Raw genomic sequence first — 57671 nt, forward strand, 5'->3', positions numbered from 1 at the left:
TGGGGCGGGTCTTCTCCTGGCCGCTTGGGTACGTCCTGATGGCCAAGGGGAAGGGGAGGCTCTGCTTCATGACCGACGCGGGATCGGCCCTCATGCATCTCGCCTCGGTCTTCTTGCTGAGCAAGCTGATCGGCATCAACGGCGTCGGCATGGCCCTGATCGCCCAGAACGTTTTCTACACCGCGGCCATGGTGGTCATCATCAAGAAGGTGGCCGGGGTGAGCTGGTCGCGGGGAACGACCCTGCTGACGCTCTTCTCCCTGGGCCTTTTGTCGCTTCTCATGGTGAACCTCACCTATAACGACAACGTCTGGACGAGCTGGGGGATCAACATCGCACTGGTCCTTCTTTCCGTTCTCCTTTGCCTGCGGCAGCTGGTGGCCAAGAGCGAGATGAACGTGTGGGAATACGTGATGGCGAAACTGCGGCTCACCTGACGGGGGGCTTTTTGGGTGGATCGATGCCGTTATTCAGCGTGGTGATACCGCTTTACAACAAGGAGTCCAGCGTGGCCGCCACCCTGGAGAGCCTCCTTGCCCAGAGCTTCGCCGACTTCGAGGCGGTGGTGGTGGACGACGGCTCCACCGACCGCGGGCCCGAGATGGTCGAGGAGGTCGCCGACCGCCGGATCAGGCTCGTTCGCCAGGAAAACGGCGGGGTGAGTGTGGCCCGCAACCGGGGCATCGCGGAGGCGACGGGAGAGTGGGTGGTCTTTTTGGATGCCGACGACCGGTGGGACGCCGACTACCTGGAGTCGTTCCGGGACGCCATCTCCCGCTTCCCCGGCGTCGAGGCGTGCTTTTGCGCCTATCACGAGATCACCGAGGAGGCCACCCGCGTGGTGGGGCTCGCGGACGCGGGATGCGCCCCCCTGCTGGTCGAGGATTACCTCGCCTTCGAACTCTCCACCGCCGGCATGTGGACCTCGGCCACCGCGGTCAAGCGGGAGGTCTTCGGGCGGGTCGGCGGCTTCACCCCGGGAGTCAGGATGGGGGAGGACCTCGAGATGTGGATGCGGCTCGCCTTCGAGTGCCCACGGATGGTGTACCTGCCGCGTGCGCTCGCCTGGTACGACCGCCGGGGAGAGGGTGCCTGCCGCCAGGACGCCCGCCGGCTCGCCGGGCGCGGAAAGCCCCACTACCCGCGGACCTTCCTGGTCATCGAAAAGTACCTGCGGGAGGGGCGGATACCTCCCCGGCTCCGTTTCTCGACCCGGAAGTGGCTGGAGGCCAAACTCCCCCCCTTCCTGCGCGACAAGGGGTACGGCCGTGGTTTCCGCGTCGGGTTCACCATGCTCTGGAGGCACGCGTCCCCCTTCCGCGACCCGCTGCTCTGGTCCAGGGGATGCGCGAACTTTTTGCTGGGTCTGCTCCTTTCCCTGCAGGGGCTCGTGCGGCTCGCCAGGGTATTGAAGGGGGCAGGGAAGGTCGCGGTCTCCTGAGAGGAGCCCGTTGCCAATTCACCGGAGGTGCCGCAGACGATGATCATCAGACTCGTTAAGAAGCTCATCCCCGAGAGGGTGAAGAGGATCTATCACCTCAGGAAGGTGCTCGGTTCCACCTCCTCCGCCATCAGGTACAGCGCCGCCCCCGGTGGAAAGGTGGTCGACGTCACGGTCGGCGGGGAGAATCTCCGCATCCGGGCGGGGAGCTCGGATCTGGAAGTGGCCATCAGCAGCCTCCACCTCGAGGAATACGGCGACATCTCGTGGCCGCACGCCTCGGTCATCGTGGACGCCGGAGCCAACATCGGCACCTCGGCCATCTATTTCGCCAGGCGTTTCCCCGAGGCGACCGTCTACGCCATCGAACCGGAGGAGGATAACTTCCGTCTGCTAGTGGAGAATACCGCCTCCTACGGAAACATCGTCCCCATCAGGGCGGCGCTCTGGGGAACCCGCTGCAGCAGGAAGATCAAAAACCGGCAGACCGGCCCCTGGGGCTACACGGTGGCGGACACCGACGGCGCGGCCGAGGCCACCGGGCAGGAGATCGACTGTATAACCATGGCCACCCTCCTCGCCGACTTCGGGCTGGAGAGGATCGACATCCTCAAGATAGACATCGAGGGAGGGGAGAAGGAGGTCTTCGAGGCAAGCGCCTCCTGGATCGACAAGGTCGACGTGGTGGCCGCCGAACTGCACGACCGTATCACCATGGGTTGCGACCGGGCCTTCTACCTGGCCACCAAGGATTTTCTGCGCTTCGACAAGCACGGTGAGAAGGTGACCGCTTACCGGTGCTGAGGTAACCTGGACCGCGGGTGCGAGGCGCCTCGCACCGCGGAGAATTGTGGAGTAGCAAAGAGGCATGTTCCCCTACCTGTTCACCTTGGCCGTCGTCGTCTGCCTCGGGTACCTGGCCACCCGCAAGGGTGTCCTTCCCCATGAGTCCAAGGTGTACCTGTCGGTGGCCTTTGCCGCCATGGTGCTTTTGGGCGGGCTGAGGGACCAGCGGATCGGGACCGACAGTCCGCTCTACGTCCGGCTGTGGGACGTCATCCATACCATGACCGACGTGGTGAGGGTGAGCCTGGTGGGGGGGGACGAGTACGGGATCTGGGTCTTGAGCTGGCTGCTGAAAAAGTTCTCCGACCAGTACATGATCCTGTTTTTCGCGGTGGCGCTCATCGTGGTGGGATGCTACTTCAAATCGATCGTTACCCATACGACCAACCTGACCATCTCGCTTTTCATCTTCATCACCACCGGTTTCTACACCTTCTTCTTCAACGGCGAGCGCCAGGGGCTGTCGTGCGCCATCTGTTCGCTGGCGCTGAAACCGGCCATGGAGAGGAACTTCAAGAAGTACCTGGCCATAGTCTTGCTGGCCCTTTGCTTCCACAAGACCGCCATCATCATGCTCCCGGTCTACCTGGTGCTCGGCAAGACCAACACCTTAAAGACCAATCTCCTCTACCTCGCGGTCGGCGTGGTGGGGGTGGTCGGCCTCCAGAAGGCGGTAGAGCTCAGCTCCAAGGTGGACGAGCGCTACAGCGGGTACGCGGCGGGCGCCGAGGGGGCCTCGGGCGGCGGCGGGTACCTGATCAGCGCCTTCAACTGTGGCTTGACCCTGTTCTTCTTCCTGATGAAGGACCGCATCACCGTGGACCGGCGCCGCTACGAGTTCTTTCTGAACATGCTCTCCTTGGGAGCGGTCATCTCCATGGTCTCGGCGGTGACCGGCACCGATCCCTCGGGCTTGTTGCGTTTCACCCTCTACTTCAACCTCGGGGCCGTCTTCCTGTGGCCCATTCTGTACGAGAACGTCGACAGCAGCTGGTCCAAGGTGGTCGCCAGCTACCTGGTCATGGTCTGCTACATCGTCTTCTTCACCATGACCACCCAGCGGTTCAGCGACCTCGCGCCGTACCGTTTCAACCCGCTGCTGACCCTGTTTTAGCGCCTGGAGATTGCTGGATGCCCATCAGCATAGGAATACCTTTTTACAATGCCGAAGCCTTTCTTGCCGATGCCATCAGGTCGGTGTTTGCCCAGAGTTACCAGGATTGGGAGCTGATACTGGTGGATGACGGATCCACCGACGGTTCGCTGGAGATCGCCCGTTCCGTGCGGGATCCCCGCGTCCGCGTGATCTCCGACGGCACCAACAAAAGGCTCCCCTACCGGCTCAACCAGATCACCGCCGAGGCGAGGTACCCGCTGATCGGGAGGATGGACGCCGACGACCTGATCTCCCCGACCCGCTTCGAGAAGCAGGTGAGGATCCTCGATGAACATCCCGAGCTCGACCTGGTCACCACCGGGGTCTGCTCGGTGACCAACGACCGCCGTCCGGTCGGGGTGCGCTGCGGCTCCCCCGATGACGAGATCACCGGCCGGGGGCTGCTTACCTGCCGCTGCGCGGTGGTGCACGCCGCCATGCTCGGGCGCCGGGCGTGGTTCCAGCGCAACCCCTACGACCCGGCCGCCAACCGGGCCGAGGACTACGAACTCTGGCTGCGGGCGTTCTCCAAGAACGACTTCAAGCTCCATATCCTCAACGAGCCGCTCTACTACTACCGCGAGGAGGAGAACATCACCCCCAAGCGGCTGATCGCCTCCTACCGGAGCCAGCGCGGGCTCTACCGCCGCTATGCCTTCCTGGGGCTTAGCCGCGGCGAGGTCGCCGTGATGCTCCTGAAATCGCTGGGGAAATCGCTCACCATCCGCCTGCTGGCCGCCTGCGGCCGGCTCGACCTGTTGCTCGAGCGCAGGAATAGCCCCATCGAGGACGTGAACCTCGTTTCCCATTTCGACCGCGAGATCCAGCAGGTGCTGGCGACCCGGGTTCCGGGGCTCGACTGATGGAAAGGATGCCCGCAATGGCCGATCAAAAAAGGCTCCTCATTCATGTCGCCACCGTCCCGCAGTTCCTCTACTACTTCCTGGACGGGCAGGTGGGGTACATGAAGTCCCAGGGGTTCGAGGTGCACTGCGTCTCGTCGGAAGGCGATCTCCTCGACGAGCTTTCCCAGCGCGAACAGGCGCCCGTGCACCGGATCGCCCTGGCCCGGTCGATCTCGCCGGCGGCGGACCTGGCGGCACTGTATCGCCTGTACCGGCTCTTCCGCACGCTCAGGCCGCAGATCGTGCACGCGCATACGCCGAAGGGGGGATTGCTTGGGATGGCAGCCGCCCGCCTGGCCGGGGTCCCGGTCAGGATCTACCACATCCACGGTCTACCCTACATGACCGCCACCGGGCTTTCCCGGAAGCTTTTGAAGTTCACCGAGCGGGTCTCTTGCCTTTTGGCCAACCGGGTGCTCTCGGTCAGCCCTTCCATCCGGCAGGTGGTCCGCGAGGACCTGATCTGCCCCTCAGAAAAAATCGGCGTCATCGCCAACGGCAGCATCAACGGCGTCGACGCGGCCGGGACCTTCAACCCGGAGAAGGTAGACCGCGGCCAGGTCAAGCGGGAGCTGAATATCCCGGACCGGGCGCAGGTGATCGGCTTCGTGGGGAGGATCGTGCGGGACAAGGGGATCGCGGAACTGCTCCAGGCGTGGGAAAGCCTGCGTCAGACCCTCCCCGAACTCTACCTGCTGCTGGTCGGCCCGCTGGAAGACCGCGGCGAGATCGCCCGCGCGCTCAGGGACAAGCACTCCCACGACCCGCGCATCATCTGCACCGGGGAGGTCCGCTGCGCGGCACCGTACTACGCCGCCATGGACGTCCTGGTGCTCCCCTCCCACCGGGAGGGCTTCGGGCAGGTGCTGGTGGAGGCCTCCGCCATGAACCTGCCGATCGTCGCCACCAGGGTCGCCGGCTGCGTCGATGCCGTGGTGGAGGGGGAGACCGGCACCCTGGTCCCCCTCAAAGACGCCCGGGCCCTGGAAGAGGCGCTCGCCCGCTACCTGCGTGACCCCGGCCTGATGAAAATCCATGGCGACAACGGGCGGCGCCGGGTGTTGTCCCTTTTTCGTCCCCAGGACGTCTGGAAGTCCACCCTGGCCGAGTACGCCCTTCTCTGCGGTGGACCGGGAGTGCCCGGCACCCCGATAGCCTTACGCGACAGTCCACAGATCGAAAGTAGGTTCTCTATGATCAAGATCCTGTACGTCACCCGCGTCCCCATTACCGCCGTCCGTTTCATCCTCCCACTGGCCAGCAGGCTCCGCGAGCTCGGGGTTACCGTGGAGTTTGCCTTCGGGGAAGGGGAGGGGCTACCGGACATGGACGCCTCGGGATTCCGGTACCACCTGATGACCATGAACAAGCGGTCCATCTCGCTGCAAAACGCCGCCGTGGTTCGCGAGCTGGCAGGGATCATCGAAAGGGGAGGGTACGACCTCGTCCACACCTATTCGCCGGTAATCGGCATCTACGGACGGCTGGCCGCCCGGGCCGCGGGAGGAAAGCGCCCGCTGGTGGTCCACTCCGTGATCGGCTCGCTCCTCGCCGAAGGGGTCCCCCTTTCCCACCGCATCATGTACATCGCCTCGGAGCTCTTCACCTCCTCCCTGGTCGATCTCTTCATCACCCTCAACGACGGCGATGCCGACGCCATGGTCCGCCACCGGCTGGCCGGCCAGGAGAAGGTCGTTTCGCTTAAGTACGAGTACGGGGTCGATCTCCAGGCCTTCGATCCCGCCGGAGTGGACCGGGGGAAGCTCAAAGAGGTGCGCTCCAGCCACGGGCTCGACAGCGGCGAGCCGGTGATCGGTTTCGTCGGGCGGATGATCGGCGCCAAGGGGATCCTCGATCTCTTCAACGCCTACCGGATGGTGCGCGAGCGGGGAATCCGGGCCAAGCTCGTCTACCTGGGGGATGTCCTCTCCACCGACGGCGACCAGCAATCCTTCCGGACGCTGAGGCGCATGGTGGCCGAGGCCGGGCTCGAGAAGGACGTCCTCTTCCTTGGCTTTCAGAAGGAAGTCCCCTTCTACCTGAGCCTCATGGACGTGGTCATTCTCCCCTCCCACCACGAGGGGTTCCCGCGCATCCCGGTGGAGGCGGGCGCCCTGGGGAAACCTTCCATCACGAGCGCCACCTCCGGGGCCGACGTCGCGGTGGAGGACGGGGTGACCGGGTACATCGTCCCCATCAAGGACCCGAAGAGCCTCGCCGAGGCCATCGAGAAGGTGGTCGGCCATCCTGAACGCGCCCGGGAGATGGGGGGGCGCGCCCGGCAGCGGGTGGTGGATCTCTTCGACCAGGTCAAGATCGTCGAGCAGCAGGTGGACATCTACCGCACCTTCCTCAAAGGGAAGGGGATCTCCTCGTTTCCGGGGAACCTGGCGGCGGGGGGGTAGAAGGAGCGATGAAGCGTCTGTTCGATCTCCTGGTGAGCGGCCTCCTTTTGCTCACCCTCTCCCCGTTTCTTCTGGCCCTCGCCCTCCTGGTGCGGCTGAAGTTGGGGAGCCCGGTGCTCTTTCGCCAGCAGCGTCCGGGGCTTAACTGCCGGCCGTTCATGATGTACAAGTTCCGGACCATGACCGACGCCCGCGACGGCCAGGGCGAGCTCCTTCCGGACCAGGTGCGGCTCACCCCTTTCGGGAGGTTTCTCCGCAGCACCAGCATGGACGAGCTCCCCGAGCTTTTGAACGTGGTCAAGGGAGAGATGAGCCTGGTGGGACCGCGTCCGTTATTGATGGAGTACCTCCCGCTCTACTCGGCCGAGCAGTTGCGCCGGCACGAGGCGCGCCCCGGCATCACCGGCTGGGCCCAGGTGAACGGCCGCAACGCGCTGAGCTGGGAAGACAAGTTCCGGCTGGACCTCTGGTACGTGGAGAACGGCTCCTTCCTGGTGGATCTGAAGATACTCTGGCTCACCGTGGCCAAGGTCTTCGCCCGGGAAGGGATCAGCCAGGAGGGGCAGGCCACCATGGAAAAATTCAGAGGCAACCAGTAACCATGGAGTACACATGACCGAATCAGCTAAACAGGGTATTTTCGTTTTCGGAGCGAGCGGCCACGCCAAGGTGGTCATCGACATCATTGAAAAAGAGGGGCGCTACCGCATCGCCTTCCTGGTCGACGACGACCCCGCCCTGAAGGGGCGCGAGATCTACGGCTACCCGGTAGTCGGGGGAAGGGACGCCTTGCGCGAGCGCTGGCTGAGGCAGGGAGTGATCGCGATCGGGGACAACGAATCGCGGCGCTCGGTGGCCGGCTGGCTGGCGGAAAACGGCTTCCGGCTGGTCACCGCGGTTCATCCGGCCGCCACCCTTGGCCGCGGCGTCAAGGTCGGGGACGGGACGGTCATCATGGCGGGCGCGGTGATCAATTCCGACGCGGTGATCGGCGAGAACGTCATCGTCAACACCCGGGCCTCCATCGACCACGACTGCGAGGTCGGGGCCTTTTCCCACATCGCACCGGGAGCCGTCCTCTGCGGAGAGGTCCGGGTCGGGGAGGAAAGCTTCGTCTGCGCAGGGGCCACCATCATCCCCAACACAACCGTCGGCTCGCAGGCGCTGGTAGGCGCCGGCGCCACCGTGATCGGCGACGTAGCCGACGGAGTCCGGGTGGTCGGGAACCCGGCCCGGGTGATCGGCGGTCCCAAGTAGCGTAACTCCTGGCAGCAGCAGGGCTCCCATGAAAAGGAGCTGGTCCCTGCTGAACGAGTGTGAGAGCCGATTTCCGGCCGGCGGGCCTCGAAGAGGAGGTCCGCCGGCCTAGCTACTATTTCTGCTGTCCCGGGCCACCGGGACGGGTAAGGAGTCACCATGAGCGCACCTCAACTGGCGGTCGAAGGCGGAGCACCGGTCCGCACCACCCCCTTCGCCCCCTGGCCCTACTTCACCCCCGAGGAGATCGCCGCCGCCACCTTGCCGCTGGCAAGCGGCAAGGTCAACTACTGGACCGGCACCGAGGGTCGCGAATTCGAGAAGGAATTCGCCAAGGCGGCCGGATGCAGCCACGCCATCGCCCTGGCCAACGGCACCCTCGCCCTGGAGCTCGCCCTCTACGGGCTCGGGATCGGGCCGGGGGACGAGGTGATCACCACGAGCCGCACCTTCATCGCCTCGGCGAGCTGCATCGTCATGCGGGGTGCCACCCCCGTGGTGGCCGACGTGGACCCGGTGAGCCAGAACGTCACCGCCGACACCATCCGCCCCCTGATCAACGCCAGGACCAAGGCGATCATCGCCGTCCACCTGGCCGGCTGGCCCTGCGACATGGAGCCGATCCGGGACCTCGCCGCCGAGCACGGTCTCAAGGTGGTGGAGGACTGCGCGCAGTGCCATGGCGCCACCTACAAGGGGAGGCCGGTCGGCTCGCTGGGTGACGTGGCCGCCTTTTCCTTCTGCCAGGACAAGATCATGACCACCGGAGGGGAGGGGGGGATCCTCACCACCAACGACCCCGCCCTCTGGGAGAAGTGCTGGGCCTACAAGGACCACGGCAAGAGCTTCCAGGCCGTCTACCACCGCGAGCACCCGCCCGGGTTCCGCTGGCTCCACGAGTCGTTCGGTACCAACTGGCGGATGACCGAGATGCAGTCGGCCATCGGCCGCGTGCAGTTGCGTCTGCTCCCGGAGTGGACCCGGACCCGCCGCGAGCACTCCGCCCTCCTCACCGCCTGCTTCGAGCGCCTCCCCGCCCTGCGGGTCACCGTCCCGGGGGAGGGGATCGGCCACGCCTACTACAAGTACTACGTCTTCGTGCGTCCCGACCTGCTCAAGGAGGGGTGGGACCGCGACCGCATCATGAACGCGGTGACCGCCGAGGGGATTCCCTGTTTCAGCGGCAGCTGCAGCGAGATCTACCTCGAGAAGGCCTTCGATCAGCAGGGGCGTCCGGCGAAGCGCCATCCGGTCGCCAAGGAACTGGGGGAGACGAGCCTCATGTTCCTCGTACACCCGACCCTTGGCCGCCAGGAGATCCTCGACACCTGCGCAGCGGTGGAGAAGGTGATGGCCGCCGCAGCCGCCGCCGGCCGAACGGCTGACCCGGCGACGGCCTACGGAGTCCCGGCCCCTGTTTAGCGCGTTTCGACCTTAACCCCTACAGATCGAGTCGAGCTATGGACGTTTCCGGTGTAAAAGAGGAAGTGGCCGCCGGCGGTTCCCCCTCCGGTGTCAGCGTGGTGATCCCCTGCCGCAATGTCGGGGACGCGCTCCCGCGCCTTCTGGACGCGGTCGCCCTCCAGAGCTTGCCGCCGGACGAGGTCGTGGTCGTCGACTCGAGCAGCGGCGAAGAGAGCGCCCGGGCCGTCGCGTCGTGGCACGGCCCCTTTCCGGTCCGCTACCGCCGGGTGGAGTTCGCCTTTCCCGGCCACGCGAGGAACCTGGGCGCCGAAATGGCCGCCGGCGAGTGTCTCGCCTTTCTCGACTGCCGCACCATCCCGGAACCGTACTGGCTTAAGGAATCTCTTTCCCTCGCCAGGTCCGGGAAGGACGTCGTGGTGGCCGGGCTTTTCACCGGGGCACCCATCACCCCCTTCCAGAAGATCGTGCACGCCGCAAGCTACGGCAACGGGGCGATCAGGTCGCTCCCCGGCACCATCGTTCCTCGCAAACTCTTCCTGGAAAGCGGAGGCTTCGTCCCCGGTGTCCGGGCCGGCGAGGACCTCGAGTGGTTCGCCCGGCTCAAGGAGCGGGGGGTGGACTGTTCCCTGCCCAAGCGGCCGGTGCTGCGATACGAGGGGTATCCCCTCGACCTGGGGAGCGCGGTCAGGAAATGGTATGTCTATTCCATCTCGACCGCCTCGCTGGAGATCATCAACGACCAGAAGCTGACCTACTGCCTCATCCTCGTGGTCGGGCTGCTATTGTTCGCCCACAGGTGGAACGCGCTCTTGGCCCATTGGAACGAGCAGAGCCTCTGGTACATTCCCCATGTCACCAAGATATTCCTCGGGATGGTGCTCGTCGGATACGCGCTTTTGCGGGGGATCATCAGGCCTCGCCAGAGGAAAGTGGATAACTCCTTCCTCTTTCCCTGGAGGTGGGTGGCCATCTTCGCCGTGGGGCTCACGCTCGACCTCGCCAAGGCTCCCGGCAGGATCTACGGGGCCATCCTCATGCTGAAAAGGCGGTTCAGAACCGGTGACCGTCCGGCGGTGAACTCATGAGCAGCCGGCCGGTCACCAGGGCGGGGGTGCCCCTTTGAAGGCGGTCTTTACCGGGTACTACGGGTTCGACAACTTCGGGGACGACCTCTTCACCCTGGCCTGCGCTCTCGGCGCCCGGCGTTTCTGGCCGGAGGTGGACTGCTCGATCGCCGCTCCGCCGACCGCCGACCTGGCGGCCACCGGGGTGAAGCTCTCCCCGCTCGTGTCGGCGAACGGAGACTACGGCCAGGGAGGGTGGCTGGGCTTTGCCTGCCGCCTCGGAACCCTGGTCCGCGCCCTCTCCGCCAACGACCTGGTGGTCCTCGGCGGGGGATCGGTCTTCACCAGCGGAAGCCTGACCGCCTTGCGCAGGGTCCAGGAGGCGGCCTGCGCCCTCAGGCTCGCCCGCTTCGCCGCGTTGGGGATCTCCTTCGGCCCCTTCGAGAACACCGGGCACGAGAGGCGCTGCGTCGAATTCCTGAAACGCTTCGAGTACATCGCCACCCGCGACATGGCGAGTCACCGGGCTCTCGAGTCCTACCGGCTCCCCGCCAAACTGGCAGCGGGGCGCGATCTCGCCGGCCTCATCCCGCTGCTGCACGAGCCTGCCCCGGCGCCTTCCTCGCGGCCGGTGCTGGGGGTCGCGCCCTGCAACTTTCTCAAACCGGGCGTCGGCGAACTGCACGATGAGCTGTTCGCGGCGGTTGAGACCTTCGCCGCCGGCCGCGATCTCCTGGTCCGCTGTTTCGTGCTGAACTCCCATCCCCGTTTCGGGGACGACGAGCTCGCCGATCGCCTCATAGGCAGGCTTTCCGCCCGCGGGGTCGAGGTGGAGGGGGCCTCGCTCAGCGAGGGGACTCTCCACGTCTGGGACCGAATAGCATCCTGCCATCTCATGGCCAGCGTCCGCCTGCACGGGGCGGTGGCCGCCTACCTGGCGGGGGTGCCGTTTTTGATGGTCGAGTATCACGACAAGTGCGGCGAGTTCGTGGCCGATGTCGGCCAGCCGGAGGTGCTCCGGGTGGGAAGGGGAGACGCCACCCGGGAGCGGATACTGCGGGCTCTCGAGGAGGGGTTGGCGGCACCACCTCCCTCTCTGTCGCCGCAGGAGTACGCCCGGCAGGCCGCCGTCAATTTCACCGCCGCCCCCTGGTGCGGTGACCGCGGGGGAGGGTGGGGCAGGAGTGGTGATGCTGCGTAGACTGGCCATCAAGATGACCCGGGGATGGTCCATCGAGGGGAGCCTGTGGGGGATACTCCTCGATCTCCGGAGCCTCCTCAGGAACCTCCGCGGCTCGCTTTTGCACCTCTGGACCTACCACTTCCGGCGGGCGATCCGGGAGGCCCGCAAGGTCCATTTCGGCTGCGGCCGCGACCTTCTGGACGGCTTTTGCAACGTCGACCTCTACGCCCGCTCGGCGGTCCGGCTCGATGCCCGCAACCGGACCCCGTTCAGGGACGGTTCGATCTCCTTCGTCTACAGCTCGCACCTGGTCGAGCACCTGGAGCCCCGCGATCTCCTGTTCCACCTGGCCGAGTGCCGGCGGATCCTGGAGCCGGGGGGGCTCCTGCGGCTGGCGGTCCCCGATTTCGCCGCCGTCTTCCGGGCTTACCTCGATCGCGATGCCCGGTGGCTGGAGTCGGTAAAAAAACTGCGTCCCCTCACCGTGGAGGTGACCGGCATCCCCGAAGAGCTCGTCTGTTACGCCGATTACCTCGATGCGGCGGTCCACGAGTTCGGCGAGCACCGGGTCTGCCTCGACTTCGAGCGGCTGCGCAACCTCTGCGTGCTGGCCGGTTTCGATCCCGCCGGCATCGGTGAAGGCACCTTCGATCCCTCGGTCGATTCCGAGCTGAGAAGGCCCTATTCGTTCTACCTGCTCGCCCGCCGGTGACCGCCCCCACGGGCGTGGCACCCAAACGAGAGCATCACGAGCCCCCTTGGCCAATGGCAGGGGGGCGGGAGTGGCCATGACCTCTACCAACAAGCCGCTGTTCGTCACCCAGCCGTTCATGCCCCCCCTGGAGGAGTTTCTTCCTTACCTGGAGCGGATCTGGGAGAACAAGATGCTGACCAATAACGGTCCCATCCACCAGGAGCTCGAGCAGGCCCTGTGCGACCACCTCGGGGTCCCGCACCTCTCCCTCTTCGCCAACGGCACCCTGGCCCTGATGGTGGCCCTCCAGGCCCTGCGGATCACCGGCGAGGTCATCACCACCCCCTACAGCTTCGTGGCGACCACCCACGCACTGCACTGGAACGGCATCCAGCCGGTCTTCGCCGACATCGACGAGGGAAGCTTCAACCTGGACCCGGCCAGGATCGAGGCGGCCATCACCCCGAGGACCACCGCCATCGTCCCGGTCCATGTCTACGGCAATCCCTGTGACGTGGAGGGGATCCAGCAGGTGGCCGACACCTTCGGCCTCAAGGTCATCTACGACGCCGCCCCCGCCTTCGGGGTCCGGGTCAACGGCCGCTCGGTCCTCAACTACGGCGACCTCTCGGTGCTGAGCTTCCACGCCACCAAGATCTTCAACACCTTCGAGGGGGGCGCCATCGTCTGCCAGGACGAGAAGATGAAGCGGAGGATCGACTTCCTCAAGAACTTCGGCTTCGCCGACGAGGTGACCGTGGTCGCCCCCGGGATCAACGCCAAGATGAACGAGATGCAGTCGGCCTTCGGCCTGCTCCAGCTCAAGTACCTGGACCAGATGATAGAGCGCCGGGCCGAGATCGACGCCGTCTACCGGGAGGGGCTGAAGGAGATCCCGGGGCTTAAGCTCTTCGCCCCTTCGCCGGAGGTGAGCTGGAATCACTCATCCTTCCCGGTGCTGGTCGAGCACGCCTTTCCCCTGAAACGGGACGAAATGTACCAGCGCCTGCGGGCCGAGGGTATCCACGTCAGGCGCTACTTCTACCCATTGATCAGCGAGTTCCCCGCCTACCGCGGCCTCCCGTCGGCCCGCCGCGACAACCTCCCGGTGGCGAGCCGGATTTCCAGCCAGGTACTCTGCCTCCCCATCTACCCGGCGCTCACCGCGGATGACCTGCAGCGGGTCCTCCGCCTGGTTCGCGAACTGGCCCGGGGGAACTAGGGACGGATGAGGATGCCACCATGAAGCAGCGAAACGTCCTGGTGTTTCCCGCCGGCTCCGAGATCGGCCTCGAGATCGGCCAGGCCCTCAGGTACTGCAAGGAGGTGCGGCTCTTCGGCGCCGGCATGGACATCTCCAACCACGCCCGCTTCACCTACGCCGAGTACCACGTCCTCCCCAGCATCCACGCCCCGGGGTGGGTGGATGCCCTGGCCTCTCTCTGCGCGCGGCTGGAAATCGACTACATCTACCCGGCCTACGACGACGTCATCGTGGCGCTCGCCGACCACGCCGGTGAGATCCCGGCCACCGTCATCGCCCCCGAACCCTGGAGCTGCCGGGTCACCCGCTCCAAACTGCTGACCTACCTGGCCCTCTCCGGGAAGGTGAGGGTCCCCGAGCTCTTCCCCTCACCGGAGGCGGTGGAGAGCTTCCCGGTGGTGGTGAAGCCCGAGCGCGGGCAGGGTTCGCAAGGGGTGCAGGTCGTGCGTACCGCCGGGCAGCTCGCCTCGGCGCTCGCCGCGGTCGAGGACCCGCTCATCTGCGAGTACCTGGCCGGGGAGGAATTCACTGTCGACTGCTTCTCCGACCGCGACCGGGGGCTCCTCTTCGCCGGTGCCAGGCTGCGCGGCCGGACGAGAAACGGCATCTCGGTCAACACCACCCTGGCCGAGCTCCCCGAGGTCCGCCCCCTGGCCGAGATCATCGGTCGCGAGCTGCGGATGCGCGGGGCCTGGTTCTTCCAGATCAAGAGGAGCGCCGGCGGCGAGCTGGCCCTGCTCGAAGTCGCCCCCCGGATCGCCGGCTCCATGGCCGCCCACCGGGTCACCGGGGTGAATTTCCCCCTCTTGAGCATCTTCGAGGCGGAAAGGCTCCCCATCACGGTCGCCCCCATCCCGGTGCCGCTGGAGCTCGACCGCGCCCTGGGAAACCGCTACCGGCACCAGATCAGCTTCTCCGCCCTCTACCTCGACCTCGATGACACCCTCATCTGCCGAAACGAGGTCAACCCGCGGGTGATGACCCTGATCTTCCAGTGCATCAACCGGAAAAAGCCGGTCTACCTGGTGACCCGCCACCGGGAGGATCTCTCCGCCACCCTGGCCCGCCACCGGCTCTCGGGGATCTTCGACGAGGTGATCCATCTCAGGGAGGGGGAGCCCAAGTCCGCCTGCATCAGGGAGGACGACGCCATCTTCGTGGACGACAGCTTCGCGGAGCGCCGCGAGGTGGCGCAGGCACGCGGCATCCTGACCTTCGACTGCAGCATGATCGAGATCCTGACCGACCAGGCCGAGGATATCCCGTAATAACCGAACAAAAGGCGGTGAACCATGGTGGATGCCAGCGGGGAGATGACCCTCCTCGACAACCTTACCCAGACCTACGTGACCAGCGAGAGCCCGCAGGACCGGGCGATCAAGAGCCAGGCGGTGCGGACCTTCGCCCCGTTCATGGCCCCCGGCCGCCACGGGCTCGAGTTCGGCTGCTGCGACGGCTTCATGACCGCCCTTTTGGCCGAGAAGCTCTCCACCCTGACCGTGGTGGACGGCTCCCGAATCTTCATCGACACCGCCCAAAAGAGGGTGCCGGGGAACGTCACCTTCGTCCACGCCCTCTTCGAGGAGTATGCCCCGGGCCGCAAATTCGACTACATCTTCGCCACCTACGTCCTCGAGCACGTCGCCGACCCGGTCGCCTTTCTGAGGAAGGCGGGGAGCCTTCTCAGCGCGGAGGGGCTTCTCTTCGTCGTGGTCCCCAACGCCCGCGCGCTCTCCCGCCAGCTCGCCCGCCACATGGGGCTCCTCGACTCTCTCTACCAGCTCACCCCCAACGACATGAACCACGGCCACCGGCGGGTCTACGACCGGGTTTCCCTCGACCACGAGATCGAGGAGGCCGGGCTTTTTCAGCTCTCCCGCGGAGGGCTCATGCTGAAGCTTCTCGCCGATTTCCAGATGGACCGCATGATCGAGGCCGGCATCCTCGGCGAGAGCCAGCTCGACGGCCTCTACAGGATGGGGCTCGAGTACCCCGAGCTGGCCGGCTCCCTCTTCTCCGTCTGCAAAGCCGCTCCATGAGCCTCAAGGGGAACGTCCTCGCCAATTACCTGGGGCAGGGGTACGTGGCGGTGGTGGGGGTGGTCACCCTCCCGCTCTACCTCCGGTTCCTGGGGGCCGAGGCCTACGGCCTGGTCGGCTTTTTCGCCACCCTGCAGGCCTGGCTCCTCCTAATGGACCTGGGGATGTCGCCGACCCTCTCCCGCGAGGTGGTCCGCTTCCGGGCCGGGGCGGCGGGGGCCGGTGAGCTTCTCGCCCTGGTGCGCCGTTTCGAATGGCTGTTCCTTGGCCTCGGGGTGCTCCTGTTCGCCCTCGTGGGCTTCGGCAGCGACGCCATCGCCCACCGCTGGCTCAGGCTCGAAAGGCTCGACCCGGGAGAGGTCTCCCGCTGCGTCGTCCTGATGGGGGGGATGGTTTCCCTTCGGTGGCTCGCCGGTCTCTACCGGGGAGGGCTCCTCGGGATGGAGCGCCAGGTCTGGGTAAACGGCGCCGCGGTGACCGTCGCCTCGCTTCGCTACCTGGGGGCGCTGGTATTGCTCGCCTGGGTCAGCACCGCACCCGCCGTCTTCTTCGAGTACCAGATGGTGGTTGCGGTGATCGAGGCGGGGATCTTCGGCTGGAGGTTCCGCAGCCTCCTCCCCGCGGGGCGGCCCGGCGTCGCCGGCGTGGAGTGGCCCCGCATCCTCGGCTTCGCGGGCTACAGCGCCTACCTTTCCGCCATCTGGGTGCTCCTCACCCAGGTGGACAAGCTGATCCTCTCCCGGCTGCTGCCGCTGGGAGAGTACGGCTATTACGCGACCGCGGTGGTGGCGGCCAGCGCCATCCAGGCCCTTTCCGGGCCGATCTCCACCGCATTTTTGCCCAGGATCACCTACCTCCACTCGCAGGGCAACGACGAGGAGCTCCGCTCCCTCTACAGCACCTCCACCCAGGTGACGGTGGCCATCACCGCCGCCTTCTCCGGGGTCCTGGCCTTCTTCGCCCACCCGGTCCTCATGGCCTGGATCAACGTACCGGCCACCGCCGGCTCGGTCTCCCGCGTCCTCGTCTGGTACGCCCTCGGTAACGGCATCCTCTCGGTGGCGGCCTTCCAGTACTACCTCCAGTACGCCTTCGGCCAGCTGCGCCCCCACGTGATCTTCAACACCGTGCTGGTCCTCCTCTCGGTCCCCGCCATCTCGCTCGCCTCGGTACGCTACGGGGCCGTCGGGGCCGGGGGGGCATGGTTCGGCCTGACCTTCCTCTCCTTCCTCATCTGGCCACCGATGGTCCACCGCCGTCTTCTCCCCGGCTTTCACCCGGGGTGGATGACCCGCGACATCCTCCCCGTCGTCGCCGCCACCACCCTGTTCCTGGGCGGCGTGAGGCTTTTGGGGATACCGTTCGAGGAACTCGGCCGGGCCGGAAACGTGCTGGCGCTCGCCGGTATCACCGCCGCTGCCCTGACCGTCAACGTGCTCTGCTCCCCGGCCTGCCGCGGCATCATCCGCAACGGGGTGGCCGGCTACCTCAAGGCGAGGAGCGCCTCGTGAACCCGAACGAGGAACAGATCCGCCGGAAGTGGCGAGGCGACAGTCCGGTGGTGAGCGTGGTCTGCATCGCCTACAACCACGAGGAGTATCTCCGGGACGCCATGCAGGGGTTCCTGATGCAGGAGACCGATTTCCCGTTCGAGATCATCGTCCACGACGACTGCTCGACGGACGGCACCGCCGGGATCATCCGTGAGTACCTGAAGGCGTACCCCGGGGTGGTCCGTGCCGTCTTCCAGCCGGTCAACCAGTATTCCCGGGGAGGTAAATGCTTTCTGCTGGCGGCCGCCCACGCGGTGGGGGAATACGTCGCCGTCTGCGAGGGGGACGACTACTGGACCGATCCCGAAAAGCTCCAGCGCCAGGTCGAGCAGATGCGCCGCCACCCGCAGTGCCAGCTGAGTTTCCATCCCGCCTGGAAGGAGGATCTCGGCAGGGGAGGGGAGAGGACCCTGTTCTGCCGGCGGGGCGAGGGGGACCGGATCTTCATCCCGCCGGCCATCATCGCCGAGGGGGGCTCCTTCATGCCGACCGCCTCGCTCATGCTGACCCGCCGGTTCATGGACCAGCTCCTCGACCCGGCCGCCGACTTTCACCGCAGCTACCTGACCGGGTTCTTCATCCAGTTCTTCGGTGCCCTCGAAGGTGGTGCTCTCTACCTCGACCGGACCATGTCGGTGTACCGCCACATGAGCAAGGGGTCCTGGAGCGAAACCACCGCGGGGAGCGCCCGGCACTTCCTCGCCTGGGGAGATACCCATCTTGCCGCCATCGCCGAGGCCGACCGCCTGACCGGCGGGAGGTACCGCCGCGAGTTCGACGCGCTCGGTAAACGGTGCCTCCACGCGGTGCTCCGCAACTGCTCGGTCCCGGCGGCCGAGCGCGGGGCGTTCGGAAAACGGCATGGCTGGAGCTGGCGGGATCGCTTGGCCTGGATCCTCGTTTACCGCAACGACCGCCTCACCGGTTTCCTTCGCCGCCTGGCACGGGCCGGACGTCCCCACCGGGGCTAAATCGTAGAATAGTGCCCGGGCCTTGACCGCAGAGTCTGGGCCACCCGGGGGTAAGCCGCCGGCATCCACTCTCAGCCTCTATCCCGTTCTCTTTTAGCCTCGTCCTTTCCACTCTCAACGCCCCTTTACCCGGCCGCCCATCGACTCATTTCGCCCCGTTATCCTCATTGCGGTCCCCTCCCATTCTTTGTGAGCGCCCTCGTGCCGTGATCGATACCCCACCGCGGCCGCCTCAACCATTAAAAACTTGCAATTGACGGAATTTGATCTATCTAATATACATTGCATTCCGGAAGGAGCGCTCCCTTCCGCCGGATGTCCATCCTTCTTAGTCCGGGGGTGCGTGATGAACGGTTCCCGTTGCGATCTTTATCCCCGAGCCCGGGCGGTCACCAAGGAAGACCATCGCCTGCGCAATGGTCACAGCCCCGCCCTTCTCTGGTTCACCGGGCTCTCCGGATCGGGAAAATCGACCCTCGCCGAGGCGGTCGAGGCCGAGCTCCACCGGAAGGGGTGGCATACCTACCACCTGGACGGCGACCACTTAAGAAGCGGCCTGAACGCCGACCTCGGTTTCAGCGACCAGGACCGCCGCGAGAACATCCGCCGGGTGGGGGAGGTGGCCAGGCTCTTCACCGAGGCCGGCATGGTGGTGCTCGCCTCCTTCATCTCCCCCTTCCGCGAGGACCGGGAGCGGGTGCGCCGCCTGTTTCCCGGCGGCGAGTTCATCGAGATCTACCTCAAGTGCCCGCTTTCCGTCTGCGAGGCGCGCGACCCCAAAGGGCTCTACCGAAAGGCCCGCCAGGGTGCTCTCCCCAACTTCACCGGCCTCGACAGCCCCTACGAAGAGCCCCAGCACCCCGAGATCGTCATCGATACCGCCCTGACCGGCATCGATCTCTCCGTGCGGGCCATCCTCTCACACCTCGGAGTCGTCTGAATGATCCCCGCCAATTCCCCTCTCTCCCCGGCCCTGGAGGAGCGCATCCGGCTGGTACTCGCCGGTCACGTCGACCACGGCAAGTCCACCCTGTTAGGCAGGCTCTACGCGGACACCGACTCCCTTCCCGAGGGGCACCTGGAGAAGGTCCGCAACATCTGCCTTCGCCAGGGAAAGCAGCTCGAGTACGCCTTCCTGTTCGACGCCTTCCTCGAGGAACAAGAGCAGGGTATCACCATCGACACCGCCCGGACCTTCTTCACCTGGCGGGGACGCCACTACCTCATCCTGGACGCCCCCGGTCACAAGGAATTCCTCAAGAACATGGTGACCGGTGCCGCCGGCGCCGAGGCCGCCGTCCTCATCATCGACGCCGAGCAGGGCGAGCAGGAGCAGACCTGCCGTCACGCCTATCTGCTGGGGCTCCTCGGGGTCCGGCAGCTCCTCGTGGTGGTGAACAAGATGGATCTCGTATCCTTCGGCGAGGAGCGTTTTCGCCGGGTGGAGGAGCGTTTCAGGAGATTCCTCTCTCCGCTGGGGCTAGCACCCCGCGCCTTTCTGCCGGTGAGCGCCCGCGAGGGTGACAACGTGGTGCAGGCGAGCAGCCGGATGCCCTGGTATGACGGTCCCACCCTGCTGGAGAGCCTCGAGCGGCTGGAGAGGGTCCCGGCCCGCGACGACCTCCCCCTCCGCTTCCCGGTCCAAGACGTGTACAAGTTCGATGCCCGGCGGATCCTGGCCGGCCGGGTGGAGACCGGGCAACTGACGGTGGGAGACCAGCTCCTCTTCTCGCCGTCGGGAAAGAGCGCCCGGGTCAGGAGCATCGAGGCCTTCAACGCGGTGCCTCCGGCCGAGGTGGGGGCGGGGAGGTCCACCGGCTTCACCCTCAGCGAAGAGCTTTTCATCGAGCGCGGGGAGATCGCCTCCCTAATTGAGACCCCGCCGCTGGTATCCTCAATTTTTCGCGCTACAATCTTTTGGTTTGGCTGCGAACCCCTCACCAAAACCAGGCGCTACCGCATCCGGATAACCACCTGCGAGGTGGAGGCGGAGATCGTCTCCGTCCGGACGGTGATCGACGCCTCGACCCAGGCGGTGATTCCCGGCCGTGAGCAGGTCGGCCGCAACGAGGTGGCCGACGTGGTCATCAGGACCCGGCGGGCGGTCGCCCTGGACCGCTTCTCCTCCATCGAGGTCACCGGCCGCTTCGTCATCGTGGACCGGCTCGACATCGTGGGGGGAGGCCTCGTGGTCGAGCCCCTTGGCGATGGTGCCGTCGAGGTTACGGAAGGGGAGGGGAGGGAGCCGGCCGCAGCCGGCGGCGTCACCGCCGACGAGAGGGCGCTGCGAAACGGCCACCGCCCCGTTCTGGTGCTACTGCAGGGGAGGGAGATGGGCGGGTCCGGAGAGCTGGCCGCCAGGGTCGAGCGCGACCTTTTCGAAGCGGGGCGCCACGCGATCCTGCTGGACCGGGCCTATCGCGAGGCGAAAGGAGCGCCGCCACCGTCGGGGGCCACCGCCGAAGGGGAGGGGTTGGGCTACATCGGGACCGCCCGGGTGCTGCTCACCGCCGGCCACATCGTCATCGCCGAAGAGGCGCTGGTGCCGCCGGGGATGGCGGAGGCGGTGCTTCCATTTGAGACGGTGAGGGTGCCACCTGAGCATGGGCAACGGGAGGAGTTCGGTTCCGACGAAGTAGCGAGGCTGGTGCTGACCCTTTTGCAGGGATAATCATCATGGCGATTTTAGTCTGTTTCAGGGTACCGGTTTAATAAAGTCAGTATCAGTTTCATTACCTCAAAGATTGATAGTTTCATTCAGCTCTTTGCATGCCGAGTCATCCCGCCGTGTATGAAGCGGGTTGGCAGACCTCTCGATCTAATCAAGTTCGTTACTGGAACAGCGAAGAGCAATAATACTGTTCCCGGTCTAGTTAAACTTTTTACATATTGCTTGTTGCTTTTTAAAAAATCCCTGCTATAGTTTCACCCTTATCACCGGGCCGGTCCCGGTGTAGCTGTGTGATTCAATGGCGGTGTGAGTCTGGGGGCGAAATGTTCCGAACCAAGAGGTTGCTGGTTTTCTGTCTAGATTTCATCCTGATTGCTGCCTCGCTCGTTGTTTCTTTTCTCCTTCGTTTCGATTTTCAGATCCCGTCCGATCAGTGGGAGTCGCTCTACCGTGGCATAACGGTCGCCCTGATCGCCAAGCCGATCCTCTTCGCTGCATCCGGCATGTACCGCAGCATCTGGCGGTACGCCTCCATCCAGGACGCCTACCAGATCTTCAAAGTGGTCACCTTCTCGGCCATGGTCACCGCCTTCATCCTGATCTCCCTCCAGGGGCCGTTTGCCATGCCCCGCTCCATCTACTTCCTCGACTGGTTCGTGCTGTTCGGCATGGTGGCCGCCAGCAGGCTCGTCTGGAGGATCTATCGCGAGACCCGGGTGGTCCCTTCCGTCCGCAAGGGGAAGAGGACGCTGATCATCGGCGCGGGCGACGCCGGCAACCTCCTGCTCAAGGAGATCAGGAAGCAGTCCAACTCCCCCTACAACGTGGTCGGGTTCGTGGACGACGACAAGGACAAGCGCGGCCTGCGCCTTTCCGGGGTGCGGGTGCTCGGCGGTACCCACCGGCTGCGGGCCCTGATCCGGACCCACAACATCGAGGAAGTGATCTTCGCCATCCCTTCCGGCGACGGCGCCCTTATGCGCCGGGTCATCACCAATTGCGAGCGGGCCAAGGCCCGCTTCAAGACGCTCCCCGGGATCACCGCCATCATCGACGGCAAGGTTTCCGTCTCCCAGATCAAGTCGGTGGAGATCGAGGATCTCCTCGGGCGTGAGCCGGTGGTGCTGGACCAGACCGCAATCCGCAATTACCTCACCGACAAGAGGGTGCTGGTGACCGGCGCCGCCGGGAGCATCGGCAGCGAAATCTGCCGCCAGGTGGCCCGCTTCAATCCCGCCAAACTGGTCCTCTTCGACAATGCCGAGACTCCCCTTTTCTACGTGGAGAAGGAGCTCACCGCTGCCAACCCGGACCTGCGCATCATCCCCATCGTGGGGGACGTGAAGTGCCAGGACCGGGTGGAGGCCATCTTCGACGAGTTCGGCCCCGACGTCGTCTTCCACGCGGCCGCCTACAAGCACGTGGCCATGATGGAGTACAACCCGACCGAGGCGATCCTCAACAACGTGATGGGCTCCCGGATCGTCGCCGACGCCGCCCACAAGTTCAAGGTCCATAACTTCGTCATGGTCTCCACCGACAAGGCGGTCAACCCGACCAACATCATGGGGGCTACCAAGCGGAGTGCCGAGGTTTACGTCCAGGCACTCGCCCGCTCCAGCCGCACCAAGTTCACCACCGTCCGCTTCGGCAACGTCCTCGGCAGTAACGGCAGCGTCATCCCCCTCTTCAAGGAGCAGATCCGCAAGGGGGGGCCGGTCACCGTCACCGACAAGGACGTCGTCCGCTACTTCATGACCATCCCCGAGGCCTCCCAGCTCGTGCTGCAGGCCGGCTGCATCGGGAAGGGGGGGGAGATCTTCGTCCTCGACATGGGCGAACCGGTCCGCATCCTGTCGCTCGCTGAGGAGCTCATCAGGCTCTCCGGTCTGGTTCCCTACCGGGACATCGATATCGTCTTCACCGGCCTCAAACCGGGCGAGAAACTCTTCGAGGAACTCCTCATCGACGGCGAGGGGATCAAGCCGACCACCCACAGCAAGATCCGCGTCATGGCCCCGGTCGACACCGACCTCAGAAAGACCACCGAGGCACTCGAGGATCTCTTCAGCCTGGCCCGCGGCGCCGACATCTCCGGCGTCATGAAGGTCCTCAAGGAAGTGGTGCCGGAGTTCCACCCACGCTACAATTTCCAGGATTCGGCGCCTCCCCCGGCCTTCCAGAGTCTCCGCCCCGACCTCTTTCCGCAGCGCCCGAACGTGGTGAGGAACCTCAGGGTGGCGAGCCCCAACGAGGGGTCGGCTGCCTGAACCCGGATCCGTACTGCGTTTCCGCCCGGATCGCTCCCTTAAAAACTCCGTCTGTTGTCTGCGTCGGCTCATCCCGTTCCCCGGAACGGGACCCTGTTATGGTGTCACTTTAGATGAAGCTATACAAGTCGCTACTTTTATTGGCAATCTTTCTCTGCGTTCTTCCCCGTTCTTCCTGGGCCCTTTCTTCGGCCAACATCCCGCTCGACAGTCCGATCTATCTCTACCTGGAGAAGCTGGCCGGTTATGGGCTGGTGACCAGCGACATCAAAGGGATCCGCCCCTATTCGAAGAGCGAGGCCGCCCGGCTCCTTCTGGAGGCCGAGGGACGCCTGGAAGCCGGGGAGTATCCCCCCCTGGCCCGGGAGATCTGCAGCCGCCTCAGAACGCTCATCCCCCGCGAGGCCTTTCTCCACGACCGCCCCGACCCGGCGCCGTTATTCGACTTCAACCCGGTTTCCAACGCCCGCCTTCGCTACGTCCACCTGGACGGGGTTCCCCGCGACTACTTCCGTACCTTCAACGATCCCGGCAACGACGGTGTCTTCGGCATCGGCAGCGGCCTTCGCCCCCCCAATCCCTATCCATCCCCGTCCCAGCAGCGTGGCAGCGAAGGGACCCCGCTCATGGAAAACAACGAGGGGGTGATCTACCGAGAGGGGCATAACTTCGATATCCGCTTCGACACCGAGGGATACTTCGGCAGGATCGCCTCCTTCCTGGTCGAGCCGATGTACCTCTGGTCGGAGGCGGACCGCAAATCCACTCTCCGCCTCGACAAGGGATACCTGAAGATCGGGGGAGGGGGGATCGAGCTCGAGGCGGGGCGGGACGAAAACTGGCTGGGGCTCGGCTACCGGGGAGCGATCACCCTGACGGACAATCCGAAGAACTTCGACTTCGTCAAGCTCTCCAGCCCGGAGCCGGTGGTGAGCCGCTACCTGTGGGACCTCAAGTACACCCTGCTGGTGGCCCAGTCGGAACGCACGGTAACCGACGGGCAGGAGCGGCAGCCGATGTTTATGGCCGCCAAGGTTTCCTTCAAGCCGCTCGAGCAGCTCGAGTTCGGGATCAACCTCGGCCGGCAGGTCGGCGGGCCGGGAATCGACAACAGCACCCTGGAGACCCTGCGCGGCTTGATCGGCGGGTTCAACAACGACAACTCCAACTCGCTGGCGGGGATCGAACTCCGCTGGCGGATCCCTTCCCTGCGCAATACCGAGATCTTTGCCGAGTACTCCGGAGAGGATGCCGCCGCCTTCTGGCCCATCGTGGAGAGCTACGTGGCCGGGTTCTACATCCCGCGGCTGACCGCCGACGGGGCCGACGATCTCCGTTTCGAGTACTTCCTGGGGAACAACATCCTCTACGCCAACGGCACCTTCCCCGAGGGGTACCTCCGTTACGACCTCCCTATCGGCCACTCCCAGGGGGGCGCCAGCCAGGATTTCTTCCTGCGCTACAGCCACTGGTTCTCCCCGCGCAACAACCTGGCCATCGAGGGGATCCGGACCACCCGAGGCGACATGGGGCGTCTTCCCATCGACGCCACCGGCCGGTACGACGCGGCCGGGACCATGGAGGCCCTGGAGAAGAAGTATGCGGTCCGGGTCTTCTGGATGGTGCCGGTGAAAGGGGAGTGGAACGCGCTCCTGTCCTGGGGGCACGAACGGGTGGAAAACTTCAACCTGCAGCCGGGGGTGAACCGTACCAACGAACTGCTGCGGGCCGAACTCTCCTACCGATATTAGCCTCGCTTGCCTGCTAACTCTTTATTTCCTCCTCGATTCGCGCTATATTTCCTGATCACGTTTTCCGGCCCCCAAATCAGCGAAGGTATCCGCTATGTACTGTGAGTTTTTCGGCTTCCGGGAAAGTCCGTTCACCATCACCCCGAACCCCCGTTTTCTCTTCATGAGCGAGCGGCACCGGGAGGCGTTTGCCCACCTCCTCTACGCCATCGAAAGCCGGGCCGGGTTCGTGGAGCTTACCGGTGAGGTCGGGACCGGGAAGACCACCCTTTTGCGGACCTTCCTCAACCGGCTGGATTCCAAGGGGCACCGCACCGCGCTGATCTTCAACCCCTGCCTGTCGTCCTTGGAGCTTCTCCGGAGCATCAACCGGGAGTTCGGCATCCCCTGGGAGATGGAGAGCAGGATCGACCTCCTGCAGCAGCTCAACACCTTCCTCCTCGAGCAGAAAGAGGCCGGGCGGGCGGTGGTGCTGGTCATGGACGAGGCGCAGAACCTCTCGGCCGAGGTGCTGGAGCAGATACGCCTGATCTCCAACCTGGAGACCGAGACCGACAAGCTTATCCAGATCGTCCTCTCCGGGCAGCCCGAGCTTTTGGCCCTGCTGGCCAAGGACGAGCTGCGGCAGCTCAACCAGAGGATCACGGTCCGCTACCACTTGCTGCCGATGGACTTCGACTGCGTCGGCCGCTACATCGACCACCGGATGGAACTCGCCGGCCGGTTCCGTGCCGCCCAGTTCACCCCGGGCGCCCTCAAGAAGATCTACCGCTTCTCCGGGGGCGTCCCGCGGCTGGTGAACATCGTATGCGACCGCGCGCTCCTGATCGGCTATACCGACGAGACGCGGGTCATCACCGGACGGATCGCCTCCCAGGCGATTTCCGAGGTGACGGGACGAAGCCCCTACGCCAGGGGGGTGGCCTTCTTCAGCCGCCTGCTGCGGTTTCTGCCCCGCTGATATCTGACAGGACCGAGGAGAATACCCGATGAGTTCGATACTTAAGGCCCTTGAAAAGGCCGAACAGTCCACCTCCACCCGGCGAGGCGGTCCGGAGCGGATCGTCGCACCCCGCCAGCAGCGCCCCTCCTGGGTGCTCCCGGTCGGCGTCATCGGCGGGGCCGCGGTGGCGGCGTTTCTCACCTATGCCGCCATGGGCGGATTCAGCAAGCATAACGAGAAGGTCGCCGCTCCTGCTGCCACTTCTCCGGTTCAGGCCGTGAGGGCCGAACCGGCGCCGGCTGCGGTGGCAACGAAAGCAACCCCGGCTGTTGCACCGGCCGCTCCTGCGGCGGCACCCGCCCCCGTACCTGCTGCCGTCGCCCCGGCAACCGCAGTAGCCCCGGTAGCCGCCAAGCGAGCTCCGGCGCCTTCCGCCAAAAGCGCAGGCCCCGTCAAAGTCGCGGCCAAGCAGCCGGTGGCCAAGGTGGCGACAGCCGCTCAACCGGCGCCCCGTACGGCCGCGGCCACCAAGGCGGTGCGCCCCGGCACTTCCCGTTCCACGGCTGCCGTTCAACCGGCCGCGGTTCCTCTCCAGTTGGCGCCCGTAGCTCCGGTCCCGGCAGCCGCCGAGCCTCCCCGTCCCGAGTTGAGGGTGACCGGCATCGCCTGGCAAAACAACAGCGAATCGAGCGCTGCCATCGTCAACGGACGGATGCTGCAGCAGGGTGGAAGCGTCGACGGCTACCGGATCGAGAAGATCTTCGAGGACAAAGTCCGTTTGAGCGGAAAGGGCGGGACCGTCGAGGTACCGCTCACCGGGGGCGAATAGGAGAGACAGTGGCACCACGAGACAAATCGACGGAAAACTGGGAGGCCCTCTGTAATCAGTGTGGCCTCTGCTGTTTTGAAAAGCTGGAAGACGAGGACGGCAGGATCCTCTACACCTCGACACCGTGCCGGTATCTCGACATCTCGACCCGGCGGTGCAAGGTGTACAACAAGCGCTTCAAGGTGAACCCCGAGTGTGTCCAGCTCACCCCCGAGTTGGTCAAGGAGCTCAAGTGGCTTCACCGCACCTGCGGCTACAAGGTCGCGCTCAAAAAAGAGAGCGAGTAAAGATCCCCTCGCCCCTTCAGGCGAGAGGGTGGCCGAAGGCCGGGTGAGGGCAGGTTTGTAGGGTGGGCAGCCCCTGCCCACCATTACCATAAAGATACGCGTGGGCACCGAGTGCCCGCCTACAACAGGAGACAGCGAATTGGCAAAAGTGATTAAATTCGAAGCGAATGGCAGGCTTTCCGGCAAGGCTTTCCACGCATTGGATCTGGAGGAGAAGCGGAGGTACCTGGCAACGAGGGGCGCCAAGGAAAAGATGGAGCTGATCGTCTCCGACCCGGATGCCAAAAGGCTCGCCGCCTCCTTCGAGCCGCAGGAATTCTACTGGCTGGTGAAGGAGATCGGGGAGAGCGACGCGGTGGAGCTCCTGGAGCTTGCCTCGCCCGAGCAGTCGGTCTTTTTCTTCGACCTCGAGACCTGGGATGGCTACGATTTCTCCGAGGACAAGGCGTGCGAATGGCTGGCCCATTTCCTGGAAGGGGGCGAGGCGCGGGTCCACCAGCTGCTGAATCGGCTCGACTTCGAATTCCTGCAGCTCTTTTTGTCCCGCGAGCTGATCGTCGGGGGAGGGATCGGCGACCAGAGCAACGACGAGGAGCGTCTGGCGGAATATGACCACACCTTCGACGGCGTTTTCATGCTGACCTTCAAAAACCCCGAGCACAGCCAGCTGATCGGGGCCTTCGTCTCCATGCTCATCAAGCTGGACAACCCGCTCTACACCGCCCTCATGGAGGGGATCAAGGGGGATGTCGATCTCGAGCTCGAGGAGAGCTGCCTCCGCTTCAGGACCGGCCGCCTGGAAGATCTCGGCTTTCCTCCCTTCGAGGAAGCGATCTCCATCTACGCCCGTGTCAATCCGGCAAACTTCCAGCTCGAGGGGGACAAGGATCTCTCCCTGAGCGCCGAAGAGGGCGCCGTCATACCGCTTCCGCCGCAGGACGAAACCCTTTTCTTCCGTGCCTTGGGGATTGCCGAGCGTCCGGCCCTCGTGCAGGAGCTGAACTACCTGGTGAATAGCGCCCTGGTGGCCGAAGGGGAGGCGATGAGGGATCCCGAAGCGATGGGCGACATCGCCCGGCGCACCTGCGGCTATCTCAATATCGCGCTGGAAAGCCTCTGCGGCACCGATGAAACGAAAGCGGCCGGGATCCTCCGGAACGAGCACCTCAAGCACCTTTTTCAGCTGGGCTTCAGCATCGTGTACCAGCTGCACTTCGAGGCGGAGAAGATCAAGGCGACCGATCCCGCGACGGAAAAGCTCCTGGAAGGCATTTTGGCCAGGCGTCCCCGCTACTACCGCGCCCTCGACCCCGATGCCGTCGACGCCTACCGCGAGTTCCGCGACCTGGGCGACGTCAAGCGGGCCGCCGACCTCCTGGCCGAACTGGCCGGCTGACCGACAAGGGAATTTGGGCACGGCTGGAGAGTCGGGCCCAAATTCCCCCCTTTCAAAATCACCTCACGCCGCGACTTCTCACCCGGATTATTGATTAGCCCGTCTTTACTTTCCCCTACCTAATGATATAGGTGTCTCGGTTGTTCTCATCCTTGCGACGGGAGACCGGACATGATGCCTGCCAACGAACGCGTCATCATCGAGCTGGGTGGACTCCTCAACAAACCCACCGACCTCTGCATACTGCCCCGCTCGGCCCAGGGTACCATCAGCCCCGCCATCATAGAGCTTGCCAAGGGGTTTGATATTCCCCTGCGCCAGGATGCGTCGCCCTTAGGGGACCTCATCGTGGAGCCGGTCGTCTCGCCAAAGGCAATGTGCCGGAAGGTCGGCTGGGCCACCTCGGTCAGCCGGAACCTTTCCCACATCGAGGCGATACGCAGCATCTTCGCCTCGCTGGCGGTCTACCTCGACAAGGACGAGGAGGTAGGCGACGTCCAGACCCCGCTGCTGGGGACCGGTGCCGGAGGGCTGAAGGATTTCGACGTCTACCGTGCGGTCGTCGAGGAGATGAATAGCTCGAACTCGGCTGCCCGCATCAGGATCATGGTCAATGAGGAGTCCCGCTACGAGGATCTCATCAACACGATAAGCAGCAGCCAGGAGGGTGGCGCCCCGGCTCGGGAGGCGAGGGATACCTATCTCCTGGCGCTCCCGTCGTCGACGATTTCAGCCTCTGAAGAGTACTTCAGGACCTTCTTCGATCACTTCAGGGAGGGCGGGTACATCACGGCCAACTGGGACGTGGGAAGAGAGTTGAAGAAGGATGACCGTGTCTTTCTCATGCGTCGGGGTGACCTGGCCGGGCTCGTCGGGTCCGGTACCGTCGTCTCCACCGAGGCCGCCTCCCGCAAAAAAGGAGAGGCACGGACCCATGCCGACATCGACTGGGATTACCTGGCCCCCACGCCCCTCATCGACGTGCAGACCCTGGAGAAGCAGATCGACCCGAGGATAGCATGGCAAGAGGCCGAAAACGGTGAGGAACTTCCTGCCGAGACCGCACTGAGGCTGGAAAAGATGTGGGGAGAGTTACGCGAGGCCCCACAGTCAATGCCGCCCCTCCTTCCGCCCCATGCCTGGGTCGAGACCGATTCGATTTCCACGGAGGCTGCCAATTTCCTCGACCGGGACCGGCTCGACCTCAAGGATCAGGCGGGGATCTTCGCTGCCCTCCTGGTGGCACAGAGCATCCACCCCCCCTTGGCGCTCTGCCTGCTGGGAGATTGGGGCGTCGGGAAAACCTTCTTCATGCGGCTCATGCAGGAAAACATCCAGCTTATGACGGGGAAGGGGGGGGCATCCACCGCCGGCGAGGGGGCCGTGACCCGTGCGGTCCAGATCGAGTTCAACGCCTGGCACTACGTCGACTCCGATCTTTGGGCGAGCCTTGCCTCCCATATATTCAACGGCCTCACCGACAACCTGGCCGGGAAGGCCGAGAAGCCCGCCCAGGCGAGGCAGCAGCTCAGGAGCAAGATATCCTCGAGCGCCCTGGAAAAGGAGCAGGCGGAAGGGGCGATCGAGGTCGCCAAGGCAAAGCGGCAGGAGGCGGTGGCCGAGCTCCAGAAACATGAAAGAGACCGGGCAAAGGCGAAGGCTGATTACGAGGCGGATCGCCTGCAGAGGGTATGGGAGGCGGTGATGACGGTGAACGCCTCCGGGAAGGATGACAAGACTTTCCAATCCTTGAAGCAGGACGCGGAACGGACCGCCAAGGAGTTGGGGATCACCGACGTCATCGACAGCGCCACCGAAGCGAGAAGGGTTTACCTGCAACTGCGGCAGATTTACTCGAAGAGATCGGGGGTAAACTCCCTTCTGGCTACCCTTTTCTCCGGGAAGCAACTCTGGATGTCGCTTGGCGTCCTGGCGGCCTGTACGGGCTTGGCCGTTGCCATCCCCCTACTGCTTAGGCGATTCGCCGGTGACCAGGAGACGGTCAGGGCCTTCGTCGCACCGGTTCTCCAGCTCACCACCGTCCTGGGCGGAATCTCGGCGTGGGTGGGTAAGAAGCTATCCTCGGTTTCCGCAGCCATCACCTACCTCGACAAGGTCCAGACGGAAATGCATAACCGATCCCTGATAATGGACACGGTCAGCCGCGCCGAGACCCAAGCATCTAAGAATCTCAAGAAAGCCGATGCGGAAATTGCGACGCAGCAGAGGAAAATCGAGGAGGCGGACCGCCAGATCTCGGCGGCCCAGGCCGAGATCCAGCGCATCGACTCGGGCGGGCTGGTCTATGATTTTCTCCAGGGTAAGGCGGCCGACTCGCGCTATCTGGACCGCCTGGGCCTCATCTCGGTAATCAGGCAGGACTTCGAGAAGCTCAAGAAAACCCTGGTCGACTGGCAGGAAAACTACGCGCGGACGGCTACCAAGCGCAGCGACACCGACACCCGACCCGTGGAACGGATCATCCTCTATATCGACGACCTGGACCGCTGCCCCCCCAAGCGGGTCGTGGAGGTTCTGCAGGCGGTACACCTGCTCCTGGCCTTCGACCTTTTCGTGGTGGTGGTTGCGGTCGATTCACGCTGGCTCGAGCGCTCCCTCAACGAGGAATACAACCCCGACGGAGCGAAGGAGCGCCCAAACGAGCCGGTCCACCGGTTCAGCGCGCACAACTACCTCGAAAAGATCTTCCAGATCCCCTTCACCCTTCCTGCCATGACTGCCGAAACTTACGGGGCTCTGGTGCTAAGGATGATCAACGAGCCGCGGGAAGCCGCCTTGAAGCGGTCGGCCGAAGCATCCGGCGAAACAAAGCCTTTTCCTCCTCAGGATGCGGGAACCGGCGTTGAGAAGAAAACGGCCGCAAGTCAGGCTCAGAATACCTCGGGTGAGACGCCGGATGGCAAAGGGGAGGGGGGGCAACAGCCGCCACCGAAGGAGGTGACGAAGGCGGATGGCGTTGAGAAGGACGACGAGCTCGAGAAAAAGGCCCGTTTTGTGGCGGAACAACGGATCAAGGCGATGATCCTGCACGAGTACGAGCAGCAGTTCATCACCGGCCTTTTTCCCTTCATCGGGACTCCCCGCAAGACCAAGGCCTTTATCAACATCTACCGGCTGATCAGGGTGAACGCCTTCTCGATGAAGGAGCACCCGTCCTATCTCGACAAGGAGAACGGGCAGTACCGGATCGTGCTCACCCTGTTGGCCATCAGCCTGGGGGTCCCGGTGGCACCGCGGCTGCTGCCGGTTTTTCGAGTGGGATTGGAGATGGAGGCAGGCGGTGGAACTTTCACGGAAATCCTGAAAAACTGGTGCGACGCACTCGCGATTCCAGTCACCGATACCAACGACCTCCTTGAGAAAGTGGATCAAACAATATTCCTGCTGAAAGAAAAAAACGCGGGATCCATTGAGAACGACATGACCAGGTACAGAGATTTCGTCGACATCGTCTCAAGGTACACCTTCTACTGTGGGGAAGCCTCGTCGAGCAGGTAGACACCATTGTCCGCCAAAGGCACCGGTAGCTTTGCATCGCAAAATAGTTTAGACTCTCCCGGCTCACCCAGAGCAGCATCCCTTTTTCGTTTTCCGTGACACTCCGGGGTTTTTAAATCCGGGAAAGCCGGTAAACTTGAGAGGATCATTTAAGCTCCGGACTTCACAGGCCGGTAAAAAGGAGCGAACAGATGCCGGGTCACCGCCTAAAAACAATCAGGACTCCAGGACTTGAGGATCTTCCGCCGCTGCCGATGGACGCGGCGAGCCTGGTCAGGAACTTCGAACACCACTACGCACACCACCTGGGACGCGACAAGTACTGCCGCTCCCTTCGCTATCACTACCAGGCCCTCGCCTTCACCATCCGCGAGCGACTCCTGGAACGCTGGAACAAGACCCGCTACGCCTACATCGCCGCCAGTACCAAGAGCTGCTACTACCTCTCCCTGGAATTTCTCATGGGAAGGGCGCTGGGGAACTCCATGCTGAATCTCGGCATCACCGACGAGGTAGCCGCCGCCGTGCACCAGATCGGCGTCACCATGGAGGAGATCACCGACGAGGAGATCGACGCGGGGCTTGGCAACGGCGGCCTTGGGCGCCTCGCCGCCTGCTTCCTCGACAGTTGCGCGACCCTGCAGCTTCCGGTGATGGGATACGGCATCCGGTACGAGTACGGCATGTTCCGGCAGCGGATCGAGGACGGCCGCCAGGTGGAGGAACCGGACCACTGGCTGCGGGACGGCCACCCCTGGGAGCTCGAGCGTCAGGAGTACACCCAGATAGTCCGTTTCGGCGGGCGCAGCGAATTCATGCGCGACTACCAGGGGCGCGGTCACTTCCGCTGGGTCGACACCCACGACGTGCTGGCGGTCCCCTACGACATCCCGATCCCCGGGTACCGCAACGGGACGGTCAACACCCTGAGGCTTTGGAAGGCTGCGGCCACCGACGAGTTCGACCTCGACGAGTTCAACGCCGGCAGTTACACGGAATCGGTGGCCATGAAGAACGCCGCCGAGAACATCACCATGGTTCTCTACCCCAACGACGCCAGCGAGAGCGGCAAGGCGCTGAGGCTTCGTCAGCAGTACTTCCTCGCCTCGGCGAGCCTCCAGGACGTCATCGCCCGCTGGATATCCCGTAACGGCAGGGATTTCACCGAGTTCGGCGACAAGAACTGCTTCCAGTTGAACGATACCCACCCAAGCTGTGCGGTTCCCGAGCTGATGCGGCTTTTGATGGACGAGCAGGGGATGGGATGGGAAGAGGCGTGGAACATCACCAGCAGGTGCATGGCCTACACCAACCACACCCTGCTCCCCGAAGCGCTCGAGAAGTGGTCGCTGGACCTCTTCCGGCAGCTGCTCCCCCGCGTGCTGGAGATCATCTTCGAGATCAACGCCCGCTTCCTCTCGGAAGTCTCCAGCCGCTGGCCGGGCGACAACGACCGGCTGAGGAGGATGTCCATCATCGAGGAGGGGGCCGATCCGCAGGTCAGGATGGCCTACCTCGCCATCGTGGGGAGCTTCTCGGTGAACGGCGTCGCCGCCCTCCACTCGCAACTGCTGGTGGAGGGGCTTTTCCGCGACTTCTACGAGCTTTGGCCGGAAAAGTTCAACAACAAGACCAACGGGGTGACCCCGCGCCGCTGGCTCGCCTGGTGCAACCCGGGGGTGAGCAGGCTGATCGCCGACCGCATCGGGGAGGGGTTCGTGGCCGACCTCGCGCACATCCGGGAGATCGCCCCCCTGGCCGACGACCCCGAATTCCGGGAGCGCTGGTACCAGGTGAAGCAGATCAACAAGCAACGGCTGGCAGCCCTGGTCAAAGAGCAGTGCGGCGTCGAGTTCGACGCGCATGGGCTTTTCGACGTCCAGGTAAAAAGGATCCACGAGTACAAGCGGCAACTCCTCAACATCCTCCACGTCATCCACCTCTACGACCGGATCAAGCGCGGCGACACCGAAAACTGGACGGACCGCTGCGTGCTGATCGGCGGCAAGGCGGCTCCGGGCTACTACATGGCCAAGCTGATCATCAAGCTGATCTGCAACGTGGCCAAGGTCATCAACGACGACGCGGTGGTCAACGGCAGGCTGAAGGTCGCTTTCCTCCCCAACTACCGCGTCACCGCCATGGAGATCATCTGCCCGGGAACCGATCTCTCGGAGCAGATATCGACCGCCGGCAAGGAGGCCTCGGGGACCGGCAACATGAAGTTCATGATGAACGGCGCGGTCACCATCGGCACCCTGGACGGGGCCAACATCGAGATCCGCGAGGAGGTGGGAGACGACAACTTCTTCGTCTTCGGGCTGACCGCCTCCGAGGTTGAGGAAATGCGGCACAACTACCATCCCGCCTCGATCGTCGCCAACGATCCCGACCTGAGCCGGGTGATGCAGCTTTTGACCAGCGGGCATTTCAACATGTTCGAGACCGGCATCTTCGAACCCATCATCGCCTCGATCATGAACCCGCGCGACCTCTGGATGGTCGCCGCCGATTTCCGCAGCTTCGTCAACGCGCAGCAGCGCGTGTCGGAAGCCTACCGGGACAGGGAGCGCTGGACCAGGATGAGCATCATCAATACGGCTCACAGCGGCAAGTTCTCCACCGACAGGACGATCGGCGAGTACAACCGGGACATCTGGCATTTGAAACCGGTTCCGGCCGAGTAGCTATTGGATCTGGTTAACGCTCTTTTTCTCAAGGTTACTGGCGTCTTGCCGATAACTGATCCATGACGACACGCCTGCCCTTGAATCCCCGGGCCAGGTTCAGTGTCAAGACAGTTACCGTACCGTGAGTGCAGGCAACCAGGAGGAACAATGTCAGCCCAGAACCTACCCGTAAAGAAAAGTGAGACACAGCACGAGCTGATCCAGCTGGTCAGCTTCAACCTGGGTGCCGAGGAGTATGCGGTGGAGGTCCTGAAGGTCAGGGAAATCATCCGCATGACCGGCATTACCCATATACCGAACACCCCGCACTACATCGAGGGGATCATCAACCTGCGCGGCCAGGTGATACCGATCGTTTCCCTGAGGAAACGCTTCAGCATGGAGTTCAACGAGGTCGACCACCACACGAGGATCATGGTGATGGACATCGGCGGCAAGTTGATGGGATTCATCGTGGACGGCGTTTCCGAGGTGATCAGGATCTCCAGCGGCGAGATCCAGCCTCCTCCCGCCATGGTGGCCGGCGGGGTCGACCAGGACTTCATCTGCGGGGTGATCCAGCACTCCGACCACCTGCTGCTTATGCTGCAGTTGGACCGGATGTTCAGCTCCGAGGAGCAGGAAAGCCTGATGCTGATGAACGGCTAGGGAGCGGGAAGTCAGGATGGATCCAGCGGGGACCGGCGCAAGCGTCGGTCCCTTTTTTATTGGTAGCGTACGTGGGAAACTCACGGGCAAGCTAACCCAAAGGCATACGGCGCTCGACGAAAGCTATCCGTCCCCCCGTGAAATGCATTCTCTACGGAAGGAATGGCATTTCCCGCTCGGCGGATACCATACGGCACTCGACGAATGCTATCCGTCCCCCGCGAAATGGATTCCCTGAGGAAGGAATGGCATTTCCCGCTCGGCGGATACCATACGGCGCTCGACGAATGCTATCCGTCCCCCGTGAAATGGAGTCCCTGAGGAAGGAATGGCATTTCCCGCTCGGCGGATACCATACGGCGCTCGACGAATGCTATCCGTCCCCCGTGAAATGGATTCTCTACGGAAGGAATAGCATTTCCCGCTCGGCGGATACTACCTGGGGTTCGTCGATAGTCATCCTTTGCTCGCGGAATGCATTCTCTGCGGCAGCGAACGGGTCGTTGGGTCGGCAGATCTTATTCGAGAATTTAAAGTGAATGGGACCCCCCTTATTGAAAAGGGGGGCAGTGGGGATTTGCCTGGAAGGAGTTAAGAGCCCCGGTTGCCATCTGCCTCAACGGCCAGCTTCAGCCCGAAAGCCGCTTCGAAGAGATCCGCTTTCGCCATAGCGCCGTGCACCTCGACGGAGAGGTCACCCTGCCCGACCAGCTTGATCTTCAGGGATTTACCGTTGAGTGCGAACTCCAATCCTTCGACGACCGAATTGCGTCGCCTGTCGAGGCCGTCGCACAGGCGGAGGATGCCGCCGAGGCGGGAGACGAGGGTGCGGTCGCCGGGGGCGAGCCGGGTGTACTCGTCGTGCTTCTTCTTCGGGAGTGCCTTGCGGTGATAGCGGGCGATGTTGGCGATCAGTTCCCGCTCCCGCGGCGTGAAGCCGAAGACGTCGGCATGCCGGATCAGGTGGTAGGAGTGCTTGTGATGGCTTGAATAGCTGATGAAATAGCCGACGTCGTGGAGGAGGGCGGCCGCCTCCAGCAGCCGGGCGTTCTTCTCGGAGAGTTCGAACCGCTTGTTCAAGGCGTGGAAGATTTCCAGCGCGAGTTTTCCCACCTGCCGTGAGTGCTCAGGCTCGAAATGGCAGGCATTGGCGAACTCGAGGACCGAGTCCCGCCAGCTGCGGGGCCGCTTCCCGACGAAGAGCCCCTCCTTACGCAAGGTCTGCAGGATGAGCCCCTCCCGGATGCCGCGCTCATTGACCTTCAGGACGTTGACCTTGAAGAAGTCCATCAGCTCGTCGACCACCGCCACCCCGGCCACGATGATGTCGGAGCGGTCCGGGTTCAGCCCCGGCACGGCCCGGCGTTCGCGGTCGCTCTTGCGGGTGAGCATGGCCAAAAGGTGCACCACCTCGGAGCGAAGGAGCTCGTGGCCGTGCAGCGAGTCGTAGCGCTCCTTCTTGGCGGCGGTGATCATCGCCGCGATATTGGTAATGGCCCCGCCGGAGCCGATCAGGCACTGCATCCCCAACCGGTCCCCCGTATACTGGACCTTCAGCGTCTTCCTGACGTGCTTCCTCAGCCTCTGGAGTTCCTCCGGGTTGACCGGATCCTGCTTCAGGAAGGTTTCGGTCAAAAATACCGCCCCCAGTTCGAGCGAGATCAGTTTTTCCGTGTGGGTCCCTACCGCCGTGATCACCTCGAGACTGCCGCCGCCGATGTCGAAGATGAGGTAGCGAATCCCTTCGAGGTCGAAGTTGTGGAAGGCGCTCAAGGCCGCCAACTCCGCTTCGTCCTTGCCGCTGATGACGTTCACCTGGACCCCGACCTGCTCCTCGATCGCCCTCACCAGTTCGGCGCCGTTGGCGGCTTTGCGGACCGCGCTGGTGGCCACCGCCTGGATCGATCCCACGTGGTAGCCGTCGATGATCTTCTTCTGCCTGGTCAGCGCCTCGATGGCCCGGTCCCAGGCAGCCTCGGAGATCTTGCCGGACTGGTTCAACCCCTCGCCCAGACGGACAAGCACCCGCTCGTCGTCCAGGATACGGTATTTGCCGTTGGGGAGCGATTCGATGACGATGCTGCGAATGGAGTTGGTCCCGATGTCGATGGCGGCCAGCCGCGGCAATTGGACCGCTTTGGCCTCGGTGGCGGGTCGTTGTAGTTTATGCACCGGCGCTTTGGTCATCATGTTCCTCTGCGGTCAGATCGCCTTGTCGAGCGCTTTCCGGGCGCGCCTGATCCCTTTGCGTATCCTATCGAGGCCGCTCCCTTCCAGGCCGGTCAGCCGCTTCTCCGCTTTTTTCATGGCCTTTCCGGCTCTGTGCGAGCGGCGGCGCCCGTCGGGGAGAGCCCTCAACGCTTCCTCGATGCGAACGAGGTCGGCGGAGAGCTTCTTCCCGGCCTTGCCGCCGAGCTTGGCGGCGAAGCGGTCCTGGGCCTCCCGGGCCAGGTTGCGGGCGTGGTCCCTCACTCCGGCCGCCTGCTGCTCCAAGTCGACGTTGCGCTCCTCACCGTGATCGGGCGAGGCGGCTGAGTCGCCGGCAGGTTTCTTATTCGCCTTGGGTTCGTTTTGGACTCCCTCTCGGGACGCCTCTCCCGCTTGGGAGGAGGCGACGGGCCCACCGGCCGGCTTTTTCTTCACCTTGGGCTCGTACCTGACTCCCTCCCGGGACAGTTCCCCCGCCTGGGCCAGGATGATCCCGACCTTGCGGGCGCCCACGCCGGGAATGGCCTGCAGGCCTCCTTCGCCGGCCCTGACGATCTTGTCGATGCTGTCCAGGCCGCCATCACTCAACCGCTGGGCGAGTACCGTGCCCACGCCCTTCAGTTGCCGTAGTTCCGTTCGGGTCGTCTTCCTCATCCTCATGATCCCATCCCCCTTTCCGAAAAATCGCAAAGAACGTTATTCCTGCAAGCGGGCCAGCACGTCGTCACGCGAGTCGATGGTCTTTCCCCCTCCCGATATCATCTGCAGCAGCGTGGCCTCTCCCGGCCTGAAACCATCGACCTCGAGAGAAACAATGGCTCCCTTTTTCAATGAGCAAGGTCCGTGAACCTCGAGTAGATCATGAACGAGCATCCCCACGTCCGGTTCGTGCCCAACCAGGACCACCTCCTTGGCTTCGCGATGAGCGGCGAGGCATTTCTCAAGGAGAGAAAGTCGAAAGCCCGGGGCGAGCAGAGAGGCGATCTCACAGTCACCGGCAAAGTGCAGCGCCTCGGCGAGAATGTCCGCGGTCTGCACCGCCCGAACCAGCGGACTGGTAAGGATGACATCCGGCTGGAATCCACTCTTTTTGAAGGTCTTGGCGGCATCCCGAAAGCGCTCCCGGCCGCGCGTCGTCAGGTACCGGTGCTCTTCGCAAACTTGAGGGGAGCGTTCCACGGCTTCGGCGTGGCGTACGACGTGAATGATCATGGCGGGCCTTTCTTTCAGTAACCTGATTAGTCGCCAACTTCCGCTGCAGAGGACTTCCCCCGCTCTTCGAGGAGAGGGTCGGGGTGAGAATGGGGTAAAGTTGTCCTTCGCCTTGAAAGGGAAGGGACGTAGCGGAAAGATTCTCGTTAATCAGGTTCGGCAATGTCTCAACTTTAACGAAAGGGGATCGAAATGCAACTCATGGGAAAGGGGTGTTCATTAGAAACGCCGGTGTCGCCTGAGGAGGTAGGGGACGGGGGAGGGGGATGAAGGGATCGGAACCGACAGGACAAGCCGGTAAGAAGGTAAGGAGGTATGTCGACAACCGGCGAGCATGAACGCTGGCGGATTGGGTAGATACAGAGGTCCGGTAAAAGTGCTTGAGTAGCGTGTCGGGACGCGAAGGCCGGAGGGCTCCCCCCCTCACCGGAGGGGAGGAGAACCTGGGGAACCTGCTGACGGAAAGAGCCTAGGCGGTGGCGACGAGAAGCTTTTCGAGGTTTTCGCGGATGGCATCGGCGATGGCGTCGGAGGGGCGGGAGCCGCCGACGCCGCGCAGCCAGAAGCGGTCCACGGCGGTATTCCCGACGGTCTCGATGGTCATCTTCACCGGGAACAGGCAGCGCATGCTGAAGTAGTCGAGGAGGTCGCCCAGAAAGCCCAGCCTGTCGACCCCTTTGATCTCCATGAAGAGGCTGTCCTCTTCCCGGTAGCTCGAGAACTTCAGCAGCGAGATGCTGGCCACCGCACGGTCCGATGGGAGCTCTCTCGCTGCCAGTGCGGCGTAGTCCAGGCTCAAGGGATCGCTGGCAAACGGCGAGGCCTTGAGCTCGAAGCTGGAGTACCAGGCGCTCTGGCTGACCTTGGCGGCCTCGCCACGCTCGATGCTGATCCGGTGCTGGGCCAGTGCGGCAGTGAGCCTGCCGGTCCATCCCGGGGAGAGGAACCCCTTGATGACCAGGGTGTAGCAGTTCGGCTTTCCTGCGATGGGATCTATGGTGTATCCGATGGTGCTGGGTGAGTAAGCGGAGCTCTCGCTGGGGGCTCTGGTCTGGAAGGCTAATCTGTTCATGGCTCTCTCCTTTGAGTATATATTCACGTCACATCGTGATTGCTGGCCGTCGTCGGCGGTGGTTACCTGCCCCCGTCCTCGTCTACCGGGGTTCGATCCGGTGGTCCTCGATGAATTCTCGCGTGCTTCCGGCCAGGAAGCGGAACACTTCGCCGCGGCTTTTGACGAACCGCGGGAGATCTTCGTTGAGGATATCCTCGACCAGGTGGAGGGTCCGGCCGTCGTCGCGGCCCAGCTCGTCCATGACCGCCTCGAGCATCGGGATGATGTCGAAGAGGTCGTCCCGGTTAAAGGGCGCCGGGTCGTTCGGGCCGGTTAGCTTCGGCTCGTCCCGGGTCTCGAAAACCTTCGGGTACTTGTACTTGAGATCAGACGGCTTGATCATGAGCCCCATGGAGCACCTCCTCGCACCGTTCAGTGGGCGCCACACCCGCGGCAGCCCCCTCCACAACCGGTGGCCGGGTGCTCGGCCGGTGCCGATGGTTGGTAGGTGGCGAGCGAGTCGGAAGTCACGAACCAGCCCCCCTCGACCTGGGTCCCGCAGAGAGCGTTCTGCCTCACAAGCATCAGGACCTTCAGCTCGGTGGTCGCCAGCTGCACGGCGGCGTCCGCCACCGGCACATATTCGATTCCGTCCACCATCAGCGTCATGAGCCACCTCCTTGTCGGATGCCGGCACTTCTTCACGGACCATGCCAGCGCAAGTGAACCGGCTAAAAGCGCGGATTTTCAGGCAGTGGAGGCGCTGGCCGATCGTCTGCTGCGGTGATTTTGCTCATTTAATAGCCAACGCTGCCTTCAGCGTGGCAAAGAGCGCCATCCTCACCCCAACCTTCCCCTCGAAGGGGAGGGGGGCGTATGATCTCGATCACCCCTGTGATTCCGCCTGGTTCCAAGTGGAAGGCCTCGGTATGTGGTACAATACCTTCTCGGTTAATGGGAACGGCACTAGGGCGGCAATCATGGAGGGGGCTTGAAAGCGGAATTGGACGGCGCGATGAACGACAGCAGGGGGGCGCGATGAGCGACGGCACGCTATCCGGGCGGATGTCGGCCTCCGACGCGAAGACGGTGGAGAACGCGCTGAACGTCCTGGGGAGCCAGAAAAAGCGCAATATCTTCGCGCGCTTTCTCCCGTTCATGGGGCCGGCCTTCATCGCCTCGGTCGCCTACGTAGACCCCGGCAACTTTGCCACCAACATCCAGGGGGGCGCCCAGTTCGGCTACCTCCTCATCTGGGTCATCGTGGCGAGCAACCTGATGGCGATGCTGATCCAGGCGCTTTCCGCCAAGCTCGGGCTGGTCACCGGACGCAACCTCGCCGAGCACTGCCGCGACCGCTTCCCAAAACCGGTGGTCTGGGGGATGTGGGCCCTGATGGAGGTCGTCGCCATGTCGACCGACCTGGCGGAGTTCCTCGGGGCCGCCCTCGGTTTCCAGCTCCTGCTGGGGGTTCCCCTGCTGCTCGGGGCTGGCTTGACCGCCCTCGCCACCATGCTCATCCTCGGCATGGAGCGCTTCGGCTTCCGGCCGCTGGAGGCGCTGATCTCCTCCATGGTGGCCCTCATCGCGCTTTGCTACGTGGCCGAGACCGTCATCGTCCTCCCCGAGTGGGGCAAGGTCATCCACAGCACCTTCGTCCCCCGTTTCGCCGGGGCCGAAAGCGTCTTTCTCGCCTGCGGGATCCTCGGCGCCACCGTCATGCCCCATGCGATCTTCCTCCATTCGGCCCTCATGCAGGGGCGGATCGTGGTGCGGGACCGGGCCCGGCTCAAGAGCCTCTACCGGTTCGAGCTCGCCGACGTGGTGGTCGCCATGGGGGTGGCGAGCTCGGTCAACGCCGCCATGCTGATCATGGCCGCCGCCACCTTCCACCGCACCGGCCACACGTCCATCGCCTCCATCGAGGAAGCCTACCGGACCCTGGAGCCGCTCCTCGGGTCGGCGGCCAAGTGGATCTTCGGCCTGTCGCTGCTGGTCTCGGGGCTCTCCTCCTCCACGGTCGGGACCGGCGCCGGCCAGGTCATCATGCAGGGCTTCCTCGAGCGCCACATACCGGTCTGGCTCAGAAGGATCATCACCATGGCGCCCTCGGTGGCGGTGATCGGCGCCGGCTTCGATCCCACCAGGACGCTGGTGGTGAGCCAGGTGGTGTTGAGCTTCGGGCTCCCTTTCGCGGTCATTCCCCTGGTCCTCTTCACCAGCCGCAAGGATATAATGGGGGATCTCGTCAACCGGCCGTTGACGACGGCGATGGCGGTGTTGATCGCAGCCATCATCGTCCTTTTGAACTGCTACCTCATCTACAAGACCATAAGCGGGTGATGTCATGCTGAAGCACATTCTGGTACCGATAGATGGATCAATGATGGCCGAGGCGGCCCTGCCGGCCGCCTCGCTGCTGGCGGTGCGGTTGAAGGCCCGGGTTACCCTCATGCACGTGGTGGAGAAGGACGCTCCCGAAGAGGTCCACGGCCAGCCCCATCTCCAGCACCCCGCCGACGCGGAAAGCTACCTCCACGAAGCCGCCGAACGCTACTTCCCCGACTCCGTACCGGTCGAGTGCCACGTGCACACGAGCGAGGTGGTCGACGTGGCGGGGAGCATCGTCGCCCACGCCGAAGAGCTCGAACACGACCTGGTGATCATGTGTTCCCACGGCCGGGGAGCCGCCCGCCACCTCTTTCTCGGAAGCATCGCCCAGAGCGTGATCTCCCGCGGCTCGCTACCGGTGCTGATCACCCATCCCGACGCCGAAGGGCGCCCTCCCGCCTTCGCCTGCCGCCACATCCTGGTGCCCTTGGACGACGACCCGGAACATGCCGAGTCGCTCCCGGTATCCAAGAAGCTCGCCAAGGCCTGCGGAGCGACCCTCCATCTCGCCTATGTCATCCCGGACCTGGCGACCATTTCCGGGGAGACCGCGCTGGCCAGCCGGATGCTTCCGGGGACGACCCGGCGGGCGCTCGATCTCACCACCCAGGACGCGGAGAGGTACTTTGCGCAGCTGGAGGCCGCCTTGCGGAAGGAAGGATTTCAGGCGAGCGCGCACGTCATGCGCGGGGACCCGGCAAGCGTGATCCTGGATGCGGCCCAGCTTCCCGAGATCGACCTGGTGGTGCTGGGGACGCACGGCAAGACCGGCATGGAGGCGTTCTGGTCGGGGAGCGTGGCGCATCGGATCTGCAGCCAGTCGAAGGTCCCCCTCCTCCTCGTCCCGGTGGGGAAGGGGGGTGCGGGGGAGGAGGAGCCCTCCCCTTGAAGGGGAGGGAGAGCTTTTAAAAGGAGGGAAGGGTCGAAAGGGGAGCCGAGATAGTCACGGGGCGACCAGCTTCCAGCTCGGGTCGGGGTTGTAGGCGGTCATCTTCCGCGCTATTTCGGCGGTCTTCGCACCCAGGTTCTTCTGGTAGACCCGGCCGCTCTGGCTCACGATGAAGGTCATCACCCCCGAGACGCCCCAACGGCTCGGGTAGGCCACCAGTGCGTGGCCGGCCACCATGTTGCCGTTGATGACGTAGCTGAATTTCCCGCCCGGGGCGCTCTTCTCCTGCTTTTTAAGAATCCTGAAGTAATAGCCGTGGAAGGGGCGACGGCCGTGTTCGCCCGGCTTGCGCGGGGCCATATACCCTTCCTCCTTGGCCTTGGCCACCAGCGGCCCCAGCGGGCTCTGCTTCATCCCGGGGGCGGTCGGCCAATAGAGGCCGTCCCTGGTGCCGGGCCGGCTGATCAGATGCTGGGCGTATTTCGGGATCGGGGCGCCGTCCTGGTCCGGCATGTTGTAGTACTCCTTCTGGGCATCGACGTAGGAACGGCAGACGTTGATGGCCAAGAGCTCGTTGTGCCCGATCCGGCGGTTCAGGATCTCCTCCCGCCCCGCGGTGGTGTCGAAGACCCAGACGTCGTTCTTCTTGACGATAGGTATCGGGAAAGGCCACTTCTTGCTCCCTATCCGAAGGGTCGCCTTGGCATCCCCCTCCCTCACCAGTTGCGCCCCTTCCGCCACGTGGCCGGCGAAATGGTCGAACTCCGCGGCCTCCTCCACCGGGTCTCCCGGTTCAAGATCCTTGAAGGCGGGTCCGAAGATGCGGGACAGCCGCTGCCGGTCCTTCTCCTTGACCGCGTCCACCATGGCCTGGCCGGCGGCTTCCGGCGTGGGGAAGGTCAGTTGGGCGGTCTCGGTAGCGGCGGCTATCGGCTCCCCCTTGAGGGAGGGGACGACGGTCACCAGGGCAACGGCCACCAGCAATCCAAGGCATACCTTCACGATAAAGTCGGTCGTTCTCATATCTCGCGGTTCCTTTTTACTATCCGGATAAAAATTCGTGGTCATTCCGAAAGCTCCCTCCAAGGGGATTTCCGCATTCACCTAGCGCCGGTCGCGTCCTCCGGCGGCCGGCGGGGACTGCCGCGGCGCGCTCGTAGCCGGGCGCTGCACCGCGGGGGCCGAGCGTTGTACCGCAGGGGCGGAATGCTGCACGGGAGCGGAACGCTGGATGGCCGGAGCGGCCGGAGCCGGATGCGACTGCGGAGCGACCGGCCTGGGAACCACGGCCCGCGGCTGCACTGCCGGCGTCAGCCCGCGGCTTGCCTGCCCGCGCTGGCGGTAGACGTTGGCGTCCTGGCTGGTACCGTACCCGCCGTAGCCCGACTGGGAGGCGGGGAGCCGCTGCTGGACATCCCGGCCACGGTAGAGATCCCTCATTCCCGACTTGGTGGTCGACGGAGTGCCGGGGGCCTGCGGTTTCGGCGACGGCTGAACCGCGGGGGCGGGAGAGGGGGTACCCGGCTGTCTATGCTGGGGTTCCTGGCGCTGGCGCTCCGGCCGCTCTCCGGCAGGAGGACGCTCGCCCCCCCGAACCGGGGCCGGCGCAGGTGCCGACGGTGCCGCCGCACCCGGGCGTTCCCTGCGCGGTCTCTCGGCGTTGGGTCTTTGGCGGGGGTTGGCCACCACCGGCCTCCCTTCCCGGCGACGCGCGCTCTCCGTCCTCAGTTCCTGGCGGAAACGGGTGTCATGATGCTCGAGAACGCGGCGATTGACACGCACCTCGGAGTAGCGGGGATTGACGTAGATCCCCCGGCGGTCCCTGATGTGGGGCCTGACCCTCCCGACCCATCCGCCTCCCCGCCAGCCGTGGTAGTAGATCCGGTGGCTGTGCCAGTCGCAGTCGCGGCTGAGCCACGCCCCGATGAGCAAGCCGGCGCTGAAGGTGATGAAGGGATAGGCGGGGCTGTAGCTCTCGTAGTAGACGACGTTGGGATCGTAGACCGGGACGTAGATGTACTCGGGGGAGGCGGGGACGATGCTGATCGCCTCCGGTTCCACCACCACCTGCTGCTGCGGGGTCGAGTAGAGGTTCCCTGCCGCCTCCGCCTCCTGGCGCAGCCACTGAATGGCGTCCATCACGTCCTGGGGCTGCTCGATGTACGCCTGCCCGAGGGCGACGGTCCAGTCGTACTTCTGGTCCATCATGAAAAGCACATCCGGATAGTGGGCGATCGCCTTCACGCTCACGTCCCAGGGCTGATCGTCGATGCGGGCCGCCCGGCCGTACTCCCTGACGTAGCGTGCCGCCTCGTCCACCTGGTCCACGAAGGTCGCGGCCGGGAGTATCTGGGCGATGAGCGGGTCCGGGTAGAGGGCGATGGGGGCCAGGAGATCGTCGAGCTCATCCTGGCTCAAGAGGGGGGCGTCGGAGAGCGCGGAGTTGTCGTAGTACTCGACCTCGTCCATCGGGCCACTGTCCTGCGCCATGGCCGGCGAGCACATCCCGCAGGAGATGAAGAGCAGAAGCGCCGGCAAGGCAAAGAGTAATTTTTTCATGGGTGTCTCCATCTTGAGCTTTTCATCTTTCCAGTGTACCAGATGCCCGTGCCGAGGCAAAGAAAGCCGGCGTAGCTAACCCTCCGGAACCTCCGGGATCCCGGCCCTGCCCGCCGCACTTCCTTTACCCTTCGCTTCAGCATCTTGACGCCATATCGGCTCATGATATCGTTTTTCCTGTTTATTAATTCAGGCTAACGCGATCGCGAGGCGGGGATGAAGGCAGGGATGATTTTCGCACTGGTGGCCGTTCTCTTCGTTTGGCCGCCGGCCCGGGTAATGGCTACCCCCTCCAAGATAATCTGGATTCCGTCCGTGGACGTGCAACCGCTGCTGGTCGGCCACCTGGACGCCGACACCTATTTCCGCCGCGATTCGGCCTCGGCAGGGGGGAGGGAAGCGAACACCATCGACGTCGGTTTCACCATCGGCGTACTCCCCTATGACAAGGTCCGGCTCGAGGTCGGCTTCGACTACCTGACCAGGGCCCAGGACCCCAACGACCAGCATCCGTGGAGCGGCAACATCAAGCTCGGGACCCCGGAAGATTCGATGTTCACCTACTCCCCGGCCATCGCGGCCGGTCTCTACAACGCCCGCCCGGTCAAGGACGTGGAGGCGGGGGACGCCCCTCGCGTGGTTTCCGGGCAGAACATCGTGTACGGAGTGGTGGGGAAAACGGTCCCGGAGATCGGGAGCGTGCCGTCGCTTGGAAGGTTCGCGCTCGGCTACTACCGCGGGTCGAGGAGGGCGCTGGTGGATGTCACCGACGACGGTTCCAGCCGTTACGCCAATTCCGGGCTTCTCTTCTCGTGGGATCGGACCATGAAGGAACTGTCTGACCAACTCTGGCTGGGAGTCGACTACCAGGGGGGAGACAACGTCGATTCCAGTTGGAACGTGGCGTTCGCCTGGAAATTCTGCACGAACGTGTCCGTGCTCTTCGGCTTCGACATCTACACCAAGCGATCGCTCGCGGGACAAAACACCTTCACCATCCAGCTCGACCTCGATTTTCCGAGGTGAGGAAGCGGCTGGGGTAATCCGGTAAAGCGCCAATCACCTACTTACCCGCCAGCGCTAACTCTCGCGCACCTCGACGATTTTCGTGTGGAGCCCTTCCATGTTGAAAGGCTTTTGTATGTAGAACATCCCTTCCTCCAGCACCCCTTCCTTGGCGACCAGTTCCGTAGAGTAACCGGACATGAAGAGCACCTTGGTTTCCGGCCGCTGGTCGACCATCCGCCGCGCCATTTCCCGCCCGTTCATCCCCGGCATGACCACATCGGAGAGTACCAGGTCGATCCCGTCAGCGAGGGAGCCGAAGAGCTCCAGCGCCCCCTCCGGCGTTTCCGCCTGCAAAACCGCATACCCCATCTTCTTGAGCATGGCGGTGGTCATGGACCGGACGTCGGCATCGTCCTCGACCACCAGCACCCGGCCGGACCCGACCGGGATCCGTGACGTTTCCGCCGTCTCCGGGTGGTTTTTCTCCACCCAGCGCGGCAGATAGATCCTGAAGGTGGTGCCGGTTCCCGGCTCGCTCTCCACGTCGATGAACCCATGGTTCTGGGTGACGATACCGTAGACGGTGGCCAGGCCGAGGCCGGTCCCCTTGCCGACCTCCTTGGTGGTGAAGAAGGGCTCGAAGATCCGCTTGACGAGCTCCTGGTCCATCCCGACCCCGGTATCGGTCACCGTAAGGCAGACGAAGTCGCCGGGGCTCGCGTCCAGCCGGTACTCGCAGAACTCCCGGTCCACCGTCATGTTCTCGGTCCGGATGATGAGGGAGCCTCCCTGCGGCATGGCGTCGCGGGCGTTGACGGCCAGGTTGATGAGGATCTGGTCGGCCTGGCAGGGATCGATACGCACCGGCCAAAGCCCTTGGGAGGGACGGAAGCTCAGGATGACCTGCTCTCCGAGCAGGCGGCTCAGCGTCTTTTCCGTCTCCAGGTAGTGGGTGTTGAGGTTCACCTCCCTGGGGGAGACGATCTCCTTGCGGGAGAAGGCCAGCAACTGGCGGACGATCTCCTTGGAGCGCTCTCCGGCCCGGGTGATCTCCTGGATGTACGGGGAGAGGGGGCTGTCGGGGGGGACCTCCACCTGGCAGATCTGCGCGTACCCCAGGATGACACTCAGCATGTTGTTGAAGTCGTGGGCCACGCCACCCGCCAATTGCCCCACCGATTCCATCTTTTGGGACTGGGCCAGCAACCCCTCGGTCCTGCGGTGCTCGGTGACGTCGATCCCGAAGCAGAGGGTCCCCACCACGGCGTCCTCCTCGAGGATGGAGGAGTTGCGCCAGGAGATGGTGCGCAAGGCGCCGCTTCTGGTGACGATCTGGTTCTCGCAGGTACTCCTCATCTCGAGGCTTTCGCCGGGAACGATGCACATCTCTTCGAAGGCATCGCCGGTCATGACCACGTCGAACCAGCTTCTCCCGGTCAACTCCTCCGCCAGGTAGCCGAGCGCCTCCTCGGCCGTGCGGTTCATCAGGGTTACCACCCCCTCGGTGTCGAGTCCCACGATGATGACGTTGGCGGACTGGATCAGCTTCTCGGTATACCTCTTGGCATGGCGAAGCTGCTCGACGGCCGTGGTGCGTTCGGCGATATCCTCGATGCAGAGCACGGTGCCGGCGATCATGCTGTTTTGGAGGATGGGGGCGGCTCCGCAAGCGATGGGGAGGGTGGAGGCGTCTTTTTTGAGGAGCAGCGTCTCGAACTTGGCCATCTGAGTCTGGTCGCCGGTCAACCGGTCAAGCTCACCCTGCACCTCACGCGCAACATCCACGGGGAAGAGCGAGTCGAGGCGGGCTCCGCAGAGTTCGTCGCAGGTGTAGCCGCTCATTTCGTAGCAGCGGCCGTTCACCATCCGGATCACCCCGCCCAGGTCCACCGCCACGATGGCATTGGTGCTGCTCTCCATCACGCGGGCCAGGAAATCGTGGGAGTCCCGCAGTTTCACGTTGGCCAGGGCGATGGCGCGGAAGGGAAACAGGACGAAGGCCAGCAGGCTGAAGAGGAGCCCGACCAGCCCGGTAATCACCGTCCGCTTGAGGATGGGGCGCATGGAGCGGGTGATCTCGATGTAGGCGACCTTGCGGCCGGAGTCCCAAAGGGGCTGGGCGCGCCGCATGATCGGCCCTTCGGGCACCACGTTGTTGGAGGCGACTTCGCTCCCGTCGAGATCCAGGATGTGTCTTCCTACCGCTTCGTCGGAGGTGCTCTGCCGCCGCTCGAGAAGGGCTTCCAGGCGGTCATGCTCGAACTTCCAGAAGACCGGATTGGTCTGGACGATCCCGGAGATGATGGGAGCGGTGAGCTCGGCCTCGGCATCGAGTGTGCCGAGCGTGTACTGGTAACAGATGGCGAAGTAGCCGCAGGAAAAAGCCAGGGCGACCAGGAAGGCCACCAGCACGGTCAGCTCGGAACTCAGCCGCAGGTTACGGGTTATAGTAGTCATGCCTACCGCTCCTTCTGCCAAACCGGGAGGTTCCCGGACGAGCGAAGGATGCTTCGCCCCTTGGCGGAGGTGACGAATCGGGCGAACATCCTGGCGGGTGGGGAGGCCTTATCCGGGACGACGAGGTAGAAGCGTTTTTCCAGCGGGTAGGACCCTTCGGCGAGGTGGCGCAGGGTCGGCTTGATGCCTCCGAAGGAGAGTACCTTGAGGGGATACTTGAGGGACACCAGTTCCGTCAGGGTGCTGATGCCCAGGGCGCCGGGGGTCGCCGCCAGCGTGGACACCGTCTCCTCGTTGGTGGCGGTGATGGTCATCCCCGGTCGTGAGTAGGCCTTCTCCACGGACTGGGCCAATCCGCGGGAGATCGCCATGACGATGCCGGTGTCGACGTCGTTCAGGGGGCGGAGGACCAGGCGGAGAGGGGAGTTGTCCGACCATTGGCTCCTTTTCCCGCTGTAGATGAGCTCCAGGTCCGGAATCGTGAGGTCGGCCTCGTTGACCGAGGGATGGGCGACAAACAGGAAGGGAGATCGTGCGTACTCGATGGCGGTGACGCCCCGCGCCTCGCATTTCTTGAGCGGCCGGCCGGTTACCGCCAGGTCGATGGCTCCTTTTTGAACGGCGGCAAGCCCTCCGCCGCTCCCAAGACTGGGGAGTACCTGCACGGATATATCCGGATGAGCGGCGGAAAAGGCCTCGCCCAAGAGGCGCAGGGAGGGAAGGGCGGAGCCGGTACCGCCGATACGGACCACGGTGACGGCGTTCGCGGAGGAGAAGAGGGGGAGGACGACCAGCGACAGCAGCAAGTAGAGGGCTACCAGCAGTGGGATACGTGGCCTCGTCAGCAGCATTACCTACTCCCGATACTTGATAACAATATGCACATACCCTCCGGAGCCAGGGCAGAGGACCGGCAGGGGCACTCATTCAATGGAAATCACATTAAATAGCGGAAGCCGAAAAGCTGTGACGGACAGGATAGCGCATGCTGTCAACTCTTGGCGGCTGAAGTTAACACATTTTAAAATAAAAGAAAAGAGTGTTTTAACCTGGCGAGAGCCGGTCAGAAAGGACTCCCGGGGCACCACGGATTCATAACCGCACCGCCCTTGAGAGTGCGGAAGCCAACGTATACGCTATCGGGAGCCTTTCACCCAGGCAGCAAAATCACGGATTGCACCGCTTTTGACTAGGTTTTACCGGCCGTTACGCCTGCTATAGCAAGCATTACTTCAATAAAGCAGGCCCCGCAAAAAGATTTGACACCGCCAGCATCCCTCTTGTATATGTATCGCACCGTGTCACAATTATCACATTCGTGCTACCGCCCACCGATCGAGAGGAGATACCAACATGCACATGGCAGATGCTCTGCTCTCCCCGACAGTGGGCGCCACCATGTGGGGTGTCTCCGGCGTATCGGTCGCCTGGTGTGCCTCCCGGCTGGGTAGGGACCCGGATGACCGGAGCGTTCCGCTGATGGGGGTGCTGGGGGCCTTTCTGTTCGCCGCCCAGATGATCAACTTCTCGATCCCCGGCACCGGGTCGAGCGGGCACCTCGGTGGAGGGCTTCTGCTGGCGATTCTGCTGGGGCCTCAGGCGGCCTTTTTCACCATCGCCTCGGTTCTGGTGGTACAGGCGCTTTTCTTCGCCGACGGCGGCCTGTTGGCCCTCGGCTGCAACATCTTCAACATGGGCTTCATCCCCGCTTTTCTGGTCTACCCCTTCTGCTACCGGCGCCTCGCCGGGGAGGGGGGGGGCCGTCGACGTTCGGCGGCGATCATGATCTCTGCCGTGGTCGCCCTGCTGCTCGGGGCGCTGGCCGTGGTCATGGAAACCTCCTTTTCGGGGATCTCGGAGCTCCCGGCGGGAACCTTCGCCACCCTCATGGTTCCCATTCACCTCGCCATCGGCCTGGTGGAAGGGGTAGCCACCGTCGCTATCGTCTCTTTCCTCTCCAAGGCCCGCCCCGCGCTGGTTGACAGCCAGGCATCGGCCGCCACCCGCCCCTGGTATCGCACCGGCCCCGCCGTCATCCTCTTCTGCGCACTGGTGACCGCAGGGATACTCTCCTCCTTCGCATCCAAGGACCCGGACGGCCTGGAGTGGTCGGTTGCACGGGCCACCGGCAAGGGTGATCTGCAATCCGCCGCCCCCCTTCACCGCACCCTGGCCCGGATCCAGGCCAAGACCTCGTGGTTTCCCGAGTACCGCTTCCCCGCCGACCGGCAGGACCGGCCCGCCGCCCCTTCCGCCGCCGCGCATTCCACGACCCCCATCGGCGGCACCGGTGCCGCCGGCCTGGTCGGCACCGTCGTCACCCTTTCGCTGGTGCTTCTCACCGTTTTCGTTCTGAAAAGGCGAAAACAGGGGCATCTGTAGGCGCCGGGAATGGCATCACTCGACGGCGCACTCCTCGACCTCAAGAGGCTCGACCGCCTCGCCGCCGGCTCCACCACCCTTCACCGGCTCGATCCCCGGGTAAAGCTCCTCGCCACCGTCGTCTTCCTGGTCTGCGTGGTATCCTTCGGACGCTACGAACTCTCCGCGCTGGTACCGTTCCTCGTCTATCCCCTCCTGTTGGCGGCGCTGGGTGATCTCCCCATCGGCTACCTCGCCCACAAGGTCCTCCTCATGTGCCCCCTGGCGCTCTTCATCGGGATCGCCAATCCCTTTCTGGATCACCGGGTCATCCTGGAACTGGGGGGCGTCGGCGTCACCGGCGGGGTCATCTCCTGGCTTTCCATCGTGCTTCGCGCCGTATTGACCGTCAGTGCCGCCCTGGTCCTCGTGGCCCTGACCGGCTTCCCCGACCTCTGCCGGGCCATGGAGCGGCTCGGGATGCCCAGGGCCTTCGCCATGCAGCTCCTTTTCCTGTACCGCTACCTGTTCGTGCTGGTGGAAGAGGGGGAGAAGGCCTCCCGCAGCCGGGAACTGCGCTGCGTCGGCAACCGCGGCAGGGGGATCTCGAGCTACGCCTCGCTGGTCGGGCACCTCCTGATGCGGACCTGGCAGAAGGCGGAGAGGATTCACATGGCCATGCTGGCCCGCGGCTTTACGGGGTCGTTCCCGCGGCCGGAGGAATCGTCCCTCAAGGCGGTCGATCTCCTCTTCCTGGCCGGCTGCACCGTCGCCTTCATCACCTTCAGAACAACCAACCCGACGCGGGCCATCGGCTCGCTGGTCACCGGAATCCTGCCATGAGCCACCATATCGTCGAAGTCAAAAAGCTCCGCCACGTCTATCCCGACGGAACCCAGGCGCTCAGGGAGGTCTCCTTCAGGATCACCCACGGCGAATCGGTCGCCCTGATCGGCGCCAACGGGGCGGGGAAATCGACCCTCATCCAGCACCTGAACGGGTACCTGGCCCCGACCGCCGGCGAGATCAGGATCGGCGACTTCCCGCTCTCCAAGGGGACGCTTCCCGAGATCAGGCGGACGGTGGGGATGGTCTTCCAGGACCCCGACGACCAGCTCTTCATGCCGACCGTCTACGAGGACGTGGCGTTTGGCCCGCTCAACCTGGGGCTCGCCGGGGCGGAGCTGGAGTCCTGCGTCCAGGGAACGCTGGAAAGGGTAGGGGGGGCGCACCTGGCCCGCAAGGCGCCGTACCACCTTTCGGGGGGAGAGAAGAAGCGGGTGGCCATCGCCGCCGTCCTTTCCATGTCTCCCGACATCCTGGTCATGGACGAGCCCACGAGCGGTCTGGACCCGTACGCGCGGCGCCAATTGATCTCCCTACTGCGGGAGTTTCACCACACGAAGATATTCACCAGCCATGACCTCGACATGGTCCTCGAACTGTGTGAACGGGTGATCGTACTGAAGGATGGAGAGGTGAGGGCGGACGGTCCCGCACTGGAGATCTTCAGGGACGAACAACTGCTGGCCGAGTGCAGGCTTGAGCCGCCCTTTTCCATGCAGGGGTGCCCGGTTTGTGGTAGTGTTGGACGGGACAAGCGGTAGGAGAGCTCAAGCCTTGAGAGCAGCATAGCTCTCCAGATACTTGAGCTATGCCTTGGTATGCCGTGCAATAGCGTCACTATCTATTGAATAAACAGGTAAATACCTACGTCGGTAAGGAGCGTCGTCATGCTGATTGACAGGGCCGAAATTCTCATCGTCGGGGCCGGCATCATCGGCCTGACCATCGCCCGCGAGCTCGTCAAGCATGGTCACGGCGACATCGTGATCATCGAGAAGGAGACCGATCTCGGCCGCCACGCCTCCGGCCGTAACAGCGGCGTTCTCCATGCCGGGATCTATTACTCGCCCGACAGCCTCAAGGCCAAGTCCTGCCTGAACGGCAACTTCCAGATGCGGGCGTACTGCAAGGAGAAGGGGCTTCCCCTTCTGGAGAACGGGAAGGTGATCGTGACGAGGACCGCCGAGGAGTTGCCGGTCCTCGACGAGCTCTTCACCCGGGCGACCGCCAACGGCGCCAAGGTGGAGATGATCGACGAAAAGCAGCTTGCCGAACTGGAGCCCAACGCCCGGACGGTGGAGCGGGCGCTCTACTCGCACTATACGGCGGTGGTCGATCCGAAGGCGGTCCTGAAAAGCTTAAAGCATGACCTGGAAGCGAGCGGCAAGGTGAAGATCATCCTGGACTGCCGGCTCACCGGCATCAAGGGGAGCGGGACCGCGCAGACGAGCAAGGGGGAGATCGGATTCAACCGCTTCGTCAACGCGGCCGGTGCCCACTGCGACAAGGTGGCGGGGCATTTCGGCGTCGCCACCAACTACCGGCTGATCCCGTTCAAGGGGGTCTACCGGCTCTTGAGCAAGAGCGCCCCCTTCACGGTCAACTCCAGCATCTATCCGGTACCGGACATCAGAAACCCGTTCCTGGGCGTGCACTTCACCCGCAGCGTCCACGGGGACGTCTACGTGGGCCCGACGGCCATTCCCGCCTTCGGCCGGGAGAATTACGGGATCCTGGCGGGAATCGATGCGGAAGGGTTCGCCATCGCCTTCGAGGACCTCGTTCTCTTCATGGCCAACGCGAAGTTCAGGAGCGTGGCGCTCTCGGAGCCGGTAAAGTACCTCCCGTCCTGCTTCTTCAAGGATGCCGCCCGTCTGGTCAAGGAGATCGCCCCGGGCGACCTGGTGGCGGCCACCAAGGTCGGCATCCGCCCCCAGCTGGTCGACTGGAACACGAAGGAGATGGTGATGGACTTCATGGTCTTGGCCGACGGGCCGGCCCTCCACGTCCTCAACCCCATCTCCCCGGCCTTCACCTCCTCCATGGATCTCGCCCAGGGGATGGTCGCCAAATACTTCTGACGGTCTGCGTGCCGTGATTTCTAAGAGATGGCGCGCTAACACACTAACCAGCAGGGGCGGCACTGCCAGTGACAGAAGCGTGATCATCTCAACAGTTACTGCCTTGCCGCCGTCTCAACTGCTGCCATTCCTCCCTTCACCCCCCCCTTTGACAAGCTGCCACAAATTTTCTCTCTCACCGGTTGCAAATCCAGACGATCCCCTTAATATTAATCTTTATCAATTCCATTGGTTAATCTGTTTTAATTCGTTACTCTCCGGAAAGGTGGTGCCACTGACATGACCCAACTCGACGAGCTAGAGGCCCGCTCCATCTACATACTGAGGGAAGCCTACAAGAACTTCGGCAACCTCTGCATGCTCTGGTCGATGGGTAAAGACTCCACCGTCCTCCTTTGGCTGGTACGCAAGGCCTTCTTCGGGCACTGCCCGGTCCCCCTGGTCCACATCGACACCTCCTACAAGATCCCGGAGATGATCACCTACCGCGACGAGACCGTGAAAGAGTGGGGTCTCAACCTGGTGGTCGGCCAGAACCGCAGGGCGCTCGCCGAGGGGATGCACCCCTCCAACGGGACCCTCCAGTGCTGCAGCGCGCTCAAGACCGAGGCGCTTCGCGCGCTTTTGGAGGAAAAGGGGTACACCGGGGTGATCGTCGGGGTCCGTTCCGACGAGGAGGGGACCCGGGCCAAGGAGCGCTACTTCTCGCCGCGGGACCGGAACAACGACTGGGCCTTCCGTGAGCAGCCTCCCGAACTCTGGGACCACTTCAAGATCACCTTCCAACCGGGAACCCATCTCCGGATCCACCCCCTGCTGGACTGGTGCGAGATCAACATCTGGGAGTACATCGAAAGGGAGCGCATCCCGATCATTCCCCTCTACTTCGACCGCGGCGACGGGATGCGCTACCGCAGTCTCGGCTGCGCCCCCTGCACCTCGCCGATCGCCTCCCAGGCCAAGGACGTGGCCAGCATCGTCGAGGAGCTCCGCGGCACCCGGGTGGCGGAGCGCAGCGGCCGGGCCCAGGACGGCAACCGCGGCATGGAGAAGCTCCGCAAGGACGGCTACATGTGATGTCTCAATGAAACGTGAGGAAGGAGAGGACCGTGGAACAACTTGCCAGGGTGACGAGCGGCACGGGGGAGGGGAACTCCGGCACGAGGAAGGTGCTGACCGCGCTGGGGACCAACATGATCAAGGGGATGAACGGGTTCGGCAGGGTGGCGCTCAAGGACGGCCGTGCCTTCCTCAAGCTGGACCGCGAGTATCTCCTGGAGAAGAGCAGGCGCCTCACCGGCCTCGACGATTTCGGGGAGAGCGACTTCCTGGAACCGCTCGAGATCCTGCTGGAATCCTTCGAGCGCGACGCCAAACTCAACCTGATCGGCCGCATCACCGTCCACGCCGAGATGCTCCGCATGCTCTGCAACAAGCTCACCATGCACCACGACCGGAAGATGAATTCCGGCATCGCCGAGGAGCAGGTGGTGAAGCCGATCTTCATCACCGGCCTTCCCAGGAGCGGCACGACCTTTCTCCATGCGCTCCTCTCCTGCGATCCGGCCGCCCGCGCCCCCCAGGTCTGGGAGGTCATGCACCCGTCGCCCCCGCCGGAAAGCGCAAGCTACCTCTGCGACCCGCGCATCGCCAAGACCCGTCGTGAGCTGGCCTGGATCGACGTGCTGATGCCGGGTTTCGACAAGTGCCACACCATCGATGCCACGCTCCCCCAGGAATGCATCGCCATGACCGACCATTCCTTCCTGAGCTACGTCTTCGAATCGATGTACTACGTGACCGGCTACCGCGCCTGGCACGACAGCCAGGACAAGCTTCCGGCCTACCGCTGTCACCGGGGATTCCTGCAGCACCTGCAGTGGCGCTGCCCCGGCGGCCACTGGGTATTGAAGGCGCCCAGCCACCTCATGGCGCTCGATTCCCTCTTCAAGGTCTATCCCGACGCCCAGGTGGTGCTCACCCACCGCGATCCCCTGAAGATCCTCCCGTCCTGCGCGAGCTTCGCCCACGTGCTGCGCTCCCCCTTCACCGGCCCCATCGACCTCAAGGTGCTCGGGGCCGAGGTCAGCAAGCGGTGGGCCGACAGTGCCCGCCTGGTCACCCGGCTGCGCCGGGAAAGACCCGAGCTGGAGAACCGGTTCTGCGACGTGAGCTACCAGGACCTGATCCGCTACCCGATGGCCGTGGTCAGGAGGATCTACCGCCACTTCGGCCGGGAGCTCACCAGCCAGGCCCAGCGTGCCATGGAGCATTTCATCCGGGAGAATCCCAAGGACAAAAACGGTGTCCACCACTACTCGCTGGAACAGTTCGGGCTCGACCCCGACACCGAGAGCAGGGCGTTTGCCGAGTACGTAGACTACTTCAAGGTCGTCCCGGAGGGGCACCATTCCCGGTCAAGACACCCAAACCACCACCGGTGATCCGAGCCGCGTGACCATGCGCCGCCTCAACCTGGCGCTTTTGGTGATCGCCGCCGTCGCCCTGGCCGTGCTGTTACGGGGCCTCGACTGGCCCGCGCTCGCGGAAACCCTGGGGATGGCCCGGCACCACTGGCCGCTCCTGCTGATCCCCTACGCCCTGACCACCTTCCTGTGGACCCTTTCCTGGCGCCTGCTCCTGCCGGGAGCGCCGGGCACCCTCTCGCTGTGGCGGCTATACCTCCTCAGGCTGGCCGGGGAGTCGCTCAACCAGCTCACCCCCACGGCCTCGCTCGGTGGTGAGCCGTTCAAGACCGTGCGGCTCCAGGCGGCGGGGGTCCCCTGGCAGCAGGCGGCCACCTCGGTCATCATCCACAAGGCCGCCATGGTGCTCAGCCTGGTCCTCTACCTCCTGATCGGCCTGGCACTTCTCCCGGCGGTGCTCCCCGAGGTCCCCTCCCGGCTCGCCTGGTCCGGCTGGCTCGGGACCGGCGCACTCGCCCTGGCGGGAGGATGCTTCCTGGTCGTCCAGCGGGCGAGCCCCTGCACGTCGCTGCTCGGGACACTCAAACGGATCGGCATCTGTCCGGCCTTCCTCATATGCCGCGCGGAGGCGCTCGCCTCGCTGGATGCCACCCTGGCCGGCTTTTATCGCCGGCATCCGTGGCTCGCCCTCGGTTCCCTGCTGTTGTTCCTGCTAGGCTGGGCCGCCCACGCGGCGGAGGTCTACCTGATCTTCGCCTCCCTCGGCCACGGGATAGGCCCGGGCACCGCTCTTTGCCTGGACGCCCTTTCCCAGATGGTGGCGGCCCTCGGCTTCATGATACCCGCCTCCCTCGGGGTGCAGGACGGAGGAAACCTGCTGCTGGCCCTGGGCTTCAGGCTGGGTGCCACCCTGGGAGCCGGGTTCGGGCTCCTGAGGCGGTTCCGGGAGGCCTGCTGGCTGCTGCTCGGCCT

The 57671-nt window shown here is 64.1% G+C and carries 48 protein-coding genes (2 of these 48 running past the window's edge); 38 read left to right on the top strand and 10 right to left on the bottom strand.

All coding sequences use genetic code 11. The features are described 5' to 3' along the window. The 28 genes from ACYVL5_RS10370 to ACYVL5_RS10505 form a co-directional block, all read left to right on the top strand. Window positions 1–437 carry the 3' end of an O-antigen translocase gene (locus ACYVL5_RS10370; RefSeq protein ID WP_460595494.1) on the top strand. Its footprint begins 1051 nt before the window's first position, so the window shows 437 of its 1488 coding nt (coding positions 1052–1488); its start codon lies off the left edge, out of view; its stop codon occupies window positions 435–437. Between the two features lie 23 nt (window positions 438–460). After that, complete coding sequence (locus ACYVL5_RS10375; protein WP_460595495.1) at window positions 461–1441, top strand: glycosyltransferase family 2 protein; 981 nt, start codon at window positions 461–463, stop codon at window positions 1439–1441. A gap of 39 nt (window positions 1442–1480) precedes the next feature. Next, entirely contained in the window at window positions 1481–2245 is a 765-nt protein-coding gene (locus ACYVL5_RS10380) for a class I SAM-dependent methyltransferase (protein WP_460595496.1), read from the top strand. A 64-nt stretch (window positions 2246–2309) separates the two neighbouring features. Next, complete coding sequence (locus ACYVL5_RS10385) at window positions 2310–3401, top strand: EpsG family protein (RefSeq protein WP_460595497.1); 1092 nt, start codon at window positions 2310–2312, stop codon at window positions 3399–3401. A gap of 17 nt (window positions 3402–3418) precedes the next feature. Continuing rightward, window positions 3419–4306, top strand: coding sequence for a glycosyltransferase family 2 protein (locus ACYVL5_RS10390; RefSeq protein ID WP_460595498.1), 888 nt, complete (start codon window positions 3419–3421; stop codon window positions 4304–4306). 17 nt (window positions 4307–4323) lie between these two features. Continuing rightward, complete coding sequence (locus ACYVL5_RS10395) at window positions 4324–6753, top strand: glycosyltransferase family 4 protein (RefSeq protein ID WP_460595499.1); 2430 nt, start codon at window positions 4324–4326, stop codon at window positions 6751–6753. A gap of 8 nt (window positions 6754–6761) precedes the next feature. Beyond that, the gene (locus ACYVL5_RS10400; RefSeq protein ID WP_460595500.1) at window positions 6762–7352 is read left to right on the top strand and encodes a sugar transferase; all 591 of its coding nucleotides are present in this window, start codon (window positions 6762–6764) and stop codon (window positions 7350–7352) included. Between the two features lie 13 nt (window positions 7353–7365). Continuing rightward, entirely contained in the window at window positions 7366–8010 is a 645-nt protein-coding gene (locus ACYVL5_RS10405; RefSeq protein ID WP_460595501.1) for an acetyltransferase, read from the top strand. Between the two features lie 159 nt (window positions 8011–8169). Further along, window positions 8170–9432, top strand: coding sequence for a DegT/DnrJ/EryC1/StrS family aminotransferase (locus tag ACYVL5_RS10410; RefSeq protein WP_460595502.1), 1263 nt, complete (start codon window positions 8170–8172; stop codon window positions 9430–9432). Between the two features lie 38 nt (window positions 9433–9470). Continuing rightward, window positions 9471–10520: a glycosyltransferase family 2 protein gene (locus tag ACYVL5_RS10415; protein WP_460595503.1), complete on the top strand. Its 1050-nt coding sequence runs from the start codon at window positions 9471–9473 to the stop codon at window positions 10518–10520. A gap of 34 nt (window positions 10521–10554) precedes the next feature. Next, the gene (locus tag ACYVL5_RS10420; RefSeq protein ID WP_460595504.1) at window positions 10555–11700 is read left to right on the top strand and encodes a polysaccharide pyruvyl transferase family protein; all 1146 of its coding nucleotides are present in this window, start codon (window positions 10555–10557) and stop codon (window positions 11698–11700) included. After that, window positions 11690–12394 carry a class I SAM-dependent methyltransferase gene (locus tag ACYVL5_RS10425; protein WP_460595505.1) on the top strand — a complete coding sequence of 235 codons (705 nt, stop codon included), beginning with the start codon at window positions 11690–11692 and terminating at the stop codon, window positions 12392–12394. The genes ACYVL5_RS10420 and ACYVL5_RS10425 overlap by 11 nt, the downstream gene beginning before the upstream one ends. A 76-nt stretch (window positions 12395–12470) precedes the next feature. Next, window positions 12471–13598, top strand: a complete 1128-nt coding sequence (locus ACYVL5_RS10430) for a DegT/DnrJ/EryC1/StrS family aminotransferase (RefSeq protein ID WP_460595506.1) — start codon at window positions 12471–12473, stop codon at window positions 13596–13598. Between the two features lie 20 nt (window positions 13599–13618). Next, window positions 13619–14908 carry an ATP-grasp domain-containing protein gene (locus ACYVL5_RS10435; RefSeq protein WP_460595507.1) on the top strand — a complete coding sequence of 430 codons (1290 nt, stop codon included), beginning with the start codon at window positions 13619–13621 and terminating at the stop codon, window positions 14906–14908. Window positions 14909–14932: 24 nt separating this feature from the next. Next, window positions 14933–15679 carry a class I SAM-dependent methyltransferase gene (locus ACYVL5_RS10440; RefSeq protein WP_460595508.1) on the top strand — a complete coding sequence of 249 codons (747 nt, stop codon included), beginning with the start codon at window positions 14933–14935 and terminating at the stop codon, window positions 15677–15679. Continuing rightward, window positions 15676–17190 carry a lipopolysaccharide biosynthesis protein gene (locus ACYVL5_RS10445; protein ID WP_460595509.1) on the top strand — a complete coding sequence of 505 codons (1515 nt, stop codon included), beginning with the start codon at window positions 15676–15678 and terminating at the stop codon, window positions 17188–17190. Before ACYVL5_RS10440 ends, ACYVL5_RS10445 begins: the two co-directional genes overlap by 4 nt. Next, window positions 17187–18203, top strand: coding sequence for a glycosyltransferase (locus ACYVL5_RS10450; RefSeq protein WP_460595510.1), 1017 nt, complete (start codon window positions 17187–17189; stop codon window positions 18201–18203). The genes ACYVL5_RS10445 and ACYVL5_RS10450 overlap by 4 nt, the downstream gene beginning before the upstream one ends. 346 nt (window positions 18204–18549) lie before the next feature. Next, window positions 18550–19143: an adenylyl-sulfate kinase gene (gene cysC / locus ACYVL5_RS10455; RefSeq protein ID WP_460595511.1), complete on the top strand. Its 594-nt coding sequence runs from the start codon at window positions 18550–18552 to the stop codon at window positions 19141–19143. Continuing rightward, window positions 19144–20874 (top strand): sulfate adenylyltransferase subunit 1, encoded by a 1731-nt coding sequence (locus tag ACYVL5_RS10460; RefSeq protein ID WP_460595512.1) that lies wholly within the window; start codon window positions 19144–19146, stop codon window positions 20872–20874. Between the two features lie 323 nt (window positions 20875–21197). After that, window positions 21198–23144: a polysaccharide biosynthesis protein gene (locus ACYVL5_RS10465; protein ID WP_460595513.1), complete on the top strand. Its 1947-nt coding sequence runs from the start codon at window positions 21198–21200 to the stop codon at window positions 23142–23144. A 113-nt stretch (window positions 23145–23257) separates the two neighbouring features. Then, entirely contained in the window at window positions 23258–24895 is a 1638-nt protein-coding gene (locus ACYVL5_RS10470; RefSeq protein WP_460595514.1) for a capsule assembly Wzi family protein, read from the top strand. Window positions 24896–24989: 94 nt separating this feature from the next. Then, complete coding sequence (locus ACYVL5_RS10475; protein WP_460595515.1) at window positions 24990–25856, top strand: ExeA family protein; 867 nt, start codon at window positions 24990–24992, stop codon at window positions 25854–25856. Between the two features lie 28 nt (window positions 25857–25884). Next, a complete protein-coding gene (locus tag ACYVL5_RS10480) occupies window positions 25885–26667 on the top strand; it encodes a hypothetical protein (protein ID WP_460595516.1) in 783 nt (260 codons plus the stop codon). A gap of 8 nt (window positions 26668–26675) precedes the next feature. Continuing rightward, window positions 26676–26954: a YcgN family cysteine cluster protein gene (locus ACYVL5_RS10485; protein ID WP_460595517.1), complete on the top strand. Its 279-nt coding sequence runs from the start codon at window positions 26676–26678 to the stop codon at window positions 26952–26954. Between the two features lie 148 nt (window positions 26955–27102). After that, entirely contained in the window at window positions 27103–28350 is a 1248-nt protein-coding gene (locus ACYVL5_RS10490) for a DUF6178 family protein (protein WP_460595566.1), read from the top strand. Window positions 28351–28521: 171 nt separating this feature from the next. After that, complete coding sequence (locus ACYVL5_RS10495) at window positions 28522–31869, top strand: P-loop NTPase fold protein (RefSeq protein ID WP_460595518.1); 3348 nt, start codon at window positions 28522–28524, stop codon at window positions 31867–31869. Window positions 31870–32060: 191 nt separating this feature from the next. Beyond that, window positions 32061–34556: a glycogen/starch/alpha-glucan phosphorylase gene (locus tag ACYVL5_RS10500; protein ID WP_460595519.1), complete on the top strand. Its 2496-nt coding sequence runs from the start codon at window positions 32061–32063 to the stop codon at window positions 34554–34556. Between the two features lie 150 nt (window positions 34557–34706). After that, a complete protein-coding gene (locus tag ACYVL5_RS10505; protein ID WP_460595520.1) occupies window positions 34707–35207 on the top strand; it encodes a chemotaxis protein CheW in 501 nt (166 codons plus the stop codon). A 591-nt stretch (window positions 35208–35798) separates the two neighbouring features. Here the strand turns inward: ACYVL5_RS10505 and ACYVL5_RS10510 are convergent. The 6 genes from ACYVL5_RS10510 to ACYVL5_RS10535 all read right to left on the bottom strand — a co-directional run bounded on the left by ACYVL5_RS10510 (window position 35799) and on the right by ACYVL5_RS10535 (window position 40350). After that, window positions 35799–37394: a Ppx/GppA phosphatase family protein gene (locus tag ACYVL5_RS10510; protein WP_460595521.1), complete on the bottom strand. Its 1596-nt coding sequence runs from the start codon at window positions 37392–37394 to the stop codon at window positions 35799–35801. A gap of 15 nt (window positions 37395–37409) precedes the next feature. Continuing rightward, a complete protein-coding gene (locus tag ACYVL5_RS10515) occupies window positions 37410–38075 on the bottom strand; it encodes a helix-hairpin-helix domain-containing protein (RefSeq protein ID WP_460595522.1) in 666 nt (221 codons plus the stop codon). Window positions 38076–38111: 36 nt separating this feature from the next. Beyond that, window positions 38112–38627: a SixA phosphatase family protein gene (gene sixA / locus ACYVL5_RS10520; protein ID WP_460595523.1), complete on the bottom strand. Its 516-nt coding sequence runs from the start codon at window positions 38625–38627 to the stop codon at window positions 38112–38114. A 469-nt stretch (window positions 38628–39096) separates the two neighbouring features. Next, the gene (locus ACYVL5_RS10525; RefSeq protein WP_460595524.1) at window positions 39097–39699 is read right to left on the bottom strand and encodes an ACT domain-containing protein; all 603 of its coding nucleotides are present in this window, start codon (window positions 39697–39699) and stop codon (window positions 39097–39099) included. Window positions 39700–39781: 82 nt separating this feature from the next. After that, window positions 39782–40093 (bottom strand): hypothetical protein, encoded by a 312-nt coding sequence (locus ACYVL5_RS10530; protein ID WP_460595525.1) that lies wholly within the window; start codon window positions 40091–40093, stop codon window positions 39782–39784. A 20-nt stretch (window positions 40094–40113) separates the two neighbouring features. Beyond that, a complete protein-coding gene (locus ACYVL5_RS10535) occupies window positions 40114–40350 on the bottom strand; it encodes a hypothetical protein (protein WP_460595526.1) in 237 nt (78 codons plus the stop codon). A 369-nt stretch (window positions 40351–40719) separates the two neighbouring features. Here ACYVL5_RS10535 and ACYVL5_RS10540 point away from each other — a divergent pair, with 369 nt between their 5' ends. Both ACYVL5_RS10540 and ACYVL5_RS10545 read left to right on the top strand, forming a co-directional pair. After that, window positions 40720–42024, top strand: coding sequence for a divalent metal cation transporter (locus ACYVL5_RS10540; protein ID WP_460595527.1), 1305 nt, complete (start codon window positions 40720–40722; stop codon window positions 42022–42024). A gap of 4 nt (window positions 42025–42028) precedes the next feature. Next, a complete protein-coding gene (locus ACYVL5_RS10545) occupies window positions 42029–42961 on the top strand; it encodes a universal stress protein (RefSeq protein ID WP_460595528.1) in 933 nt (310 codons plus the stop codon). A gap of 54 nt (window positions 42962–43015) precedes the next feature. Here the strand turns inward: ACYVL5_RS10545 and ACYVL5_RS10550 are convergent, their stop codons facing one another. Continuing rightward, window positions 43016–43984 (bottom strand): DUF2950 domain-containing protein, encoded by a 969-nt coding sequence (locus tag ACYVL5_RS10550; RefSeq protein ID WP_460595529.1) that lies wholly within the window; start codon window positions 43982–43984, stop codon window positions 43016–43018. Window positions 43985–44065: 81 nt separating this feature from the next. After that, entirely contained in the window at window positions 44066–45520 is a 1455-nt protein-coding gene (locus ACYVL5_RS10555; RefSeq protein ID WP_460595530.1) for a DUF3300 domain-containing protein, read from the bottom strand. Between the two features lie 228 nt (window positions 45521–45748). Between ACYVL5_RS10555 and ACYVL5_RS10560 the strand changes: the two genes are divergently transcribed. After that, entirely contained in the window at window positions 45749–46546 is a 798-nt protein-coding gene (locus tag ACYVL5_RS10560; RefSeq protein ID WP_460595531.1) for a hypothetical protein, read from the top strand. Window positions 46547–46600: 54 nt separating this feature from the next. Here the strand turns inward: ACYVL5_RS10560 and ACYVL5_RS10565 are convergent, their stop codons facing one another. Together ACYVL5_RS10565 and ACYVL5_RS10570 are read right to left on the bottom strand one after the other, a co-directional pair. After that, window positions 46601–48985 (bottom strand): hybrid sensor histidine kinase/response regulator, encoded by a 2385-nt coding sequence (locus ACYVL5_RS10565; protein ID WP_460595532.1) that lies wholly within the window; start codon window positions 48983–48985, stop codon window positions 46601–46603. Between the two features lie 2 nt (window positions 48986–48987). Beyond that, complete coding sequence (locus tag ACYVL5_RS10570) at window positions 48988–49836, bottom strand: PstS family phosphate ABC transporter substrate-binding protein (RefSeq protein ID WP_460595533.1); 849 nt, start codon at window positions 49834–49836, stop codon at window positions 48988–48990. 502 nt (window positions 49837–50338) lie between these two features. Between ACYVL5_RS10570 and ACYVL5_RS10575 the strand changes: the two genes are divergently transcribed. From ACYVL5_RS10575 to ACYVL5_RS10605, 7 genes are all read left to right on the top strand, one after another. Next, window positions 50339–51367: an energy-coupling factor ABC transporter permease gene (locus ACYVL5_RS10575; RefSeq protein WP_460595534.1), complete on the top strand. Its 1029-nt coding sequence runs from the start codon at window positions 50339–50341 to the stop codon at window positions 51365–51367. A gap of 9 nt (window positions 51368–51376) precedes the next feature. Beyond that, window positions 51377–52189: an energy-coupling factor transporter transmembrane component T family protein gene (gene cbiQ / locus ACYVL5_RS10580; RefSeq protein ID WP_460595535.1), complete on the top strand. Its 813-nt coding sequence runs from the start codon at window positions 51377–51379 to the stop codon at window positions 52187–52189. After that, on the top strand, window positions 52186–52953 hold the full coding sequence (locus ACYVL5_RS10585; protein ID WP_460595536.1) for an energy-coupling factor ABC transporter ATP-binding protein: 768 nt from the start codon (window positions 52186–52188) through the stop codon (window positions 52951–52953). Before cbiQ ends, ACYVL5_RS10585 begins: the two co-directional genes overlap by 4 nt. A 126-nt stretch (window positions 52954–53079) precedes the next feature. Continuing rightward, on the top strand, window positions 53080–54273 hold the full coding sequence (lhgO, locus tag ACYVL5_RS10590; RefSeq protein ID WP_460595537.1) for an NAD(P)/FAD-dependent oxidoreductase: 1194 nt from the start codon (window positions 53080–53082) through the stop codon (window positions 54271–54273). Window positions 54274–54552: 279 nt separating this feature from the next. Then, entirely contained in the window at window positions 54553–55350 is a 798-nt protein-coding gene (gene cysD, locus ACYVL5_RS10595) for a sulfate adenylyltransferase subunit CysD (protein WP_460595538.1), read from the top strand. Window positions 55351–55382: 32 nt separating this feature from the next. Beyond that, window positions 55383–56717 (top strand): sulfotransferase family protein, encoded by a 1335-nt coding sequence (locus ACYVL5_RS10600; protein WP_460595539.1) that lies wholly within the window; start codon window positions 55383–55385, stop codon window positions 56715–56717. 16 nt (window positions 56718–56733) lie between these two features. Further along, a protein-coding gene (locus tag ACYVL5_RS10605; RefSeq protein WP_460595567.1) for a lysylphosphatidylglycerol synthase domain-containing protein crosses the window boundary here: on the top strand, window positions 56734–57671 show its 5' portion. 25 nt of this gene lie beyond the right edge of the window; 938 of the gene's 963 nt are visible here — the first part of the coding sequence; it begins with the start codon at window positions 56734–56736; the stop codon falls past the right edge of the window.

Source organism: Geomonas sp. Red276, from assembly GCF_054784495.1.

Coding starts and splice junctions, on each gene's coding strand:
- ACYVL5_RS10515 (WP_460595522.1), bottom strand. CDS start 38,075: ATGAGGATGAGGAAGACGACCCGAACGGAACTACGGCAACTGAAGGGC.
- ACYVL5_RS10375 (WP_460595495.1), top strand. CDS start 461: ATGCCGTTATTCAGCGTGGTGATACCGCTTTACAACAAGGAGTCCAGC.
- ACYVL5_RS10555 (WP_460595530.1), bottom strand. CDS start 45,520: ATGAAAAAATTACTCTTTGCCTTGCCGGCGCTTCTGCTCTTCATCTCC.
- cysD (WP_460595538.1), top strand. CDS start 54,553: ATGACCCAACTCGACGAGCTAGAGGCCCGCTCCATCTACATACTGAGG.
- ACYVL5_RS10440 (WP_460595508.1), top strand. CDS start 14,933: ATGGTGGATGCCAGCGGGGAGATGACCCTCCTCGACAACCTTACCCAG.
- ACYVL5_RS10505 (WP_460595520.1), top strand. CDS start 34,707: ATGTCAGCCCAGAACCTACCCGTAAAGAAAAGTGAGACACAGCACGAG.
- ACYVL5_RS10475 (WP_460595515.1), top strand. CDS start 24,990: ATGTACTGTGAGTTTTTCGGCTTCCGGGAAAGTCCGTTCACCATCACC.
- ACYVL5_RS10470 (WP_460595514.1), top strand. CDS start 23,258: ATGAAGCTATACAAGTCGCTACTTTTATTGGCAATCTTTCTCTGCGTT.
- ACYVL5_RS10400 (WP_460595500.1), top strand. CDS start 6,762: ATGAAGCGTCTGTTCGATCTCCTGGTGAGCGGCCTCCTTTTGCTCACC.
- ACYVL5_RS10385 (WP_460595497.1), top strand. CDS start 2,310: ATGTTCCCCTACCTGTTCACCTTGGCCGTCGTCGTCTGCCTCGGGTAC.
- lhgO (WP_460595537.1), top strand. CDS start 53,080: ATGCTGATTGACAGGGCCGAAATTCTCATCGTCGGGGCCGGCATCATC.
- ACYVL5_RS10550 (WP_460595529.1), bottom strand. CDS start 43,984: ATGAGAACGACCGACTTTATCGTGAAGGTATGCCTTGGATTGCTGGTG.
- ACYVL5_RS10405 (WP_460595501.1), top strand. CDS start 7,366: ATGACCGAATCAGCTAAACAGGGTATTTTCGTTTTCGGAGCGAGCGGC.
- ACYVL5_RS10540 (WP_460595527.1), top strand. CDS start 40,720: ATGAGCGACGGCACGCTATCCGGGCGGATGTCGGCCTCCGACGCGAAG.
- ACYVL5_RS10560 (WP_460595531.1), top strand. CDS start 45,749: ATGATTTTCGCACTGGTGGCCGTTCTCTTCGTTTGGCCGCCGGCCCGG.
- ACYVL5_RS10510 (WP_460595521.1), bottom strand. CDS start 37,394: ATGACCAAAGCGCCGGTGCATAAACTACAACGACCCGCCACCGAGGCC.
- ACYVL5_RS10430 (WP_460595506.1), top strand. CDS start 12,471: ATGACCTCTACCAACAAGCCGCTGTTCGTCACCCAGCCGTTCATGCCC.
- ACYVL5_RS10425 (WP_460595505.1), top strand. CDS start 11,690: ATGCTGCGTAGACTGGCCATCAAGATGACCCGGGGATGGTCCATCGAG.
- ACYVL5_RS10500 (WP_460595519.1), top strand. CDS start 32,061: ATGCCGGGTCACCGCCTAAAAACAATCAGGACTCCAGGACTTGAGGAT.
- ACYVL5_RS10535 (WP_460595526.1), bottom strand. CDS start 40,350: ATGACGCTGATGGTGGACGGAATCGAATATGTGCCGGTGGCGGACGCC.
- ACYVL5_RS10415 (WP_460595503.1), top strand. CDS start 9,471: ATGGACGTTTCCGGTGTAAAAGAGGAAGTGGCCGCCGGCGGTTCCCCC.
- ACYVL5_RS10435 (WP_460595507.1), top strand. CDS start 13,619: ATGAAGCAGCGAAACGTCCTGGTGTTTCCCGCCGGCTCCGAGATCGGC.
- ACYVL5_RS10565 (WP_460595532.1), bottom strand. CDS start 48,985: ATGACTACTATAACCCGTAACCTGCGGCTGAGTTCCGAGCTGACCGTG.
- ACYVL5_RS10390 (WP_460595498.1), top strand. CDS start 3,419: ATGCCCATCAGCATAGGAATACCTTTTTACAATGCCGAAGCCTTTCTT.
- ACYVL5_RS10480 (WP_460595516.1), top strand. CDS start 25,885: ATGAGTTCGATACTTAAGGCCCTTGAAAAGGCCGAACAGTCCACCTCC.
- cysC (WP_460595511.1), top strand. CDS start 18,550: ATGAACGGTTCCCGTTGCGATCTTTATCCCCGAGCCCGGGCGGTCACC.
- ACYVL5_RS10575 (WP_460595534.1), top strand. CDS start 50,339: ATGCACATGGCAGATGCTCTGCTCTCCCCGACAGTGGGCGCCACCATG.
- ACYVL5_RS10495 (WP_460595518.1), top strand. CDS start 28,522: ATGATGCCTGCCAACGAACGCGTCATCATCGAGCTGGGTGGACTCCTC.
- ACYVL5_RS10525 (WP_460595524.1), bottom strand. CDS start 39,699: ATGAACAGATTAGCCTTCCAGACCAGAGCCCCCAGCGAGAGCTCCGCT.
- ACYVL5_RS10530 (WP_460595525.1), bottom strand. CDS start 40,093: ATGGGGCTCATGATCAAGCCGTCTGATCTCAAGTACAAGTACCCGAAG.
- ACYVL5_RS10570 (WP_460595533.1), bottom strand. CDS start 49,836: ATGCTGCTGACGAGGCCACGTATCCCACTGCTGGTAGCCCTCTACTTG.
- ACYVL5_RS10410 (WP_460595502.1), top strand. CDS start 8,170: ATGAGCGCACCTCAACTGGCGGTCGAAGGCGGAGCACCGGTCCGCACC.
- ACYVL5_RS10445 (WP_460595509.1), top strand. CDS start 15,676: ATGAGCCTCAAGGGGAACGTCCTCGCCAATTACCTGGGGCAGGGGTAC.
- sixA (WP_460595523.1), bottom strand. CDS start 38,627: ATGATCATTCACGTCGTACGCCACGCCGAAGCCGTGGAACGCTCCCCT.
- ACYVL5_RS10465 (WP_460595513.1), top strand. CDS start 21,198: ATGTTCCGAACCAAGAGGTTGCTGGTTTTCTGTCTAGATTTCATCCTG.
- ACYVL5_RS10585 (WP_460595536.1), top strand. CDS start 52,186: ATGAGCCACCATATCGTCGAAGTCAAAAAGCTCCGCCACGTCTATCCC.
- cbiQ (WP_460595535.1), top strand. CDS start 51,377: ATGGCATCACTCGACGGCGCACTCCTCGACCTCAAGAGGCTCGACCGC.
- ACYVL5_RS10380 (WP_460595496.1), top strand. CDS start 1,481: ATGATCATCAGACTCGTTAAGAAGCTCATCCCCGAGAGGGTGAAGAGG.
- ACYVL5_RS10395 (WP_460595499.1), top strand. CDS start 4,324: ATGGCCGATCAAAAAAGGCTCCTCATTCATGTCGCCACCGTCCCGCAG.
- ACYVL5_RS10460 (WP_460595512.1), top strand. CDS start 19,144: ATGATCCCCGCCAATTCCCCTCTCTCCCCGGCCCTGGAGGAGCGCATC.
- ACYVL5_RS10545 (WP_460595528.1), top strand. CDS start 42,029: ATGCTGAAGCACATTCTGGTACCGATAGATGGATCAATGATGGCCGAG.